The organism is Variovorax sp. KK3, from assembly GCF_001984055.1.
Lineage (GTDB): Bacteria > Pseudomonadota > Gammaproteobacteria > Burkholderiales > Burkholderiaceae_C > Variovorax.
The window spans coordinates 115,344-162,981 of sequence record NZ_LYVO01000005.1; the positions used below are offsets into that span (position 1 = coordinate 115,344).

Genomic DNA, 47,638 nt, shown 5'->3' on the forward strand with positions numbered 1-47,638 from the left:
TAAGAGCGCTTTCTATATTCGAGATGACCGAATGGGACCTAAGCCAAATCCCCGCCTAGTCCTTCGCGCGCTGCGGAAGCCATCACATGTCAATCTTGCTATTCAAACGACTCAGAATCTGCTCCGAGAGCGAGCAAGCGGCGATGGAACTCGAGTTCCATCGGCACAAGACCCTGCTGTGGGGACCGAACGGGGCGGGGAAGTCGGCGGTACTGAAGTCAGTCTTCCGCGCGTTCGACGCTGAACCCCACGGAGTCCTGCCCGGCTGGGACTATGCCGCCATCGTTGCCGTCGACTTTGAAGTCGATGGGGCCGCGTTCACTGCCGTGCGTCGGGAAGACCTGCGCGCGCTGTTTTCGCAAGACCGGCTCGTTGGCGCGGCCACTTCCAGCTTGGAATGGAACCGCCTGTTCGCTGAGGCGACCAACTACAAGCTCAACTTAGTGGACCGCGACGGCAGGTTCCGCCACGCGTCGCCGTCTACATACTTCCTCCCCTTCTTCATCAACCAAGACGGGTCATTTGATAAGGGGTGGGAGACCTTCGACAGGCTCACGCAGTTCATGTCGCCGGCGGCGCAGACGCTGGAGTACTTCGCCGAGGTGCGACCTCTACGGTACTTTGAGCTCAAGGCGAATGAGCAGGCCGTCAAGGGTAAAGAGTCGGACCTGAAGGTGGAGCTCGCCACCTTGCAGCGCACGAGGTCGAGGCTCAAGAAGAACCTGAAGACCATACCCGTCAAGATTTCTGAGCGAGAGTTCCAGGCTGAGGTCCGCGAGCTGACGACACAGTTGGGCGACCTCTCGAAGTCGCAGGACGACCTGCGCCGCGCAATCGTTGAAGACCAGGACGCCGAAACTGCGCTCGCACAACAGATTCGGCTGTCGGAAGCGGCGCTGAAGGAACATGCTGCCGATTTCAAGTTCGCCGCGGATGTCTCTGCTACCGAGCATCGTTTCGTCTGCCCGACGTGCCATGCCGAGCACGACGATTCTTTCCACACGTTCCTTGGCCTGGCCGAAGACGCCCGAGAGCTCAATGTCCTCAAAGGTCGCCTGGAGGGCATGCTCGAGTCGACGCGTCAGCGGCTTGAACGCAACCGCCGCAAGGCGGTGGGTTTGAAGGAGAACTACGCGCGGCTGCAAAGCCTGCTCGCAACAAGGCGCGGCCGCCATACCTTCGACGATTTTCTGAAGAGTCGGAGCGCTTTCGCTGCTGACGAGCAATTGGCGGCAGAGGAGAACACAGTTGCTAAAGAGCTGGACGTGCAGTTACAGCAGCTCCGCGAAATCAAGTCTGAGCTTAAGCTACTCGCAAAGTCTCATGACTCGGAGGCCCCGCTCAACTCGTTCCGGGACCACTTCCAAGCCGCCATCGTCGAGCTCGATGCGGATAGGCCAGACGACATTGAAAAGTGGCGCATCGACAAGCGACCCTACTCCTCTGGCAGCCGGCGGGCGCGGGCGACCATCGCCTACTACGCGGCCCTATGGCGCACTATCCAAAGAGACCAACTGCTTCCGTCGCCGGTGGTCGTTGATTCGCCCAACCAAGGCGCGCAGGACCGGAAACACCTGCAGGGGCTTCTTACCTCAATAGCTGCAACGGCGCCCAAGAACGCTCAGGTCATCCTTGCCCACGAAGAAGAGGCGACGGATTTCGGCGCGGACAAGGTGGTCGAGTTCCCAGACGGTGGGCGAATCCTGTCGCGCCAAAAGTTCGACGAGCTTGCTCCCGCGATGTTTCAGTACATAGAAACCGCCCGCGCGCGACTGGCGAACGTCGACGACACATTGGAGGACATCGACAACGCTTCCGGCTCGTGAGCGGTGCAGCGAGATCCCGCCGAATGAAGGCTGGAGAACACGACAGCGCCGCGTCTTGAAAGGGAGAAATAAATATGGCCAGTCAGGCTAAGCAATCTCAGAAGGACTTCATCGAACGCGTTCGACGCACATTCTTAGTCGGCGACGATGTGCCCGAGCACCTGCGCGAAGGCGCACTAAATCTTCAGACGCAGCTGAACAATGCCCTACGCCTCCTGTCCGAAGACCTCTATTCCAAGAAGTCACACTTCGTCCTCGAGCTCGTCCAGAACGCCGACGACAACGCCTATGCAAAAGGTGTGGTGCCGGAGCTGACGCTTGATGTCAGCACAAAACGGCTGGTGCTCACGAACAATGAGTTAGGGTTCACCAAGGAGAACATAGGCGCCATTTGCAAGGTCGGCGCGAGTTCCAAGGCCAAGGACAAACAGCATCACATCGGCGAGAAGGGTATTGGTTTCAAGTCGGTTTTCTCGGTGTCCGATGCGCCCGAGATTCATTCCAATGGCTACCACTTTTGCTTCGACCGCTCCGACCCGCAGAACCTACTTGGCTACGTCATCCCGACATGGTGCGACGTGCCGCTGGAAGCTCGCGCCGGCTCGACCACCATCATCCTGCCGGCCTCCCCTGACTACGAGTTCGACGCGTCCACACTTGCCGACTTGGACGCGCGAGTGTTGCTCTTCCTCAACAAGCTCAGGCAGCTGACCCTCACTCAGGACGGGAGCACCTGCTCATACAAGCGCTCAGACCACAAAGGTATTTCGCATCTGATGACAGCCGTCACAGGTACGGACGGAACCGTGAGCGAGGGACATCAGCGCTACGTGCGTGTGATGAAGACGTTCGACATGACCGGCGCCTTTGCTGACGAGAAGCGCCCAGATGTTGGGACCTCAAGCGTGGTCCTGGCCTTCCCTGTCGAGTCCTCCGGTGAGGCGCGCCTGGAGCCGGCCTCCTATGTGTTTGCCTACTTGCCCATCCACCAGATGGGCTTCAAGTTTCCTCTGCACGCCGACTTCATCTTGAACTCGGGACGTGAAGCTGTCTTGAACGACCGAGCCTGGAACAAAGGGCTGCGCAACTCCATCGCGACAACCTTTGTTGCCGCGGTCGAGCAGTTCAAGAAGAACGAGGCCCTAGGACTCAGCTACCTCAACTTCCTGCCAGACGCGGCGGAAGTTTCGGACGCTTTCTTTGGCACAGTGCGTCAGCAGATTGTTGAAGGTCTATCTGCCGTCGCCAGCCTGCCTTCCGCTTCTGGCGAATGGCGGCGGCCGTCCGAGTTGCGCATTGCCGGTGCCGGCTTCAGAGCCCTTTTCCCCTCGCCACTAGCCCTCGAGCTATTTGGTTTCGACTACGTCGACGATCGTGTACAGGGCGGCCCCAAGCTGCTCAAGGAGCTAGGCGTCACGGACGCCGAGTACGGGCTCGTTCTCGATGTTTTCAAGACTCATCAGGAATGGCTGGTCAAGCAGCCTCTCGAGTGGCGAGCAAACCTCTACGCCTACATCGCCGGCAACATTCCTAGCTTCCTGAAAGCCGGCCTTCTGGCAGCACCTTGCCTCCCAACTGCAGACGGTAAGTACGTTGCGCCGGACTCAGCCCGCGTGTTCTTCCCTCTTGGTGGCGGCAAGAAGTATGGGTTCGAGCATGAGCTTGTCATCGTCGACGGCGAGCTCTACTCGGCGGCGCTTGAGCAGTCTTCGGACGTAAAGGAGCTGTTTGAAGACCTTGAGGTCCGACCCGACGACCCATACGACATGGTCGTGTCTCACATCCTGCCCAGGCATGGGGACGACGCCTGGAAAGCGTCTTCGTTCAAGGCTTTGGTTGGCCATCTCGGCTATGTGAAGGACCACCTGGAGCCCTACCTTACAGTTTCCGAGGCCCGGGGACAGTCGCGCGCTCTTGCCCTGCAAAAGGTTCAGTTGGGACTATGGGTCTGGACAAAGGGCGTCAACGAGACCAGGAACTGGATGTTTCGACGAGCTGCAGCGCTGTATCTCGGCAAGGAGTACAAGCCTGACTTCTGTATTGAGACCCTGCTGTCAGGCGAGCCGGGCCCCATTGCCTACGTCTCGGCCGAGTACCTGGACAAGCAGCCGAAGGATGCCGAAGCCGACGTCACGGCTTGGCGGGAGTTTTTCGACAGGCTTGGCGTCCGCAAATCGCCAGCTGTTGAACTCAAAAACGTTGATTGGCACTGCAGCAAGGAACTGAGGCTACTGCTTGGCGCAGACAGCGCCGCGACCAGGCAGCAAACCCTCGAGCGCATGAGCAGGCACTGGCAAAACTACTCTTCCAAGCTGTCGTATCAGCTGGGAACCAAGCGACACGACACGACCTTCGCACAGGAGCTCCGAGCCACTGAAGCTCCATTGCTTGGGCGCAAAGGTACTGCGCCGTTGTCATCGACGTACTACCAAAACCAGGAGCTCAAAGCCATTCTTGGAGAGGCGCCGCCCTACGTCGATGCGTTTCTTGATGCCCCAATGCGGGATGCGTGTCGCATCACTGACCGGCTGAACGCCCCAGCGCTCATCAAGCGCCTGAAACAGCTCAAACAGGAAAACGGCGGCACGGTGCGCCAAGTGCAAATCATCTACCGCGAGCTCGAGAAGCTCTGGGACACCGACGAGGCGCTCATCAAAGATGCCTTCGAGGACCACGGCCTAGTGCAGATGAAAGGCGCCGTCAGAGGATGGTTCAGCCCTAGCCAGGTTTCTTGGCGCAGCAACGGCAAGTTCCTCGATGCGCTCTACCCGCCGATTCCGGGGCCGTTCAGAGACTTCCAGGGCTTCTTCATCGACAAGCTTGGTGTTCCCAGGGAGCTTCCGCTCGCGAAAAGGGTCCAGGCGCTGACGGAACTCACCCGCATTTCCGAGCAAGGGGAACGTGAGGACGAGGCGCTGGCCATCTACAAGCAGGCCGAGAAGGTTCTGCGACTGAACGCCGACAGGGACGACTATCGCCCTGTGTGGATGGACATCTTCGAAGAGAACGCGGTGTACGTCGACCACCACGGCGCCTTGGCAGAGGCGGGTGACAGCCTCTTCGCGAATGACGCGCCCGAGTACGCGAAGCTCTTCATGGAAGAGGAAGAGCTGTCCTTCCTCGCCGTGCCGACCATCGAAATTCCGCGGCTCAGCCACTTGCTCAGGGCCACCGACATTGCGCTTCTGTCAGAGTCGGTCGAGGTCGAAGTTGAAGGCAGCGTTGGAGGTTCAACCAATCGCGCGCTCACAGAGCGGATTCAGCAACTGGTGCCCTACATCGCACGAATCCTCTACTCGAAGCAGCAAGCCTACTTTGACGACGCACTCAAGGAGCACCGTTTTGCCTGGCTCTGGCGCATGGAAATCATTGAGGTGCCCGAGCTCAAGCTGCGCGTTTCCCTCAATGACTTCGAAGCGACCATGGATGCAGACTGCGCACTGCAAGGCGGTGACATCCGTTATCGCTCGAAGGCGACCTCCCTCAAGGACCGGGTCGCCGCTGAACTCAGCAAGTTCTTCATCGGCACAGCCGAGCTTCGCGACATTTTTGTGCGCCTGCTGATGGAGGACGAGGGGGACATCGAAGAGGTGCTCCGCCTTCGCAGCATCGGCCCGCTTCCGGCCGACGTCGCCGCTCAGGTTATGCAGCGCGAACTGCCTGAGGAGCAGGACCATGGCGAGCCCGTCGCCGAGTCCGAGCAGCCGGCCCTCACAACCGTCGAAGCGGACGCGCCTGACGAGGATGACATCGAAGAACCCGCGACCAGCGACGCGCACGGTCCTGTAGTGCCGCCGCCACCCGACGAGGCGCCCGCGCAATCAAGTGCGCCCCAGCCGTCCGCGCCGCCTGCGGCGCCGACTCCCGCAGCCGCAGCCGCTGCAGCGGCACCGACAACTCTGGCTATGCCGTCGACCCCACGTCCGCCCGCGCCTCCAAACGCCTCGGCAGGCGCCAGCAACGGCCCCGTACCGAGTCAAGGTCCTACAGACAAACCGGCGCCACCTGCCCCGGTCGGCCCTCCGGTATGGCGGACAAACCCTGGAGCAGCGCCCACGCTACATCCAGTCCCAACCTCTCCAGCGTGCACCACTCCCCCACCCTCCCCGGGCGCTTCCGCGCCTGAACTCAGGCCTTCAGGCGCTCCAGGTGGCTTCCGCCGACCATGGTCGTCAACGTCACCGAGAGCGCCTGGAGAGCAAGGAACGCCGCCCTCGCCTCACTTCCTCGGAGGCGTGCGTCGGCAGGGCAGCACTCGTTCCTTGCGAGGTCGCAAGGAACAACGCGGTCGAACAGGCAGGCTCCTCAGCTACGTTGAAGGCCCGTACGACCCGAGCCGCCCTCCAACCGAAGGAGCGCAGGACCAGGCCGGGGTCCGAGACGCCGTCGGGAAAGCGGCAGTCGTCTATGCTATGGCCACGCTGGCCAAGCGCTGGGCGTCACTTATCGAAATGCCTCACAACAATCCTGGCTACGACGTGCGCGCGCTCACGGCAGCCGGCGAGGAAGAGTTCATCGAGGTCAAAGGCCAAGGCGGCGCCTGGACCCAAGAGGGTGTCGCGCTCACGCCAACCGAGTTGCTAACGGCCCAGCGGATGGGTGACCGCTACTGGCTCTGCGTCGTCGAGTTCGCAGAGGACGAGAAGCGCCGCCAGCTCAGTTTGGTCAAGAACCCCTTCGGCCGGGCACAGCAGTTCCGCTACGACGTGGGCTGGAGGGCTGCGGCTGAGAAGATTTCAGGCGCGCCTTCGATTCCAGAAAAAGGGCTGTACGTCGATATCACCGGCGTCGGCCCTGGCCGCATCATCAGCGTCCGTGTCAAAGGCAAGTTCTCCAATATCCACGTCATCATGCAGGGTGGCAAGCAGACGAACTGCGTTTTCAATCCCGCCAAGATGACGCTTTCCGAGGAGCCGTTGTGGCCCGAATGATTCCGCTGCTCGACGGCGAGCGGCTAGAAGACCTGCAGTCGCGCGCCGAGGCGCGCTTCTATGAAATCTGCCGCGAACGGCTACCGGCCGACGTGCTGGTCATCTACAGCGCCTCGTGGCTGTATCGCAATGACCGCGGTCGCATCACCGAGGGGGAAGCCGACTTCACGCTCGTCTCCCCGACCTTCGGCGTTCTCGTCATAGAGGTAAAGGGGGGCGGTGTCACCTTCAACCCCGGCACTGGTCTCTGGCATTCCCGTGACCGCGACGGAACGCTGAATCTCCTCAAGAAGGACCCGTTCAAGCAAGCCCAATCCGAACGCCACTCAATCCGTGACCAAATCTGCGGGCACACCAACTGGCGGCAGTTCGGAGGGGGCGACTTTCCACTGGGCCACGCCGTGTTCTTCCCGGACGTCCGCGACGCTGCCCCGCTCGCTGGCCAAGACCGGCCCGTGGAAATAATTGGCGTCAATGCAGACCTCAATGACCTGGCCAGATGGGTTGGACGCGTCATGCACTTCTGGCACCGCGCGGAAGACACGCCGCTGAGCGCCGCTGCGGCACGCGTCATCGAGAACATCCTCTGCAGTCATATCGACGTGCAAGCAGTACTTCGTGCGGTCATTGACCAAGCGGAAGCCCAGCGCATCCGGCTGACGGAAAACCAAGCCAAGGTGCTGCGAACGATTGGCGGCCGCCGCCGCGCGGTGGTCTCAGGCGGTGCAGGTACAGGCAAGACCGTGCTCGCGGTCACGAAGGCGAAGCAGTTAGCAGAGGGCGGTCTGCATGTTTTGCTGCTTTGCTACAACCGACCGCTTGCGGACTCGCTCGCGTTCGTACAGCGGGACACACCGCGACTTTCGGTCCACAGCTTCCACCAGTTCTGTGACCAGCGGGTCCGCCAGGCCACCGCTGCTGGGCACGATGTTCTCAAGGACGCGAGAGAATCCCACCCGGGTGTTACCGACAGGGACTACTACGACTTTCAGCTTCCGTTCGCCCTCGCGCTTTCGTCAGAGGTTCTGGACGAGAAGTTCGATGCCATCGTCGTTGACGAGGCGCAGGACTTCAGCGACGAGTACTGGTTCGGCGTTGAGTCGCTGCTCCGCGACCCGGCCGATGGTCATCTCTTCGTGTTCGTCGACGAGAACCAGACCATCTACAAGCGCAGCGGAGAAATCCCCATCCAGGACGAGGCGTTCCACCTGACCACCAACTGCAGGAACACCGCACCAATCCACGAGGCTGGGTATCGGTTCTACAAGGGCGAGTTGGTCGACTCGTCGGAGATTCGGGGGCCCGACGTCACATGGGCGCCCTCGGACCAGCCTGAAGCTCAAGCAGATGCCATCAGCCGACGTGTGCGGCAATGGGTCGCGGTTGAAGGCCTCAACGCTCACGACGTCGCAGTTCTGGTGGCCAAGCGGCCCAAAGTTCACTGCTATGAGCTATTGGGCCCGCGACTGACCGCTGAGGGCATTCGCTGGGTCTCCGAAGCGCACAGCGTCAACGGAGCAGTCCTCCTCGAATCGTTCTCGCGGTTCAAAGGACTCGAAGCCCAAGCCGTTGTCCTTTGGGTTGGCGACGAGGTCGTCGACGAGGCCACCTGGGAGACGGTCTATGTCGGAACCACGCGCGCGAAGTCGCTGCTGGCCGTCGTTGGCAGCAACAGGGCCGTCCGCACGGTCCGAGAGTTCGTTCAGGCGGCAGGGTAGACACTGCCTGAATCGCCGCGGATTTCCTAGACACCCGCGGGCTGCTGAGAATGGCGCTGTTCGAACACTGAGGAGAGACGTGTGCAACTGCCGAGTGCCACCGCTTGAGTTGTAGAACATCTCGATGTAGTCGAAATACGTTGGCGATATGTATCGCGGCGGGTGTCCGCTTCCATTGGAACCAGTCATCGAGCCTCCCGCAGCGACGGACCGCTCGCAGTCTTGACCACGCGTTCGAGTTGGACCTCCCGCATGAGCCGTCGAACGGGAACGGACCTTGGGAAGACCGATCCCAGTCGCTGCGAACGCTGGGCACGCTCTCTCGTACCGGGTGCACGCAGTGCAATCCTCGGAATTCATCGTCCCATACCAGCGCCCGAGCGCGAAATCGATGGAGGCTGCAGTCGATGGAACGCCTCAGTTGGCCTTACACAGGCCAGACGCGATTTCCGTCATTGCGCGCAGATGTTCGCAGCGGAGCGGGAACTTCCCAGCTCCGTTCGACCAATGCAAAGTGCCAGCGTTTGAAGCCGCAAAGGCCTCAGCAAGGCGTCTGTCCGAAACAGCCACAAACGTCACCCAGGATGACTCCTTCAGTTCCGTTTCGATTGACGCCTCGGCGATGCCAGCTTCTCGACCGCTTGCAACGAGGAAGCCGACTATGGCCAGGGCCGCGGTGATCCCGATGTAGCCTTTGGCGAAGGTTCGGAGCGTCAGTTTTGGCATGGGGCCCTTTCTGCCGGCATTTGACTCTCGAGCTCCAAATCCACCAAGGGGAAGCACGCACGGACCGGGGCGCTGTGCGGGAGCGGGCGGCTGGGGATCTCTGGAAATGCCGTTCTTGGCCAGTGTTGAGCGCATCCCTACAGTACACCCATGGCAACGCCACTGCCGCCGCAGCGCTTATCCGACTACCTGGGACTTGCCGAAATTGGATGCGACCTTGGTGCGATGCAGCAAATAGGGCAGGCCAATAGCTACTTTGACCAAGCCAGGGCCAAAGGTTGCTGACCAGGCGAGAACTTGCTCAACCTCTCAACAATAGTCAAAAATATCAACATCCTCGTTTTCCGGAAAACGACGAGATTTCCCTAGGGAAAATCTCAACAACCTTAGCAAACCGAGGGCCGAAAACACGTATCGCGCGGCGCGGAACGTGGAGATATCGCTGTGGCTGATCAACTCCAAGACCGGGCCGGATGGGCAACCTCTGCTGCTGGCCACTGAGATCAGCGACCGGGGGCGGAACCTGCTGGTCGATAGAGAGCTATCGAAAGTGGTCGCGCGGCTCGACCTGATGGCGGCGCAGGCGGATGAGAAGTACCGGCGGGCGGCGCTCGACTTCAGCCAGAACTGGCTGCTCGGGAACTTCGGGCCGTTCTTTGCGATGGTGAACAGGTAGCTCGAGCTTCCGCTTCGGCCATTACTGCTTTTGTTTTCGAATCGATTCGCGGAATGTCGCGAACCTATGCAAGGCGACAGTTTTTTGCATTTAGCAATCCCTGCGTAAATCGTCGTTTTTCGAGAGTGCCGTCAACAACGTCGACAGCCGCGACGCCGGGCGAGATCGCAACGCTCGGAGATGGAACGTTTGTTTGCGTTCGGGTTACTTAACCGGCCAGCGACACGCCAACAATGTGTCCTAGTTGACTGGGAAGTCGCTATCTCTTTGCTGTCTTCAATTCGCAAACAGGTGACCCATGTCCTTTCACGCGGAACAATTTGCCGAACTTCTGGTTTCGCTTGGGGAACAGAACCCAAGCGTCGAAGCAATCTCGCAAGAAACGGATGCAGCCCGATGGATCATTGAATTCGAGCGCGATCTCGTACTTCTTCTCGAACTGGATGAAGACCATGGAACGCTGAATATCGAGGCTGATCTCGGTCGGCCACCGGAAGAGCGCAGGTTGGAAACTTGCGAGGCATTGATGATGTTCACGTCTCTCAAGCACGCTTCGGAGGGCATGGCGATGGCACTGAGCGAGCCAGCCGGTAATTATCTTCTTCTAGGCCAATCGCCCGCTCTTGATATGGAGGGATTCGATATTCCATCCGCAATTCTCAAATTTGCTGATCACGCATTGCAATGGAAAGACATTGTTGCGGACGGTGCTCAGCAAGGTTATGCGAAGGGCGAAATGAACACGCTTGCAATGTTGGCGTGATCTGCCTGCAGCCCATTTAGAACCTCTGTATAGCCCATTACCTTTTCTTTGGATAAAACGAATGCTCTCACCCACGTCCCGCCCAAGCCTTCGTGTCACAAATACCACCTCGCTCGAAGAACTTCACAAATTCGTAGCAACGCCGCAAAAGCGCAGCAAGGAAATCCACGGCAGAAAAAACGCAGACGGCACCATTACCCTGTACTTCAGCAACGGGCGCGGAACAGGTGTGTGCAAGCGGGTGTTTCCTCAGACGTTGAGGGCTCGGCGCGAAAATGCGTACAGCGCATTATTCAACATCGTCAGCCATCAGAAAAACATGTGCAAGAGCGCCGAAGGCCTGGGCTTGATCAAGTACCGCTTGGAATTTGCTTCCTATGTAGGTGAGCTCTGGCAAGAACCAGTGTTTGCCGATCAACTCGAATTCGGTCTTCAACTTGCGGCACCCCTGCAAGAAGCGCCAGAAGCGAAGACCGTAGGTTTTTCCTCACTCGCAAGCGTCTCACCTGGCAGGCCAAAGCCACCCTCCCCTAAACGCCTGCAATATCAAAATAGAAATGGGGCGCTGCAGAACCAGAAAGTTCCAGGCAAGCAGCAAACGACCGCTGAGACTTCAACCATTGCCGTCAACTTCGATGGTAAGGCGCCAGTCAAATCGGATGCCAATGTGGGCGCATCCGGTAAAGCAGGCGCGGATAGCGACCTGACGATTCTCCAAAACACTTTGGAAGAGCTTGGGCTTTTCCATTCCGACAAAGAAATAAAAGTCGAAAAAAATACGATTCCACTGCCTCCGGTTATCGCCCGCGCCCCGCGCCGAGGAGCGGTCAATCCTCTCTTCGATAGGCAGAACTTCAAAGCTGCGGAAAATGTTCGCTCTTATTTGCCAGCAGGCATTGCAATGGATCGAAAAGGGTATCTCTCCGGCACGCAACGGTTTGATAATTATCCGAACGCTGACGACGCTGCCGCTCCGGGAAAATCATATGCAGAGGAGTTGCGCTCCAAGCGGCAAGAAATGGTCGACTCGGGGACACGTATCAGCGCTCAAGAGGCCTGGGCGCAGCAGCCCGCAGGAACGAGCGAAAAGCCTCCCGCTCCCGATGCGTCGTTGCAAAACGTACAAGTAGTCCACCAGGCGCTCGCAGATTTCGAACGGCTGAATTACGAAATCGAGTCCTCTGATGGCTCGTTCGACGTGCATCACACTCAGCCGGGCAAGCCCAACAACGTGAGCAGCGTCATCGCGTCGCTGCACGCGCTGACAGGAAACGAAGCCGCGACGCTTGTTCTTTCGAGCGTTCTCACTCAGGCGACCCTCTCGTCAATGTCCAGGCTTCCTGCGGAACGAAATGGATCGCCCCTGTCCAAACTTGAAATGGTGAGCAGTGGAACTGCCCGGACGATGAAGCCGACGATCATCGGCGCAAATGGCGAAAAGCAGCCGGTCCAATGCAAAGCCATGGGAGGCGCAAAATGGAAGGTGTCTCGTGACGGCGACAATTTCAAGATCGCCATCGATTGGCAGAATTACTACCGCCCTAAATATGGTGAAAAACACGTCCCCATGCACACCGATGGCGTGATCGGCGTGCATTACCAAACCGAGATCTTCGTTAATGCAGCGGAAGCGTGTCAGGGCCGGGTGGAGCTGACCATGCCCGACGGCGTCAACGTCACGTTCTCGGGTCGATTCGATCTTGAGCAAGAGATCGCCGCCGGGCGCGCCTAACTTAATTGGGAGTCCGGCTCCTGAAGAGGGGGGTGCGGCGCCATGCGAGCGCCGCACCCTAGAATGCTTTCGCATTCCCTTCCACTTCCCCCAGGAACTTCATGAGCTCCCTCAACTTCATCGGCGGCGAAAAAGGCGGTGTCGGCAAATCGGTGACGGCCCGGGTCCTGGCGCAGTACTTCATCGATCACAGCAAGCCCTTCGTCGGCTTCGACACCGATCGGTCGCACAGTTCCTTCACCCGCTTCTACGAGGGCTTCGCCTCGCCGGTGGTGGTCGACAGCTACGAGGGGCTGGACACGGTGGTCAACGGCTTCGAAAACAACCCGCAGCAAAGTGTGATCGTCGACCTGGCGGCCCAGACGCTGGCGCCGCTGGCACGCTGGATCAAGGACTCGGATCTTTTCGACGTATTCGCCGGGCTCGGTGTGGCCGTGAACGTGTGGCACGTGCTGGACGACGGCAAGGACTCCAGCGACCTGCTCGGCACGCTGGTCGATACCTTCGGCAACCGGCCCAACTACATCGTGGTGCAGAACTATGGCCGCGGCAACGACTTCGGGTTGCTGCTGGGCTCGCAGTCGCTGAGCAAGGCCACGGCGCATGGCGCCAAGGTGATTGCCCTGCCCCGCCTGCACGACGCCACGATGCGCAAGATCGACGCACGCAACACCAGCTACTGGAAAGCCATCCACGATCGCGAAGGACCGCACGCGCTGGGGCTGCTGGAGCGCCAGCGCGTCAAGAGCTGGCTGCAGACGGCCTACGCGGCCTTCGACACCCTGCCGCTCTGAAGCGGCTCGCCACCGCGGCGGGAGAACAGCAGGCCCAGCAGCAGCACGCCGAACACCGTGAAGGCGATGAATGACCAGTTGGCGATCGACAGGCCCAGGAAGGTCCAGTCGATCTGCGTGCAGTCGCCGCCGCCGCGGAAGATCATCGGCAGCGCCCGCTTGAGCGGAAAGGTCTCGATCATTCCGTACAAGTCGCGTCCGCAGGACACGATTTCGGGCGGATACCACTGCAGCCAGCTCTGGCGTGCCGCCGTATAGGCTCCGCCTACCGCCATCACCAAAGCCAAAGTAGCGCCGGTGAGCTGCCACCCACGGCTGCGGCCCAGTGCAGCGAGGCCGGTGAAGACCGCCACCAGGACCAACGCATAGCGCTGGACGATGCACATCGGGCAGGGCTCGAGGCCGACCACGTGCTGCAGATAAAGCCCGAAGGCCAGCATTGCCACGCAGGCGGCGCAGATCAGCGCGAGCGCGCGTCGCGGCGCTCCGAAATACCAATGAAACAAGTCAATGTCCTTCTACGAAGACGCGGGCCCGGCGCGGGGTGGCGACCACCGTCTCGCCCTCGCGCAGGCCCAGGTCCCGGAACTGTTGCGCAGGGAGTTGCGCCTCGATGATGGCACCGGAACCAGGATTGTCTGGATTCGATTCCACCGGTTCGAGTTCCAGCCGCGCGATCGGGCCGACGACGATCGCCCGCGACAGCGTGGCGACGATGCCGCTGGCGCCCTGCTCATAACGGGCGACGTCCAGGTCGTGCGGGCGCACATAGGCCAGCGCCTTGCCATTGCGCAGGTCGCGGTGCTCGGGCGAATCGATGCGGATGCCTTCGACATGCACTTCGCCCTCGTGCGCCCGTCCATGGAACAGGTTCACGTCGCCGAGGAAGCCGTAGACGAAGGGGCTGGCAGGATGGTCCCACACGTCCTGCGGCGAGCCGACCTGTTCGATGCGGCCGCTGTTCATCAGCACGACGCGGTCGGCGACCTCGAGGGCCTCTTCCTGGTCATGGGTGACGAAGATGCTGGTGACGTGCAGTTCGTCGTGCAGGCGACGCAGCCACCGGCGCAGTTCCTTGCGCACCTTGGCATCGAGCGCACCGAAGGGCTCGTCGAGCAGCAGCACCTTGGGCTCCACCGCCAGCGCGCGGGCCAGGGCGATACGCTGGCGCTGGCCGCCGGACAGCTGCGACGGATAACGATCGGCCAGCCAGTCGAGCTGCACCAGCTTGAGCAGTTCGTGCACCTTCGACTTGATCTGCGTTTCGCTCGGCCGCAGCCCGCGCGGCTTGACGCGCAGGCCGAAGGCGACGTTCTCGAACACCGTCATGTGGCGGAACAGCGCGTAGTGCTGGAACACGAAGCCGACCTGGCGCTCGCGCACGTGGACGTCGGTGGTGTCTTCGCCGGAAAACAGAATGCTGCCCGCGCCGGCCGTTTCCAGGCCGGCGATGATGCGCAGCAGCGTGGTCTTGCCGCAGCCCGACGGGCCCAGCAGGGCGACCAGTTCGCCCGAATCGACGTGCAGGCTGACGTCGCGCAGCGCGTGGAAGTCGCCGAACTGCTTGCTGATGTTGCGGATCTCGATGCTCATGTGTTCTCTCCTCAGGCGACGTCGGCCGACGGCGGCCGCTCGGGCGGCAGGTCGGCCAGCGCCTTCATTTCTCGTTCGTGGCGCCATTCGATGAACGACTTGATCACCAGGGTGACCAGCGCCAGGATGGCCAGCAGCGAGGCCACGGCGAAGGCCGCGACCGACTGGTATTCGTTGTAGAGCACTTCGACGTGCAGCGGCATCGTGTTGGTCTGGCCGCGGATGTGGCCCGACACCACCGACACCGCGCCGAACTCGCCCATGGCGCGCGCGTTGCACAGGATCACGCCATACAGCAGACCCCACTTAATGTTGGGCAGCGTCACACGCCAGAAGGTCTGCCAGCCGGTGGCGCCCAGCACGATGGCGGCCTGCTCTTCTTCGGTGCCCTGGGCCTGCATCAGCGGAATGAGCTCGCGCGCGATGAAGGGAAAGGTCACGAACACGGTGGCCAGCACGATGCCCGGCACGGCGAAGATGATCTTGATGTCGTGCGCCGCGAGCCAGGGCCCGAACCAGCCTTGCGCGCCGAACACCAGCACGTAGATCAGGCCGGCCACGACGGGCGACACCGCGAACGGCAGGTCGACCAGCGTGGTCAGCAGCGCCTTGCCGCGAAACTCGAACTTGGCGATCGCCCAGGCGGCCGCGATGCCGAAGACGAGGTTCAGCGGCACCGTGATGGCGGCCACGATCAGCGTGAGGCGAATGGCGCTCCAGGCATCGGGCTCTTTCAGCGCCTCGACGTAGGCGCCGAAGCCCTTGCGCAATGCCTCGGTCGCAACCGCCGCGAGCGGCAGCACGAGAAAGAGGAACATGAAGGCCAGGGCCAGCCCGATCAGCGTGTAGCGAACCCAGGCCGATTCGGTGGTGCCGGCTTGCGCGCGGCGAATGGTGCGGGTGCTCATCAGGTGGCTCCCGAGCGGCGGCGCTGCCAGGCCTGCAGGCCGTTGATGACCAGCAGCAGCGCGAAGGAGATGACCAGCATCACCAGCGCGACCGCGGTGGCGCCCGCGTAGTCGTATTGCTCGAGCTTGCCGATGATGATGAGCGGCGTGATCTCCGAGATCATCGGCATGTTGCCGGCGATGAAGATCACCGAGCCGTATTCACCGATGGCCCGCGCGAAAGCCATGGCGAAGCCCGTCAGCAGGGCCGGCATGATCGACGGAAGGATGACCCGAGCGAAGGTCTGCAGGCGGGTCGCGCCCAGGCTGGTGGCGGCTTCTTCCAGCTCTTTCTCGGCGTCTTCCAGCACAGGCTGCACCGTGCGCACCACGAAGGGCAGCCCGATGAAGATCAGCGCGATCACCACGCCGGCCGGTGTGAAGGCCAGCTTGATGCCCATGGGCTCGAGGTACTGGCCGATCCAGCCGTTGCCCGCCAGCAGCGCGGTCAGCGAGATGCCGGCCACGGCGGTGGGCAGGGCGAACGGCAGGTCGACCAGGGCGTCGACGATGCGCTTGCCCGGGAACTTGTAGCGCACCAGCACCCAGGCCACGAGCAGGCCCGCGAACAGGTTGACGACCGCCGCGAGCAGCGAGGCGCCGAAGGTCAGGCGGTAGGAGGCCATCACGCGCGGCGCGGTGACGGCGTTCCAGAACTGGTCCCAGCTGAGCGCCCAGGTCTTGAAGACCAGCGCCGACAGTGGGATCAGCACGATCAGGCAGAGGTAGAACAGCGAAAAGCCGAGCGTCAGATGGAAGCCCGGCAGCACTCGGCGCGAGACGCCGGGGCGACCCGCATGCGAAGACGGCGCTGCCGCGGACGGCAGCGCCGAAGAAACGGCACCACTCATCTTTTACTTTGCGCCGGGCGTGTACAGCTTGTCGAACTGGCCGCCGTCGTTGAAATGCACTTTCTGCGCATCGCCGAGGCTGCCGAAGAGTTCTTGCACGGTGAAGAGCTGCAGGGGCTTGAAAGTGGCCGCGTTCTTCTTGAGCACCGCCTCGGAGCGAGGGCGTAGCGCATGCTTGGCGGCGATCTCTTGCGCTTCTTCGGAATAAAGGTAGTCCAGGTAGGCCTTGGCGAGTTCGCCGGTGCCCTTCTTGCCGACGGTGCGCTCGACCACGGCCACCGGGTTCTCGGCCAGGATGCTGATCGAGGGGTACACGGCGTCGACCTTGCCGGCGCCGAACTCGCGGTCGATGGAGACCACTTCCGATTCGAAGGTGATCAGCACGTCGCCGATGTTGCGCTGAAGGAAGGCAGTGGTCGCGTCGCGGCCGCCGCGCGCCAGCACCGGCACGTTCTTGAACAGCTTGCCGACGAACTCGGCGGCCTGCGCATCGGTGCCGCCCTTCTTCTTCACGTAGCCCCACGCGGCCAGGTAGGCGTAGCGGCCGTTGCCGCCGGTCTTGGGATTGACGATGACGACCTGCACGCCGGGTTTCACCAGGTCGTCCCAGTCCTTGATGCCCTTGGGGTTGCCGTTGCGCGTGAGGAACAGCATGGTCGACGTGGTGGGCGCCGCGTTCTGCGGGAATCGCTTGTTCCAGTCTTTCGCCACCACGCCGGCGTTGGCCAGGAAGTCGATGTCGGTGGAGGTGTTCATGGTCACCACGTCGGCATCCAGCCCGTCGGCCACGGCACGCGCCTGGGCGCTGGAGCCGGCATGCGACTGGTCGATCTTGACGTCCTTGCCCGTGGTCTTCTTGTAGTTGGCGACGAAGGCGGCGTTGTAGTCCTTGTAGAACTCGCGCGCCACGTCGTACGAAACGTTGAGCAGGGTCTGGGCGGATGCGACGCCGGCGGTGGCCAGGGCAAGAGCGCCGAGGATCGACTTGATTTTTCTGGAGGTCATGAAGTTGACAGTGGTTCGAATTGGGTGCGGTCGGCCAGCAGCGTCGCCGGCTCGTCCGTCAGCGATTGGAGCAGCGCCAGGCCCAAAGGCCAGTCGCCATGCCCCGACTCGACGTTGATATGGCCGGCATTCTGCATGCGAACGAACTCGCTGCCCCACGAACGGGCATAAGCGCCGGCCAGCCGCACGGGGCAATAGGGGTCGTTGCTGCTGGCGACGACGATGCTGCGGTATGGCAGCTTGGCGTAAGGAACAGGCGCGAAGTCCGCGAGCGCGGCGCGCCGCTCGGGGTCTGCCGGGGCCACGAACAGCGCGCCGCGGATGCGGCTCGCTGCTGCATCGGACAGATGCACGCTGGCGATGCAGCCCAGGCTGTGGGCGGCGATCACCACCGGCTCCGCGCTGTCGAGCACGAGCTTCTCGATCGCTTGCACCCAGGCGTCGCGCTTGGGCGTGACCCAGTCGTCCTGCACCACCCGAACGGCGCCCTGCATGCGTTCCGCCCACAGGCTCTGCCAGTGGCCCGGGCCGGAATCGCGCCAGCCGGGGACGATGATGATGTTCGATGAAGTCACGCGCGTGCTTCGTTCGGTTCAGCGGTTGGGTTGCGGCGTCAGGCGAAGGTAGGGCCGCACGGCCTCGAAGCCCTTGGGGAAGCGCTGGGCCAGTTCGGCCGGGTCCTGCAGGCTGGGGAGGATCACGACGTCGTCGCCGTCGCGCCAATTGGCGGGCGTCGCGACCTTGTGGCTGTCGGTGAGCTGCAGCGAGTCGATGACGCGCAGGATCTCGTCGAAGTTGCGGCCCGTGCTCGCCGGGTAGGTGATGGTGGTGCGGACGATCTTCTTCGGGTCGATGATGAACACGCTGCGCACGGTGGCGGTGGTCGACGCGTTCGGGTGGATCAGGTCGTAGAGGCCGGACACCTTGCGGTCGGCATCGGCCAGGATCGGGAAGTCGACGGTGGTGTTCTGCGTGTCGTTGATGTCGCCGATCCATTCCTTGTGCTTGTCCACGGGGTCGACGCTGATGGCGATCGGCTTGACGCCACGCTTCGCGAATTCACCCGACAGCGCCGCGGTCTTGCCCAGTTCGGTGGTACATACCGGGGTGAAGTCGGCTGGATGCGAGAACAGCACGACCCAGGCGTCGCCGGCCCACGTGTGGAAATCGATGGGACCTTCGCTGGAGTCTTGGGTGAAATCGGGAGCCGTGTCGCCGAGGCGCAAGGTTGCCATGGTCGTTCGCTTTCTCTGGGCGTATTAGGAGGATCGACGATTCTCCAAAGCTTCCCTTCAAAGCCAAACGAATATCTACTTGTTTGAATATGGCATATAGCGAATAAGGGTCGGCTTACCGAGGCTTCAAACCACGATCGAGTCACGATCACGTCACGAGCTTGAATCCGCCTTCGCGTAGGTGCTCGGCCAGGAAATCGATCAGGTGGCGAATGGCCGGAACGAGGGCACGGCGGGACGGAAACACGGCATGGAAGATGCCGGTCGGCGGCCCCCAGCCCGGCAGCACCTCGACCAACCGGCCCGCGTCCAGGTCGTCCCGGCACATGTAATCGGGAAGCACGCTGGCGCCGACACCCTCCACCACCGCCGTTTTCAGCGTCAGCAGGTCGTCCGCCAGATACCGCGGGTGGTGCTGCATCGTGAACGTGGCGCCGTTCGGCCCATGCAGGTGCCAGCTGACGCGGCCATCGGCGGCCGTCTGGGCGACGGTGTCCAGGCGAGCCAGGCCGTCCACGGCGACCACGGGGCCCTGTCGCTTCAGCAACGCCGGGCTGGCCACCAGGATGCCGCGGGCCTCGCAGAACTGTTTGGCCACGAGGGTGCTGCTGTCCTCGATCACGTGCCGAACGCGCAGCGCGAGGTCGATGCCCTCCTCGATCGGGTCGACGGCCCGGTTCAGGATGCGCATCTCGATCTGCACCTTCGGATAGCGCAGCATGAACTGCGACACCAGCACGCCGAAGCCGCTCTGCGCCAGCGTGATCGGGCAACTGATGCGCACCATGCCGCGCGGCTCGGTCTGCACCTGCGCGATGGCCTCGGCCGCGGCCTGCGCAGCGTCGCGCATGGCCTGGCTGTGCCGCAGATAGAGCTCGCCGGCTGGCGTCAGCGACAGCTGCCGGGTGCTGCGCTGGAGCAGTTGCACGCCCAGCCGCGATTCGAGGTCGGCCACCCGGCGCGACAGCCGCGACTTGGGAATGCCGAGCGCCCTGCCTGCTGCGGCAAAGCCGCCGTGCTCGGCCACTTCGGCGAAGAAAACCATGTCGTTGAGGTCTTGCATGGCGGTGATTGTTCCATCAACAGGACGATCTGTGTCGAATTCGCCTGCTTATCAATCACTCGTATCAAAAATAGACTATGCCCCATGCCGACCGATCCCCGTGCCGGCGCACTACACACCGAAAGAGAGCGATTGATCATGAAACTGCTTCACGTCGATTCCAGCGTCATGGGCACGAATTCCGTTTCCCGCCAGCTCACCGCCGAGGTGGTGGCCGAATGGCAGCGCAAGCAGCCGGCCACCCGCGTCGACTACCTCGACTTGGCGGTCGATGCGCCCAACCACTTCAGCGCCGATGCGCTCGGCATCAAGACCGGTGGACAGGCCAGCCCGACCGAAGCGCAGGTGCGCGAAAACGCGGTGTCGGAGCGGCTGGTGAGCCAGTTCCTCGAAGCCGATGTGATCGTCGTCGGCGCCCCGCTCTACAACTTCAGCGTGCCGACGCAGCTGAAGGCCTGGATCGATCGCCTCGCCCAGGCCGGCCGCACCTTCAAGTACACCGACAAGGGCCCGGTCGGCCTGGCCGGCGGCAAGACGGTGATCGTGGTGTCCACGCGCGGTGGCGTCTACTCGAACAGCGACGGCGGCCAGGCGATGGAGCACCAGGAAAGCTACCTGAAGGTGGTGTTCGGCTTCTTCGGCATCACCGACGTGCGCTTCGTCCGCGCCGAAGGCGTGGCGATGGGCGACGCGCCCAAGGCCGCTGCGTTGAGCGCCGCGCGCACCGACATCGTCGCCACGGCGGGCGAAGCCGCGAACCAGAGCCCGGCCAAGCTGGCTGCCTGAACGCCGCGACCTGCCGCGACCTTCAGCTCGTCGAACGAACTGCCCGGCGTTGCAGCGATTGCACCGCCGGGTGCGCTTCGAAGTGCGCAAGCAGGAATTCCTTTTGCCGGTGCGTGATGTCCGAGCTGTCGATCAAGGCCGGCCAATGCGCCACGGCCGCCTTCACGCAGGCGCGCAGTGCAGCCGAGGCTGGTTTTTCGGCGAGGCCCAGCCGCTCGCAGAACACGCGCAGCGTCGCGGGTGACAACGACGGCTTCGCGCCAGGCGCCCGCTTGTCGACGGGCGCGAGCCCCGGTGGAAGGATCGGCAGCGCGTGCCCCGTGTTCCGGGTGAAAGCCGCGTAGCCGACGATGTCGTAGGCCGGCGGCAGCTCGGGCGTGTGGCCGTCCGGATAGCGCAGGCCGATATTCTTCAGGTGCATGTCCGGGTTGCCGAGCAACTCGTTCACCATCAGGCGGCGCAGCAGTTCATGCACTGCCGGCTCGCCCAGGTTGGGCGTGCTCATCAACACCGCGCCGACGGCCAGGTAGCTCGCCCTTGCGCCGCGCGCGCCCGGGTTGCCGGCCTGCATCTCGCCGGTGTACTTGTCTTCCGGCATCACGCCCAGGATTTGGGCGAAGTCCTCGCAGTGGATGCGGCCGCCCGGGCTGCGGTCGTAGCGCAGCACGGCCAGGAAGCGGGTCTTGCCATCGGCTTCGCCCAAGTCGTAGCCGTGCTCGAACGCGAGCGTTTCCAACGGCTCCAGCCAGGCCTGGCACACGCTGACGCCGGCGGCCGCTGCGAGCCGAAGCGACAGGTCTTCCAGTTCAGGCAGGCGCGGTTGCCCCACCACCGGCAGCTTCGCGATGATGTGCGTGTCGTGCTCCTTCGTGCGGCCCACGTAGCGCGCGCCTTCCTTCATGACGGCCAGCTTCGGCTGTACGCCCGAGAGCGACACGCCCTCCTCCATCGGATCGGCCATGACGCTCATTTCGAGCGCGTCGTTGTTCTGCGTCACGTAGCGCGCCAGTTCGTCGCGCGTCAATTCCACCGGCCGGGCGTACACGTTGCCCGGCAGATCGAGCCCGCAGGCCGCCAGCATTTCCATGTGGTCGCGCGGATCGCAGCCCCGCATCTCGCCGATGCGGTCCCGGAACACGCCCTCGGGCAGCAGGTTCTGGAAGAAGGCCGGCAGCAGCCAGCTCGAGTCCCGCCGCGAGGCCCTGCCGTTGAAGGACACGGCGCGCACGTCCATCCAGAGGGCAGTCTGCTGCTCGGGCGTGTCGGCAAGGAAGGAGGTGGACAGCACCGGCGCGTCCGCACGCCGGGCGAAGTCTTCGTCGGCCACGAAACGATGGATGACCTCGGCGCCGGGCATCGCATATTCGAACAGCACACCCACGCGGATCGGGCCCAGGAAGATGGCGAGCGCCTTGACGTTCATGCCGCGTCCTTGCCTGCCGAAGGCTGGGTCGCATCGTCGAGCGCGGCCTGCACGCGACTCTTGACCGCCGGCGCCGAGGCAGTTGCACCCGGCTGCACGGCCTCGGCCGCGCCCTTGGGCACCAGCACCAGTTCAAAGCCGAGCTTGTCGGCCACGGCCAGCAACGTGGTGAGCCGGTAGTCCGTCCGGCCGCCGAGCACATGGGTCAGCGTCTGCTTGGAGATCCCTGCGGCTTCGCGCAGGCGCTCCTGCGTCATCGGAATGGCGCGCAGCCGCTGGCGCAGTACCTGGGCGATTCGATCGAGGCTCATAGTCAATCAAAGTAGGACATCGTACAGAAATCCTATATTAATTGACTTCCTTCCAAGCAGGACAACTACGAGTAATCCTACTTTTCCAGGATTACTCCGCCTCGGTTCGTTCTCAATCGTTGTGGCGCTTGACCCAGGCCACGTACTTGTCGACCCACCCCTGCAGAAACTGCTTGCCGCTTTCCGCGATGTGGCCCTTGTCGTCGAAAAGCCCTTCCTTGTTCTGGATGAAGGCTTCGGGCTGGCCCATGGTGGGCACGTCGAGGTAGGCCAGCACGTTGCGCAGATGCTGTTGCGCGAGTGCGGTGCCGATGGCGCCGACCGAAACGCCGATCACCCCTGCCGGCTTGCCGGCCCACGCGCTCTGACCGTAAGGCCGCGAGGCGTTGTCCAAGGCGTTCTTCAAAACGCCGGGGATCGACCGGTTGTATTCCGGCGTCACGAACAGCAGGCCCTGCGCCGCAGCGACTTCGCTTTTCAGGCGTTTGACCGCCGGCGCCTGGTTGCCGTCTTCGTCCTGGTTGTAGAGCGGCAGGTCGTCGATGCGCAGGTGCTCGAAGGTGAAGTCCGAGGGCGCGAGATGCGCGAGCGCGAGGGCGAGCTTGCGGTTGAACGAATCCTTGCGCAGGCTGCCGACGATGACGGCAATGCGGGTCTGGGCCATGAAACGACTCCTTGGTTGGGGGATGGGAAAAAGGCCCGGCCAATTATGCGAAGCGGCTTTGACCTTTTCCCGAAAAGCTCATCTTCGACCGCTCAATCGCAGCCGGCCTTCTGCAGCATGGCCTGCGTGATGTTCGCGCCGGCTGGTACGTCGTCGGTGATCCAGGTGTTACCCCCGATCACCGCGCCCTTGCCCAGCGTCACGCGGCCGAGGATGGTCGCGCCGGCGTAGACCACCACGTCGTCTTCGACGATCGGGTGCCGCGGCAGGCCCTTCTGGAGGTTGCCCTCGGCGTCGGTGGGAAAGCGCTTGGCGCCCAGCGTTACGGCCTGGTAGAGCCGCACACGCTTGCCGATGACGGTGGTCTCGCCGATCACGACACCCGTGCCGTGGTCGATGAAGAAGCCGGCATCGATGCGTGCGCCGGGATGGATGTCGATGCCGGTCTGTCCGTGCGCCAACTCGGCCACGATACGGGCCAGCAATGGCAGGCCCTGGCCATAGAGTTCGTGGGCCAGGCGGTGGTGGATCATCGCCAGGATGCCGGGGTAGCACAGCAGCACTTCGTCGACGCTGCGGGCCGCCGGGTCGCCCTGCCAGGCGGCGAGCACGTCGCCGTCGAGCAGGCGCCGAATGCCCGGCAGCGCGGCGGCGAAGTGGCGAATGGCCTGCGCTGCCTCGGCATCGATCTCGGCCGGGTCGCGCGGCTGGTGGCGCGCGTTGTAGCGCAGTTCGAGCCGGGCCTGCGTCAGCAGCGATTGCAGCGCCGAATCGAGCGTGTGGCCGACATAGAAATCTTCGCTTTCGTGCCGCAGGTCGGGCGGCCCCAGGCGCATCGGAAACAGCGCACCCTTCAACGACTCGACGATCGCGGCCAGTGCCTCGCGGGAAGGAAACTCGCGGCTGCCGGGCTCGCGCGATCGCTTCTGCGCATCGCGCCATTCCTCTCGCGCGCCGCGCAATGCCGAGACGATCTCGCCGACTTCGAATCCAGCCATGCTTCACTCCTTGTGGGGCGCCCATTGTCACGTCAACGGAATCGCCCGGCATGGCCGGCGGGGACAAGCCCTGCCCACGCATGATCTTCAGAGCTTGGCGATCGACACCTCGGTGGACTTGACGAGCGCGACCACGTCGGAGCCGATCTTCAGTTGCAGTTCGTCGACCGAGCGCGTGGTGATGACGGAGGTCACGATGCCCCAGGAGGTCTCGACGTCGACTTCGGAGACGACGTCGCCGCGGATGATCTCGCGGATCTTGCCCTTGAACTGGTTGCGCACGTTGATTGCCTGGATTTCGGCCATGAAGGTTTCCTTCGGGTTGAGATGGGTCAGACGGCCCAGCGCAGTTCATGCGCGGGCCTGGCCAGCCAGGACGGATCGCTGGCGGGCTTGTTGTTGCCGGCGTCGTCCGGCTTCTGCAGAACACGGTCGAGGATCCGCTTCTCGATCGCCGCGAAGGCTGGGTCGCCCTGCGACCGAGGCCGCTGCAAATCGATGCGCTCATCGAGCGCGATGCGCCCGTCCTCGATCAGGATCACGCGGTCGGCCAGTGCCACCGCTTCCTGCACGTCGTGCGTGACCAGCAAAGCGGTAAAGCGGTGGCGCTGCCACAGGTTCTCGATCAGGCGGTGCATCTCGATGCGCGTGAGCGCATCGAGCGCGCCCAGCGGCTCGTCGAGCAGCAGCAACCGCGGGTGATGCACCAGCGCACGCGCCAGCGAAACGCGCTGCCGCTGTCCGCCGGAGAGGCGCGCCGGCCATTCGTTCCTGCGATCGGCCAGTCCGACGTGTGCCAGCACCTCCTCGCCATGCGAACGCGACGACGGCGGCAGGCCCAGCGTGACGTTGTCGAGCACGCGGCGCCAGGGCAGCAGGCGCGCCTCCTGGAACATGATCCGCGTGTCGTCGTGCAGGCCCGACACCGGCTTGCCGTCGGCGTAGAGACCGCCGTCCGACGCTTCTTCGAGCCCGGCGATCAGCCGCAGCAGCGTGCTCTTGCCGCAGCCGCTGCGCCCCACGATCGCGACGAACTGGCCGGGCTCGATCGTGAGCTGCGTATTGCGCAGCACCTCGCGGCTGCCGTAGCGCTTGTGGAGGCCGCGGGCTTCGAGCTTCACGCCCTGGGGAATGTGCGTCGAGGCCACGGGCCGCGATTCGAGAATGGCGCTCATGGCTTATTCAGCGTCCGGGTTCGACAAGGCCACGCGGCGCGGCGATTGGCAGGTGGTGCGCGTTCATGCGTACAGCCCTTCGCTCAGCGGACCGACTGGTAGCCGGGGTGCCAGCGCAGCCACCAGTGCTCCAGGCCGCGCGCGAACACGTCGGCCAGTTTGCCCAGCAGCGCGTAGAGCAGGATGCCCACCAGCACGATGTCGGTCTGCAGGAATTCGCGGGCGTTCATCGTGAGGTAGCCGATGCCGGCCTGTGCCGAAATGGTCTCGGCCACGATCAGGATCACCCACATCAGGCCCAGCGAGAAGCGCAGGCCCACCAGGATGGACGACAGCGCGCCGGGCAGGATCACGTCCTTGTAGAGCTGCCAGCGCGACAGCCCGTAGGTGCGGCCCATCTCGATCAACTGCGGATCGACGTTGCGGATGCCGTGGAAGGTGTTGAGGTAGATCGGAAAGAACACCGACACCGAGATCAAGAAGAGCTTCGCCGATTCGTCGATGCCGAACCAGAGGATCACGAGCGGGATCAGCGCGAGTGCCGGGATGTTGCGCACCATCTGGATGGTGGAGTCGAGCAGCGTCTCGAAGAAGCGCACCGATCCTGTCAGCAGGCCCAGCGCCAGGCCCAGCCCGCCGCCGATGGCCAGCCCCAGCAGTGCGCGGCCGGCGCTCACCTTCAGGTGGGTCCACAGTTCGCCCGAGGCGCTGAGCGTCCACGCGGCCTTCACCACGTCGATGGGTGCCGGCAGCACGCGGGTCGACAGCCAGCCCAGCGACGAGGCGATCTGCCAGAGGACGATCAGGCCCACAGGCACCAGCCATGGGACCAGGCGCCGGCCGACGTTCGAAGCGAAGACGCGAACGGGCCCGAGCGAAGGCGCGGTGGCCGGAAGAGGTTGAACTTGTTCGGTCATCGAAAGCTTCTTTGCGCAGCCGCGGTCATCAGCTCTGCGACACCAGCCGCGACGGCGCATCGAGATTGGCGACGACCTCGCCGAAAGGCCCGGTCAGCGAGCCGCCCGGCAACACCGTGCGCTGCTTGCGCGGCAGCAGCGGGAACACGAGTTCGGCGAAACGATAAGCCTCTTCGAGATGCGGGTAGCCCGAGAGAATGAAGTTGTCGATGCCCAGCGCCGCGTACTCCTGGATGCGCGACGCGACCGTCTTCGCATCGCCCACCAGCGCGGTGCCGGCACCGCCGCGCACCAGGCCGACGCCGGCCCAGAGGTTGGGCGAGATCTCCAGGTCGGCGCGCGTGCGCTTGGCGCCGCGGCTGTGCAGCGCGGCCATGCGGCGCTGGCCTTCCGAATCCATGCGCGCGAACGCGGCCTGGGCACGCTGCACGGTGTCGTCGTCGAGCTTGCTGATCAGCTCTTCCGCCGATTTCCATGCGGCGTCTTCGGTCTCACGCACGATGACGTGCAGGCGGATGCCGAACCTGACGGTGCGGCCGTGGCGTTCAGCGCGCACGCGCACGTCGGCGATCTTTTTCGCAACCTCGGCAGGCGGCTCGCCCCAGGTGAGATATGCATCGACCTGCTCGGCGGCGAGCTCGTGCGCAGCGGCCGACGAGCCACCGAACCACACGGGCGGATGCGGCTTCTGCGTCGGCGGATAGAGCAGCTTGGCACCCGTCACGCTCAGGTGCTTGCCCTCGAAGTCGAAGGCCTCGCCGTCGTGGCTGCGCGCGATGATCTCGCGCCAGATGCGGATGAACTCGGCCGATTGTTCGTAGCGGGCCGCGTGGTCGAGGTACACGCCGTCGCCCTCCAGCTCGCCCTGGTCGCCGCCCGTCACCAGGTTGACCAGCAGGCGCCCGCCCGAGAGCCGGTCGAAGGTCGCGGCCATGCGCGCAGCCAGGCTGGGCTGGTGCAGGCCCGGCCGCACGGCGACCAGGAAGCGCAGGCGGCGCGTCGCGCCGATCAGGCTCGACGCGACCACCCACGGGTCTTCGCACGAGCGGCCCGTTGGAATGAGCACGCCTTCATAGCCCAGCTGATCGGCCGCGCCCGCGACCTGCTGCAGGTAAGGCAGGTCGACGGGCCGCGCGCCTTCGCCGCTGCCGAGGTAGCGGCTGTCGCCATGGGTGGGGAGAAACCAGAAAACTTGCATATCGCGGGTAAGTGGTCAGGCGATGCCGGGCGCAGTGGCCGCCGGCACCTTGATCTGTTCGGATCGGTGAGCGGGCTGCTCAGGGCTGCCCGAGCACGACCGCTTCCTGGACCTTGATGGCCTTCGGAATGAGCTTGAGCTGGAAGAAGGTGTCGGCGATCTTCTGCTGGTCGGCCGCGACCTCCGGGGTGATCGGCTTCACGTTGAACTCGTAGCGCCGCAGGCTCAGCTCCACCACGTCGACCGGCAGGCCCTGCAGCGGCGCGATGACTTCGGCCGCCTCGCGCAGGTTCTTCTTGAGCCAGATGCCGCGCTCGACGGAATCATCGAACAGCGCCTGGATCACCTTCGGGTTCTTCGCGACGAAGGCGCGTTCGCCCAGGTAGTACTGGTAGTTGTTGACCGCCGTGCCGCGGCCGTCGGCGAGCACGCGTGCGCCGGTCGCCTTTTCGGCCGCGGCCTGGAACGGATCCCAGATCACCCAGGCATCGACGTTGCCGCTCTCGAAGGCGGCGCGGCCATCGGCCGGCGCCAGGTAGACGGGCTGCACGTCGGTGAACTGCAGGCCGTTCTTTTCGAGCTGCTTGACCAGCAGGTAGTGGACGTTGCTGCCCTTGTTGAGCGCGACCTTCTTGCCCTTGAGCTCGGCCACCGATCGGATCGGCGAATCCTTGCGGACGAGGATGGCTTCGGCCGAAGGCGCAGCCGGGTCGTAGCCGAAGTAGACGAACCTGGCGCCCGCCGCCTGCGCGAAGATGGGCGGCGCCTCGCCCACGTAGCCCACGTCGACGGCGCCGACGTTGAGGCCTTCGAGCAGCTGCGGACCGGCCGGAAACTCGACCCACTTCACACCGAAGCCCAGCGGCGCGAGCCGCTTTTCAAGCGTTCCCTGCGCCTTCTGCAGCACGAACAGGCTGGCGGATTTCTGGTAGCCGATGCGCAGCTCGCTGCGCTTCTGCGCATGTGCCGAAGTGGCACCGAGGAAGCCGACGATCAGCGCGATGGCGCCGACCACGGCGATGCTGGCCAGCAGGTCGCGCAGGGCCCGCGACCAGTGGCGCGGCGATGCCGATGAGGTTTCCAGCGGAACATCTTCGGTGTGAACGGGATGCATGGAAGACTTTCAGGCGTGAGCCGTCCCTCGCCGTACACAGCGGCGAACGACGTGGGAAGAAATTAGGGAGGAAGAAGGCGGCCCGCCTGACGGGGCCGCCCTTCAGATCACTTGGGCGAGTAGATCTGGTCGAAGGAGCCGCCGTCCGCGAAGTGCGCCTTGTCCGCCTTGGCCCAGCCGCCGAAGGCCTGGTCGATGGTGAACAGCGTGAGCTTCGGGAACTGCTTCTCGTACTTGGCCTTGGCCTTGTCGGACGTCGGGCGGTAGTAGTTGCGGCCCGCGATGTCCTGGCCCTCGTCGGAGTACAGGTACTTCAGGTATTCCTCGGCCACGGCGCGCGTGTTCCGCTTGTCGACCACCTTGTCGACCACTGTCACGGTGGGCTCGGCCAGGATGCTGATGGAGGGCACCACGATCTCGAACTTCTCGGGGCCGAATTCCTTCAGTGCGAGAAAGGCCTCGTTCTCCCAGGCCAGCAGCACGTCACCCACGCCGCGCTGGACGAAAGTGATGGTCGAGCCACGGGCGCCGGTGTCGAGCACCGGCACGTTCTTGTAGACCTTGGAAACGAAGTCCTTGGCCTGGGCGTCGCCGCCGTACTTGCGCTTGGCGAATTCCCATGCGGCCAGATAGTTCCAGCGCGCGCCGCCCGAGGTCTTCGGGTTCGGGGTGATGACCTGCACGCCGGTCTTGGCCAGGTCGTCCCAGTCCTTGAGCTGCTTCGGATTGCCCTTCTTCACCAGGAACACGATGGTCGAGGTGTAGGGCGCCGAGTTGTGCGGCAGCCGCTTCTGCCAGTCGGCCTTGATGAGGCCGCCATGCGAAACCAGTGCATCGGTGTCGCCGGCCAGGGCCAGCGTGGCCACGTCGGCCTCGATGCCGTCGATGATCGAGCGGGCCTGCTTGCCGGAGCCGCCATGCGACTGCTTGATGGTCACGTCCTGGCCGGTCTTGCCCTTCCAGTAGGCGGTGAAGGCCTTGTTGTAGTCGACGTAAAGCTCGCGGGTCGGGTCGTAGGACACGTTGAGCAGGGTCACCGATTGAGCGAAGGACGGCAGCGCCGTCAGGGCGATGCTGGCCGCAGCGGCGGTGGCTAGAGAAAGCTTGATAAAGTCGCGGCGATCGCTCATGGTCTTGTGCTCGAGTAAGGCATAACAGTGAGGATCCGAATTCTGAATAGCGCATAAAGAAACTGGAACGACCGAGTTATCAGTTCTAAATAGCTAAATCAACTAAGCAACCCCCACCCAGAGAGGCAGGCACCCAATGGCACGCATGGTCCAGTGCATCAAGCTCGGCAAGGAAGCCGAAGGACTCGACTTCCCGCCCTACCCCGGCGAACTCGGCAAGCGCATCTGGGAAAACGTCAGCAAGGAGGCCTGGGCCGCCTGGCTCAAGCAACAGACGATGCTGGTCAACGAGAACCGGCTCAACCTGGCCGATGCGCGGGCCCGCCAGTACCTGGCGCGCCAGATGGAAAAGCACTTCTTCGGCGAAGGCGCCGACGTCGCACAGGGCTACGTTCCGCCCGCGAACTGAGGGCCGAGCGCCAGTTCCCGGCATGGCCGAGCCGGTCGAATGGCATGCCGACGGCGTGCCGTACAGCGCGCAATTCGGCGACATCTATTACTCGGAAAGCGGCGCCGTGGCGCAGGCCCGGCATGTGTTCCTGGCGGGCTGCGGCCTGCCGGATGCGTGGGCCGGCCACCCGCAATGGCGCATTCTCGAAACCGGCTTCGGCCTGGGCCTTTCGTTCCTGACAACGTGGCAGGCCTGGCGGGCTGATCCACAGCGCCCGCGCCTGCTGCATTTCGTCTCGGTCGAGGCCTATCCGGTCGCCCGCGACGATCTGTTGCGCGCAGCGTCCGCGCATCCAGACCTTGCACCGCAAGCGGAGGAACTGGCCGCGCAATGGCGTGGGCTGCTGCCGGGCGTCCATCGGCTGGTGTTCGAAGGCGGCCGGGTGCTGTTGAGCCTGTGCATCGGCGACGTGCAGCCCATGCTGCGCGGCCTGCAGCGCTTCGACGCCGACAGCCTGTTCCTCGATGGATTCAGCCCCGAGCGCAACCCGCAGATGTGGTCGCACGACACGCTCAAGTCGGTCGCACGCTTCGCGCGGCGCGGCACGCGGCTGGCGACCTGGACGGTGTCGCGGCCGGTACGCGACTCGCTGGGCAGCTGCGGCTTCCAGGTGCGCAAGGCGACCGGACTGCCGCCCAAGCGCGATTGCCTGCAGGGCGTTTTCGACGCCACTTGGACGCTTCGGCGTGCGCAGACAGCGCCCGGTTCGGTCACTGTGCCGGGGCGCTGCGCCGTGGTCGGGGCCGGGCTGGCCGGCGCGGCCGCGGCGGACAGCCTGGCCCGGCGGGGCTGGGAGGTCGTGGTGCTGGAGGCTGGGTCACATGCGGCCGCCGGCGCTTCCAGCTTGCCCGTCGGCGTGCTTGCACCGCATGCGTCGCCCGACGACGCGCTCCTTTCCCGGCTGACCCGAGCCGGCGTCCGAGCCACCTGGGAGCAGACGCGCGCCTTGCTCGTCGAGGGCCGCGACTGGTACGGCGGCGGGGTTCTCGAGAGCCGCAGCACGGGTCCGATCAAGTTGCCTGCGATTTGGAGCGAAGACGGACCGAACGAGTCCTGGCACGCGTCGCGTGCGCAACTGCGCGAGGCCGGGCTCACGCACGAAGCCAATGCGATCTGGCACGCTCATGCAGGCTGGGTGCGACCTGCCCCGCTGATCGATGCCTGGCTGGCGCATCCCGGCATCGAGGTGCGGACCCAAGCGCCCGTCGCCCACATCGAGCCCTCGTCACAATCCGGCCTGCATGGCACGTCGTGGGTACTGCGCGATGCCACCGGCGGTGTACTGGCACAAGCAGACCGTATCGTGATCGCGGCCGGTCATCAGAGCCGGCTGCTGGCCCCGTCGGCGCCGTTGCAGGCTGTGCGCGGCCAGGTCGCGTGGGGCCGGATGCCGGAAGACGCCACAATGCCTCGCGTGCCCATCAACGGCGACGGCCACCTGATCGCCCATGTGCCCGACGCGGCGGGGCCGATCTGGCTCAGTGGCGCCACCTTCGATCGCGATCGCGACGAGGCCGCGTTCATCGCAGAGGACGTGCAAGCCAATTGCGAACGACTCGCTCGCCTGCATCCCGCGGCGGCCCAGGCAGTCGCCGAGCAATTCGAGCGGGGCGCAGTGGAGGCATGGATGGGCGTGCGCTGCGCCTCCGGCGATCGCCGTCCCCTTGTCGGGCCCTTGAACCCGGAAGCGCCACAGGGCCCCTGGCTGTGCACCGCGATGGGCTCGCGCGGTCTCAGCTTCGCCGCCCTGTGCGCCGAACTGCTGGCCGCCCGCTGGCACAGCGAGCCGCTGCCACTGTCGGCCTCGCTGGCGAAGGCGCTGGACACGTCACGCCTGCGCTTGCCAGGTCCGACTTGATCGCGCACCGCGGACACCGCGCAGGCGGTTCGCGCAAGCACAATGAGCGGCACCACTCGCCATTCGCCATGCCCACCCGCTACGACATCACCCACACCACGGTCTACCGCTACAACTCGCCGGTGCGCTTCGGCCTGCACCGCGTGATGTTCAGGCCGCGCGACAGCCATGACCTGCGCGTGCTCGCGACCGACCTGCAGGTCAGCCCCGAGGCGCACGTTCGCATGATCCAGGACCCCAATTCCAATTCGCTCGCGCTGGTGCAACCGATGGGCGAGGCGACCGAACTGCGCATCGTCTGCTCGTTCACCATCGAACACGTGGCCGCGCCCGCCGATCTGCTCACGCTCGAACCCGCGGCCGAGTTCCTGCCTTTCGCGTATTCGGTGCAAGACCGCCTGGACCTCGAGCACTACCTGCGGCCGCACCACGACGACCCCCAAGGCACGCTGATCCGTTGGGCTCACCAGTTCCTTTACACCGACCAGCCGAACGGCACGCTGGACGTGCTCACGCGCATGAATGCGCACATTGGCCAAAGCCTGAAATACGCCGCGCGCGACGAGGAAGGCACGCAGACCCCGCTCGAAACATTGGAGCTCGGCAGCGGCAGCTGCCGCGACTACGCACTGCTGATGATGGAAGCCGCGCGCCGGCTCGGCGTGGCGACGCGCTTCGTGTCCGGCTATCTCTACGACGACGCGCTGGACGACGGCGAAGCCACGCCGGACAGCGCCGTGATCGGCGCCGGCAGCACCCACGCCTGGCTGCACGCGTATCTGCCGGGCGCGGGCTGGGTGGCCTTCGATCCGACCAACAACCTCGCCATCGGCAGCGGGCGCCTGATCCGCGTGGGCGTGGCGCGCGACCCGGCGTTGGCTGCGCCCATCAGCGGCAGCTGGTTTGGCGATGCAGAGGCCTACGAAGGGCTCGAGGCCACCGTGCAGGTGAAGCGCAGGCCCGACTGAGGCACTGAGGCCCGGTCGGCAGGGCAGGTTCAGCGGCATCACCACGATGTCGCCGCGAGGAGCGCCATGGCAGGAGATTGTCATGACACTGTATTTTCATACAGCTATCATGCACTGCCTTCCCAAGAAGAATTCAAAGGCGCAACGGCATGCACATCCCCCATCCACCCGCCCTCGCTCCCGCGCGGGGCCGACATCTATTCCTCATTCCTGCGGCCTCGGCGCGGCGCGCGCCCATCGCGGTACCTGTGGCCCCGGCGGACCTGCGCTGGCAGGCGGCCCGCGTCATCGGCGTGACGCGCAAAGCCTGGTGGCCCTGACGGGCTCATCGCTTCATGGCTCCAGCCCTTCTTGCGCGGCCGCGACGACCGCCTGCGTCAGCCGCTCGAGCATCGGGATCTTCAAGCGCACGTGCTGCCAGAAAAGCGGCACCTCCAGATCAACGCCCGGCACCAGTTCGACCAGGCTGCCATTGCGCAAGTATTCCGCCACCATGATCGACGGGTTCATTCCCCATCCCATGCCGGCCACGCTGGCCGACACGAAGGCTTCGGTGGATGGCAGCCAATGCCTTGGCAGCTCGACCGGCTGGCCGAAAGCGGCTTGCAGCCAGCGGGCCTGCAGCTTGTCTTTGCGGCTGAACGCCAGGCTCGGCGCGTCGGCCAGCGCCTGCAGCGTGACGCCGCGCGGAAAGTGCCTGTCGATGAAGGCCGGACTGGCCGTCGCGCGGTAACGCATGCGGCCCAGTGCCACATTGCGACAGCCCTGCGCAGGTCGTGCGTTGGCAGTGACGGCGGCCAGCACGGTGCCCGCCCGCAGCCATTCGGCCGTGTGCGTTTCGTCGTCGACGCTCAGGTCCAGCAGCGCAGGCTCGACATCGGTGAAGGCAGCAATGGCCGGCATGAACCAGGTGGCCAGGCTGTCGGCGTTGACGGCCACGCGCAGCGTCACCCGCTGCCCTTCCCCGTCCAGGGCGCCCAGCGCCGGCATCGCACGGTGCAGTTCCCGCTCGAGCATGCCGACCTGCTCGACGTGCCGGCACAGCCAGGCACCTGCTTCCGTCGCGGTGCAAGGTGAACCGCGCACCACCAGCGCCAAGCCCAGCCGATCTTCCAGTTGCTTCACGCGTTGCGACACGGCCGACGGCGTGACGTGCAACGCGCGCGCCGCGCGATCGAAGCTGCCTTCGCGCACTACCTGCGCAACGGCCGAGAGGGAAAGGTAGTCGAGCAATGAAGTATTCCTAAGGCAGATGCAGGAAAGTTAACTGGACTGATTCTGCCGCAGCGCCGACGATCCCCGGCCATGAACGGCAGCCCCCTCTTCTCCCTTTTCCCCTCCTTCGCCACCGGCTTCGGCCTGAGCCTCGGCCTCATCGTCGCCATCGGCGCGCAGAACGCCTTCGTGCTGCGCCAGGGCCTGCGTGGCGAGCACGTGCTGCCCGTCGTGCTGTTCTGCGCATTGGCCGATGCGATGCTGGTGGCACTGGGCGTCGTCGGCATGGGCGGGGTGCTCGACCGCATGCCGGGCCTGGCGCCGGCCTTGACGCTCGGCGGTGCCGCATTCCTGCTCGCCTATGCAGCCATGGCCTGGCGCCGGGCCTTGCGGCCGGGCAAGCTGCAGGCCGCGGCTACCAGCGGCGTCCGCAGCCCGCTGCCGCGCGTGATGGCGCAGACGGCCGCGTTCACGCTGCTCAACCCGCACGTCTATCTCGACACGGTCCTGCTGGTCGGCGCCGTCGGCGCACAGCAGGCCGGGATGGGTCGGGCCGTGTTCGTCGCGGGCAGTGCGCTGGCCAGTGCCGGTTGGTTCGCGGCACTGGGCAGCGGCGCACGCCTGCTGGCGCCGCTCTTCGCCCGGCCCCAGGCCTGGCGCTGGCTCGACGCGCTGGTGGGCACGGTGATGCTGCTGCTCGGCACCGTACTGGCAGCGCAGGCACTGTCCGCCATCACCCACTGAGGTGCTTCGGCCGTCGAGACGGCCATCCCCTCTTTACGGTACGCCGTTCGCCCAAGCCCGATGGGAGATGCGCGGCAGCTACGTTTGGTTTCTGATGTCACGACGGCGCAGCAATGCCGGAGCCCACTCGGACCATCCATCTGCACGGTGACCACCATGTACCAAGGCGAACGATTCAACGGCTACACGCACCTTCTGGGGCTGATGCTGGCCACGGCCGGCTCCGCCCTGCTGCTGACGAAGACGGTGCCGGGCGACGATCCGGCGAAGACGGCCAGCGCGCTGGTATTCGGCCTGTCGATGGTGACGCTGTACGGCGCCTCGACGCTGTTCCACAGCACGCGCGGCCGCGCGAAGCTGTTCTGGCAACGGATGGACCATTGCGCCATCTACCTGCTGATCGCCGGCAGCTACACACCCTTCGCGCTGGTCACGCTCGAAGGCGCCTGGGGCTGGGCCCTGCTGGCGCTTGCCTGGAGCGCAGCCCTGCTCGGCATCGTGCGCGAACTTCGGCCCGGGCCCGCCCCAGCGCCGTCGCTGCTGCTGTATCTGGGGATGGGCTGGCTGGGGGTGCTGGCGGCCGTGCCGCTGATCGAGCGCCTCGACGGCGCAGGGCTGGCGTGGCTGCTCGCCGGCGCGGTGTGGTATTCCGCCGGCACGGTCTTCTATCGCAATCCGCTCGGCTGGCGGCACGCGCATGGCACATGGCACCTGTTCGTGCTCGCGGGCACGGTGAGCCACTACGTGACGGTGGCCCACTTCGTTCTTTGACGCCGCTGGCACCTAGACTGGGGCCGCGTGCCCCCTCCGTCGTCCCCTTCTCGAATTCGCCGAATCGTCACCCTGCTGGCATGGGCCGCCTTCCTTGCGGCGCCGCTCGCGTTGGCCTGGGCCCTGCACGCCGGCGCGATCACCATTCCCGAGCGCTACAACCCCTGGACGCCGCTCGACGTGGCGGCAGAGCCCGGTCCGTTGACTTCATTCAAGCTCGGCCGCGCCCGCGCCGAGCCCGCACTCTGCATGGCGGCGCTGGCGGCCTCCGGCCTGCAGTACGACCCCGTCGCCGACCGTGAAACCGGCACCGGCTGCGGATTCAAGGACGCCGTGCGGCTGCAGGGCGGCCGCAGCCTGGCGCTGTCGTCCCCCACGGTGCTGAGTTGCCGCGCGGCCCTGTCCTTCGCGATGTGGGAGCGCCATGCGCTGCAGCCCGCAGCGACGCAACGGCTGGGCGTGCCGGTCGCCCGGCTCGAGCACCTGGGGAGTTATGCATGCCGCGACGTCAACACGGGCGAACGGGCCGCCCAGGGAAGCGGCCGCCGCAGCCGCCACGCGACCGCCGACGCCCTGGACATCGCCGCCTTCGTGCGCGAGGACCGGCGCCGCATCGTCGTGCGGCGCGACTGGACCGGCGATGGGGCCGAGGCCCTGTTCCTGCGCGACGCGCATGCCGGTGCCTGTCGCTTCTTCGACGGCGTACTCGGCCCCGACTACAACGCGGTGCACGCCGACCACTTCCATCTGGAGGCCGGCGGCTGGCGCATGTGCCGATGAGGCCTGCCGGACGCCCTTTCCGCGCTGACTGCTTTATCCGGGATAAGCATTCCACCGCCCCGCAACCCGCATGAACACTGGCGAATATGCTTATCCGCATAAAGCGCGAACCAAAAAATAGTTTGGTTCCATAAGCACCCCTCTTAAAGTCACGCCCTCGCGTTGACGGGGCCGTGGACGCACGCCTTCCAGCAGCAAAGAAAGCACGATGTACCAATACACAGAATTCGACCGCCAGTTCGTGCACCAGCGCGCGGCGCAATTTAGGGACCAGCTCGAACGCTGGCAGGCCGGCACGCTGGCCGAAGACGAGTTCCGGCCGCTGCGCCTGCAGAACGGCTGGTACGTCCAGCGCTACGCGCCGATGCTGCGCGTCGCCGTGCCCTACGGTGAACTTTCCAGTGCGCAGCTGCGCGTGCTGGCGCGCATCGCCCGCGAATACGACGAGCCAGAGGCCGAGGTCTACAAGACCGCGCTGAAGACGCAGGGCAAGCTGGGCACGCACAAGCTGCCCACGCACTACGGCCACTTCACGACGCGCCAGAACGTGCAATACAACTGGATTCCGCTGGCCAAGTCGGCCGACGTGATGGACCTGCTGGCCTCGGTCGACATGCACGGCATCCAGACCAGCGGCAATTGCATCCGCAACATCACCAGCGACGAACGCGCCGGCGTCGCCATCGACGAGGTGGCAGACCCCCGCCCCTTCGCCGAAATCATGCGGCAGTGGAGCACGCTGCACCCCGAGTTCGCCTTCCTGCCGCGCAAGTTCAAGATCGCGATCACCGGCGCCGACGAAGACCGCGCGGCCACCGGCTGGCATGACGTAGGCCTCAAGCTGCGGAAGAACGATGCCGGCGAGCTGGGCTTCCGCGTGCAGGTCGGCGGCGGCATGGGCCGCACGCCCATCGTCGGCACCGTGCTGCGCGAGTTCCTGCCGTGGAACCAGATCATGAATTACCTCGAGGCCGTGGTGCGGGTGTACAACCGCTACGGCCGTCGCGACAACATGTACAAGGCGCGCATCAAGATCCTGGTGAAGGCCGAGGGCCAGCGCTACATCGACGACGTCGAGGCCGAGTACAAGCAGATCCTCAAGCACGACGGCGCCCCGCACACGATCTCGCAGGCCGAGTACGACCGCGTCGCCGCCTCCTTCGTGCCGCCCACGCTGGCCACCCGCGTGTTCCAAAGCGCCGAGCAGACCGATGCCGAGCTGCGTGCGCAGGCCGCGGACGACGTGATGTTCGCGCGCTGGCTGCAGCGCAACGTCGCGCCGCACAAGAACCCGTCGCTGCGCGCGGTCACGCTCTCCTTCAAGCGCATCGGGCAGGCGCCCGGCGACGCCTCGGCCGACCAGCTTGACACGGCGGCCCGCCTGGCCGACCGCTTCTCTGCCGGCGAAGCGCGCGTCACGCACGACCAGAACCTGCTCCTGCCCTGGGTGCACGCCGAAGACCTGCATGCGCTGTGGCTCGCGGCGCGCCAGGCCGGCTTCGCCAGCGCCAACGTACACCTGTTGACGGACATGATCGCCTGCCCCGGCGGCGACTTCTGCGCGCTGGCCAATGCGCGCTCGATCCCGATCGCCGAGGCCATCACCGAGCGCTACCAGGATCTCGACGAGCTCGACGACCTGGGCGAGATCGACCTGCACATCAGCGGCTGCATCAACTCCTGCGGCCACCACCACAGCGGCCATATCGGCATCCTCGGCGTCGACAAGGACGGCAAGGAGTGGTACCAGATCACGCTGGGCGGCTCTGACGGCTCGGCGCTGTCGGGCGCGGCGCAGGCCGGCAAGGTGGTCGGCCCCTCGTTCTCGGCCGCAGAAGTGCCGGACGTGATCGAGGCCGTGCTCAACACCTACCGCGACACCCGCGAGGCGGGCGAAAGCTTCATCGACGCGCTGCGGCGCGTCGGCCACGACCCCTTCAAGGCCGCTGCCAACGGTGCGCGCTTCAAGGTGGAGGAGGCAGCATGAGCGCAGCGCAGAACCGCTTCAAGCAAGCTCGCACCCCCTTGGGGGGCAGCGAGGACACGTCAGTGCCGAGCGTGGGGGCCCTATGAACAAGACTCTGCGCATCCTCTCGTCCGAAGAGCATGTCGACGACGGCAGCCCGAACGTGCTGCAGATCGCCAACGACGCAGATCCGCTTGCCATCGAGGTCTGCTTCAACGACATCGAGCGCATCGACCTGCACTTTCCGAAGTTCACCGACGGCCGGGCGTACAGCCAGGCCTTCCTGCTGCGCCGCCGCCTGGGCTTCAAGGGCGACATCCGCGCCACCGGCGACGTACTGATCGACCAGCTGGTGCAGATGCAGCGCACCGGCTTTTCGAGCGCGGTGCTCAAGGAAGGCGTCGACGCCTCGGCGGCACAGCGGCAGTTCGACCGCTTCGCCACCTACTACCAGGGCGACGCGGTGCAGACCGCGCCGCACTTCGCCGCGGCGACGTCCGAGTCCGCTTGAGAGCTTCCGGCATGAGCATCGATCTCGCACGCATCAACTCCGAACTCGGCCGCAGCGCCGAGGGCCTGGTGGACTGGGCGATCGGCCTGGGCCAGCCCGCGATCGTCACCACCAACTTCCGCCCGTTCGAGGCCGTGATCCTGCACATGGTGACGCGTGCCAAGCCCGATGTTCCCGTGGTCTGGATGGACAACGGATACAACACCGAGGCCACCTACCAGTTCGCCGACGCGGTGACGAAGCAGCTGGGCCTGAACCTCCGCATCTACCTGCCGCGCCGCTCGCGTGCACACCGCGAAGCGATGGAAGGCGCGACGCCGGGGCTGGACGATCCGCGCCACGCCGCTTTCACCGAAGAAGTGAAGCTGGAGCCCTTCGCCCGTGCGCTGCGCGAGACGGCACCGAAGGTCTGGTTCACTGCGCTGCGCGCCACCGACACGGCCGTGCGCGCACAGATGGACCCGGTCAGCGTCAACCCCGATGGGTTGATCAAGGTCGCCCCGCTGCTTCACTGGTCGTCCAAGGAGCTGTACGCGTACTGCGAAGCCCATGGCCTGCCGAACAACTTCGACTACGTGGACCCGACCAAGGGCGAAGAGAACCGCGAATGCGGGTTGCATCTCGCGCATTGAGCGCCACCGAATGTCCGATTCCTGCACCGAGCACCGCAACCGATGAACGCCAGAACCGAACCCGCCCTGCTGCAGCAAGCCGTGCACCAACCAGCCCGCCTGTCCAACGCCCAGCTCGATGCGCTGGAGGAAGAGACCATCTTCATCCTGCGCGAAGTCGCCGCCTCGTTCGAGCGGCCGACCTTGCTGTTCTCGGGCGGCAAGGACTCGCTCGTGCTGCTGAAGTGCGCCGAGAAGGCTTTCGGCGCTGGCCGACTGCCCTACCCGCTGCTGATGATCGACACCGGCCACAACTTCCCCGAAGTCACGGCCTTCCGCGACCACCGCGCGCAGGAGCTGGGCGCCGAGCTGATCGTGCGCAGCGTCGAGGACTCGATGGCCCGCGGCACGGTGCGGCTGTCGCACCCGGGTGAATCGCGCAACGTGCACCAGTCGGTGACGCTGCTCGAAGCCATCGAGGAATTCCGCTTCGACGCGCTGATCGGCGGCGCGCGCCGCGACGAGGAAAAGGCGCGCGCCAAGGAGCGCATCTTTTCGCACCGCGATGCCTTCGGCCAATGGCAGCCCAAGGACCAGCGCCCCGAACTGTGGACGCTGTTCAACACGCGCCTGGCGCCGGGTGAGCATTTCCGCGTGTTCCCGATCTCGAACTGGACCGAACTGGACGTCTGGCAATACATCGAGCGCGAGCACATCGCCCTGCCGTCGATCTACTACACCCACAAGCGCGAAGTGGTGGAGCGCCGCGGCCTGCTGGTGCCGGTGACCGAACTCACGCCACCGCGCGACGGCGAACAGGTCGAGGTGCGCGATGTGCGCTTCCGCACGGTGGGCGACATCACCTGCACATGCCCCGTCGAGAGCCTGGCTGCCGACGCGGCCGACGTGGTGGTGGAAACGCTCGCGGCCGAGGTCAGCGAGCGCGGCGCCACGCGCATGGACGACAAGACCTCCGAAGCCTCGATGGAAAAGCGCAAGAAAGACGGATATTTTTAGCTCGCCCCCCAGGCTCCGCGCACTTCGTGTCGCTTCGCCAACCCCCGACCGGGGGCGACACCGGCGGCCCGGCAAAGCCGGTTCCGCAGTGTCCCTGGAACTAGCGCCCTACGGGGCTGTCGAGAATCAGATGAATGTGACCCCTTCATACGCCGCCCCATCTTCCTTTCAAGCCGCCGACACCGGCACGGCTTTGCGTTTCATCACCTGCGGCAGCGTCGACGACGGCAAGAGCACCTTGATCGGCCGTTTGCTGGTCGACAGCAAGACCGTGCTGCAGGATCAGCTGGCCGGCGTCCAGCGCGGCGGCGAAACCGACCTGGCGCTGCTGACCGACGGCCTCTCGGCCGAGCGCGAACAGGGCATCACCATCGACGTGGCGTACCGCTACTTCTCCACGGCGCGGCGCAAGTTCATCATCGGCGACGCGCCAGGGCATGAGCAGTACACGCGCAACATGGTGACGGCCGCCTCCAGTGCCGACGCCGCCGTGGTGCTGGTCGACGCGACCAAGCTGGCCTGGGCCGCTGAAGTCGGCGACGGCGAAGTGGTGCGGCGCGAGCTGCTGCCGCAGACGCGCCGCCACACGCTGCTGTGCCATCTGCTGCGCGTGCAGTCGATCGTGTTCGCGATCAACAAGCTCGACGCCATCGACGATGCGGAACTGGCCTTCGAACGCATCTCGGCCGCGCTGACCAGCTTCGCGGAAGCGGCCGGTGTGCAGGTCGCGGCCACGGTGCCGATCTCGGCGCTCAAGGGCTGGAACGTGGCATCGCGCCATGGCGACTGGTGCGGCTACCAAGGCCCGAGCCTGATCGAGCTGCTCGAGGAGTTGCCGGTCACCCAGCAGGACGAAGACGTCCCCTTCGCCTTCCCGGTGCAGTGGGTCGAAAAGTTCTCGGGCTCGGCCGATACATCGAAGGGCCGCCGCGTGTTCTGGGGCCGCGTGGCCAGCGGGCACGTGGAACCGGGTCAGCGCGTGGCCGTGCTGCCGGGCAACCAAGTCGCCACGGTGGCGCAGGTGCTGAGCCACACGCGCCAGGCCAAGACCGTGCATGCAGGCCACAGTGCCGGCATCGTGCTCGACCGCGAACTCGACGTGTCGCGCGGCGACTGGCTGCTGGCGCCCGAGGCCTTCGAGCCGGTGCGCGAGATCACCGCCACCATCGCTTGGCTCGACGACGAGCCGCTGGTCGCCGGCCGCGTCTACTGGGCGCTGCAGGGCCACCGTTGGGTCAAGGCCAAGGTGGCGCGCATCGTCGACCGGGTCAACATCACGACGCTGGAATCGGAGCCCACCGAGCGGCTCGAACCCAATTCGATCGGCGACGTGGTGCTGTCGCTGCAGCAGCCGCTCGCGGTGCTGCCCTTCGCGCAATCGCGGGCTTTGGGCTCGCTGGTGCTGGTCGATACCGCCTCCCATCGCACTTCCGCGGCCGTGCTCGTGCAGCCGGCTGCGTCAAAGAACTAAAATTCGGGGTTTTCCCCCGATCGACCCAGAATCCCCAGTCATGACCCACGTCGTCTCCGAAGCCTGTATCCGCTGCAAGTACACCGATTGCGTCGATGTCTGTCCCGTGGACTGCTTCCGCGAAGGCCCCAACATGCTGGTGATCGACCCCGACGAGTGCATCGATTGCGCGGTCTGCATCCCCGAGTGCCCGGTCAATGCCATCTACGCCGAGGAAGATCTCCCGGCCAACCAGATGGCCTTCATCAAGCTCAACGCCGAACTCGCGTTGGCCGACGGCTGGAAGAGCATCACCAAGCGCAAGCCGGCGCTGCCGGATGCCGACGAGTGGAAAGACAAGACCGATAAGGTCGGGGAGCTGGTGCGCTGAACGCGCTCACGGCACCTTCGTCGCCCATCGAGACCGACGCGCTCGTCATCGGCGCGGGCCCCGTCGGGCTGTTCCAGGCCTTCCAGCTCGGCCTGCTCGAAATCGCCAGCCACATCGTCGACGCACTGCCCGCCGCGGGCGGCCAGTGCGTGCAGCTCTACGGCGACAAACCCATCTACGACGTCCCGGGCATTCCCGCTACCAGCGGCCGAGGGTTGGCCGAATCGCTGCTGAGGCAGCTCGAGCCGCTGAAGCCCGGCTTTCATTTCGGCCAGCAAGTCGAGACGCTCGAACGGCAGGCCGACCAGCGGCTTTTGATGCGCACCACGGGCGGCAAGTCCTTTCTGGCGAAGACCGTGTTCATCGCTGCAGGCGTGGGCGCCTTCGTGCCCAAGCGCATCGCGCTCGACGGCATCGGGCGCTACGAAGGCAGCGCGCTCTTCTATCACCCTGATGCGCTGGAGCGATTCGACGGACAGACAGTGGTGGTCAATGGCGGCGACGATGCGGCCCTGGCGACGGCGTTGGCGCTGGTCGGGCGGGCGAGCAAGGTCACGCTGCTGCATCGGCGCGATGCATTCCAGGCCGAGGAAGGCCTGATCACACAGGTGCGGTCGCAGATCGCGACGGGCGCCCTGAATCTGGCGGTCGGCCAGCCCATGGCCTTCGACGGCCAGGTGCTGAAAATCGCGACGCCCGATGCACATACACTGGCCCTGCCCCTCGATGCCTTGATCGCCTGCCTCGGCATTTCCCCGCGCCTCGGGCCGATTGCCGACTGGGGGCTGGACCTGGTACGCAAGCAGGTGCCGGTCGACACCGAGCGCTTCCAGACGTGCGAGCCGGGCGTGTTCGCGGTCGGTGACGTCAACACCTATCCGGGCAAGAAGAAGCTGATCGTCTGCGGCTTCCACGAAGCCACGCTGGCCGCCTGGGCCGCGACGGAGATCGTTTTTCCCGGCAAGGCGGTGCCGCTGCAGTACACCACCACCAGCACGCGGCTGCATCAGTTGCTCGGCGTCGCCTGAGCCACGCGCATGCCCAGGCGGGGCACGACCGACGGCTGGCGAACTTTCACATTTGGAGATGGGTGCGCTTCAGCTCCCGTTCATGAAAACGCCATGCGGCGAACCTATGATTGCCCGCCATGCAGGCGTTGAACATTGCTCTCTTCCAGGCCATCGCCGCTGGCCCCACACCCGACTCGCAAGCGCTGCTCTGGTTCGCCGCCAGCGTGGCGGAAGGCACGACCTGGGTGTGCCTGGCCTTGATGGGCTGGGTGGCCTGGCGGCAGCCCGCGCAGCGCAGCTATGCCATGGCGGCACTCGTCGCCGCAGCTGCGGCTTCGTTCATTGCGCAGGAGCTGGCGGAGGTCATCGGCATGCCACGCCCCTTCGTCGTGGGCCTGAGCCCTGCGCACATCGAGCACGGCATTCGTGGCGCCCTGCCCAGCGCGCACGCCACGGTCATGTTCACCGTCGGATTGGTGTATTGCCTTCGGGCAGCGACCAGGAAGCTCGGACTCGCGATTCTGGCAATCGCCGTGCTGACAGGCTGGGCACGCATCTACGTCGGCGTGCATTTCCCGTTCGACATCCTCGCCGGGCTGGGTCTGGCCATCGCGATGACCGGGTTGTTCTGGCTGCTGAAGCAACTGGGCCAGCGCCTCGTCGCGCCGCTGATCGCACGCGACGACCTGCGCGCCCACTAGTCGCGGGGCATCCGGGCGTCGAAACGAGCCGGGATCAACGCCCGCGGCGGCGGCGGTTCGAACGGCTGGTCAGCATGCCGAGCTGGCTGCGCTGCCGGTCGATGCGGTCTTGACGGCGTTCGTTCTCGCGCTCGACGACCTTGCGCTTGGTGTAGCCGGACGAATCGGCCCAGGCCCACCACGCCATGGCCAGGGCGAAGGGGATGAGCACCACCCACCAGCTCCACTGGCCGACGAAGCCGACCTCGAAATACTTGAGGGCCACGGCAAGCAGGCCCAGGAGCAGAAACCACATGAAGAACCCCTCCGATCGTGCGGCCCGCATCGCAGGGGCCGTGCACCGCGCTACCTACAATCGCGTTGGACCCACTTTAACGCACCCACGTCATCGGAACCCATGAAAAGAGCGCTCCTCGTCGCCGCCCTGAGCCTGGCCGCCTCGGCCCCCGCCCTCGCCGACCTGGCGCTGGCCACGTCCAAGAACTGCATGAGCTGCCACGCGGTCGAGCGCAAGATTCTCGGTCCGTCGTTCAAGGACATCGCCGCGAAGTACAAGGACAACAAGGCCGCGCCCGACATGCTGGCCAGCAAGATCATCAAGGGTGGCTCGGGCGTATGGGGTGCAGTGCCGATGCCCGCCAACAACCAGGTCAGCGAGGCGGATGCCAAGAAGCTGTCGACCTGGATCCTTTCGACGAAGTAGCGCCGACGAAGCAGCTGTCTTCAGACTGCCGGTGGCATGCCCACCGGCTCGCGCCCCTCGCGAGCCTCGCGCACTTCACGCAACTCGCGTATCTCGTTGGCCGCGCGAAGATCCCGCGCCGCCTGCGACTCCTGGAGCTCTTGTGCGTCACGACGCCGGTCGAATCGGTCTTCGAGCTGCCCGATATGAGCCGCCAGGCTGTTGTCGGTCTGCTCCGAGCGTACCTTGAACGCGGTTTCGAGCTGTTCCACTCGCGCCAGCATCGCCGCATGCCGCTCGGCATTGCGTGCCATGTGCGCATTCTCCTGAGCCTCCAGGAAGTTGCGCAGCTCCGTGAAGCGCGAGGCCTCGGCCCGGTCGGCCAGGTCGCGCTGGGCCTGCATTTCCTTGGTGTGGCGGCGGCTCTCGAGCAGCACCGTGCTCTGCAGATAGACCACGTAGGCCACGAAGAAGATGCCCAGCAGTGCGGTCAGGCCCAGCATGATCAGACCCAGCGGCGCCGTGACCTGCATGAAGCCGACGGACATGACGGTGGGCGTGGCCAGCACGCCCCAGTTCAGGGCCGCGAGCGCCGCGATCAGCAGCACGACCACGAGGAGTACACCTGTTCTGATTCCCATGGAGTCTCTCCTTCAGATTCGATGGGACGGTTGTAACGCATCCAGCGCCCCGGCCCTGTCGGACGGAGGCGCGGAAGGTCGGCCCGGCCTGGCCGGCCGAGGCGGCGGCGGGCTCAGTGCGCCTGGCCCAATTGCTCCAGGATGGCCGGATTCTCGAGCGTCGAGGTGTCCTGCGTGATCGCCTCCCCCTTGGCGATGCTGCGCAGCAGGCGCCGCATGATCTTGCCGCTGCGGGTCTTGGGCAGGTTCTCGCCGAAGCGAATGTCCTTGGGCTTGGCGATCGGGCCGATCTCCTTGGCCACCCAGTTGCGAAGCTCGGTGGCGATCTGCTTGGCCTCGTCGCCGCTCGGGCGTCCGCGCTTGAGCACGACGAAGGCGCACACAGCCTCGCCCGTCAGGTCGTCGGGCCGGCCGACCACCGCGGCCTCGGCCACCAGGTCGGTCTTCGAGACCAGCGCGGATTCGATTTCCATGGTGCCGAGGCGGTGGCCCGAGACGTTGAGCACGTCGTCGATGCGACCGGTGATGCGGAAGTAGCCGCGGTCGGCGCTGCGCACCGCGCCATCGCCGGCCAGGTAGATGGTGCCGCCCATCTCTTCGGGGAAGTAGCTCTTCTTGAAGCGCTCGGGGTCGTTCCAAATCGTGCGGATCATCGAGGGCCAGGGCCGCTTGATGACCAGCATGCCCCCGGCCCCGTTGGGAAGGTCCTTGCCGGTTTCGTCGACGATCGCCGCCATGATGCCGGGCAGCGGCAGCGTGCAGGACCCGGGCACCAGCGGCGTCGCACCGGGCAGCGGCGTGATCACGTGGCCGCCGGTTTCGGTCTGCCAGAAGGTGTCGACGATCGGGCACTTCTCGCGGCCCACGTTCCGGTGGTACCACATCCAGGCCTCGGGATTGATCGGCTCGCCCACGGTGCCCAGGATGCGCAACGACGACAGGTCCCAGTTCTTCGGGTGCACTTTCTCGTCGCTGTCGGCCGCCTTGATCAGCGAGCGGATCGCGGTCGGCGCCGTATAGAAGATGCTGACCTTGTGCTTCTCGATCATCTGCCAGAAGCGCCCCGCATGCGGGAAGGTCGGAATGCCCTCGAAGATGATCTGCGTCGCGCCCGCGGCCAGCGGCCCGTAGGCGACGTAGGTATGGCCCGTGATCCAGCCGATGTCGGCGGTACACCAGAAGCGATCTTCGGCGCGGATGTCGAAGGTCCAGTCCATCGTGAGCTTGGCCCACAGCAGGTAGCCGCCGGTGGCGTGCTGCACGCCCTTGGGCTTGCCGGTGGAGCCCGAGGTGTAGAGGATGAAGAGCGGATGTTCCGCGCCCACGGGCACCGGCGCGCATTCGCTGCTCTGCCCCTTCAGCGCCTCGTCGAAGGTCTTGTCGCGGCCCTCGACCATGTTGCATGCGGTGGCGGTGCGCTGGAACACCAGCACCGTCTTGAGCGTGTCGCAGCCGCCTAGCGCGATTCCGTCGTCGACGATGGCCTTGAGCGGCAGCTCCTTGCCGCCGCGCAGCTGGAAGTTGGCGGTGATCACGGCCACCGCGCCGGCATCGATGATGCGCTCCTGCAGCGCCTTGGCCGAGAAGCCTCCGAAGACCACGCTGTGCGTGGCGCCGATGCGGGCGCAGGCCTGCATGGCGACCACGCCCTCGATGGTCATGGGCATGTAGATGATGACGCGGTCGCCCTTGGCGATGCCCTGCGCCTTCAGCGCATTCGCAAATTGCGACACGCGTGCGAGCAGTTCCTTGTACGTGATCTGCGTGACCGCGCCGTCATCGGCCTCGAAGATGATCGCTGTCTTGTTCTCGACCGGCGTGCCGACGTGCCTGTCGAGGCAGTTGGCGGAGGCGTTGAGCTCGCCGTCCTCGAACCACTTGTAGAACGGCGCATTCGATTCGTCGAGCGTGCGGGTGAACGGCTTGGTCCAATTGACGTTGCTCTTCGCCTGGCGGGCCCAGAAGCCTTCGAAGTCGTCGGCGGCCTCCTTGCACAGAGCGTCGTAGGCCGCCATGCCGGAAATGCGTGCACCCTCGGTGGCGCGGGCGTCGGGAGGGAAGACACGGTTCTCGACCAGGACGGACTCGATCGTCGATGCGCTGCTGCTCATTCTTTGTCTCCAGTGGGCAGGGATGTGACGGCGCTACTGTCGGCGCACGCACTTACGGGTGTCTGACGCCTCATGTTAGCGACCGTATCGTCATACGGCGGCCGTCGCGGGCACTCTAGAATCGCGCCTTTCCCGTCTCCCACTCTCCCCCCTGCCCCCATCCAGTCACCGGCCAGCCCCGATG

Annotated in this window: 46 protein-coding genes and 1 pseudogene (1 of these 47 running past the window's edge); 24 read left to right on the forward strand and 23 right to left on the reverse strand. The window is 65.1% G+C overall.

Going from position 1 to position 47,638, the window contains the following annotated elements:
• From B0W80_RS04180 to B0W80_RS04195, 4 genes are all read left to right on the forward strand, one after another.
• Positions 1–59 carry the 3' portion of a dsDNA nuclease domain-containing protein gene (locus tag B0W80_RS04180; RefSeq protein WP_076997846.1) on the forward strand. The gene continues 1,069 nt to the left of window position 1, outside the view, so 59 of the gene's 1,128 nt are visible here — the last part of the coding sequence; its start codon lies beyond the left edge, outside the window; the stop codon is at positions 57–59.
• Between the two features lie 27 nt (positions 60–86).
• Positions 87–1,826, forward strand: coding sequence for a hypothetical protein (locus tag B0W80_RS04185; protein ID WP_076997847.1), 1,740 nt, complete (start codon positions 87–89; stop codon positions 1,824–1,826).
• Positions 1,827–1,900: 74 nt separating this feature from the next.
• Complete coding sequence (locus B0W80_RS04190) at positions 1,901–6,757, forward strand: DUF3883 domain-containing protein (RefSeq protein WP_076997848.1); 4,857 nt, start codon at positions 1,901–1,903, stop codon at positions 6,755–6,757.
• Positions 6,754–8,475 carry a nuclease-related domain-containing DEAD/DEAH box helicase gene (locus B0W80_RS04195; RefSeq protein WP_076997849.1) on the forward strand — a complete coding sequence of 574 codons (1,722 nt, stop codon included), beginning with the start codon at positions 6,754–6,756 and terminating at the stop codon, positions 8,473–8,475. The genes B0W80_RS04190 and B0W80_RS04195 overlap by 4 nt, the downstream gene beginning before the upstream one ends.
• Positions 8,476–8,892: 417 nt before the next feature.
• Here B0W80_RS04195 and B0W80_RS04200 read toward each other — a convergent pair whose 3' ends face one another.
• A complete protein-coding gene (locus tag B0W80_RS04200) occupies positions 8,893–9,201 on the reverse strand; it encodes a hypothetical protein (RefSeq protein ID WP_076997850.1) in 309 nt (102 codons plus the stop codon).
• A gap of 430 nt (positions 9,202–9,631) precedes the next feature.
• Here B0W80_RS04200 and B0W80_RS04205 point away from each other — a divergent pair, with 430 nt between their 5' ends.
• The 4 genes from B0W80_RS04205 to B0W80_RS04220 all read left to right on the forward strand — a co-directional run bounded on the left by B0W80_RS04205 (position 9,632) and on the right by B0W80_RS04220 (position 13,166).
• Positions 9,632–9,877 carry a hypothetical protein gene (locus tag B0W80_RS04205; RefSeq protein ID WP_256856480.1) on the forward strand — a complete coding sequence of 82 codons (246 nt, stop codon included), beginning with the start codon at positions 9,632–9,634 and terminating at the stop codon, positions 9,875–9,877.
• Positions 9,878–10,175: 298 nt separating this feature from the next.
• Positions 10,176–10,640, forward strand: a complete 465-nt coding sequence (locus B0W80_RS04210) for a type III secretion system chaperone (protein ID WP_076997851.1) — start codon at positions 10,176–10,178, stop codon at positions 10,638–10,640.
• Positions 10,641–10,701: 61 nt separating this feature from the next.
• Positions 10,702–12,372, forward strand: coding sequence for a hypothetical protein (locus B0W80_RS34705; RefSeq protein ID WP_143684478.1), 1,671 nt, complete (start codon positions 10,702–10,704; stop codon positions 12,370–12,372).
• Between the two features lie 101 nt (positions 12,373–12,473).
• Complete coding sequence (locus B0W80_RS04220; RefSeq protein ID WP_076997853.1) at positions 12,474–13,166, forward strand: mobilization protein; 693 nt, start codon at positions 12,474–12,476, stop codon at positions 13,164–13,166.
• Here the strand turns inward: B0W80_RS04220 and B0W80_RS04225 are convergent.
• The 8 genes from B0W80_RS04225 to B0W80_RS04260 all read right to left on the reverse strand — a co-directional run bounded on the left by B0W80_RS04225 (position 13,136) and on the right by B0W80_RS04260 (position 19,860).
• Entirely contained in the window at positions 13,136–13,672 is a 537-nt protein-coding gene (locus tag B0W80_RS04225; protein WP_076997854.1) for a disulfide bond formation protein B, read from the reverse strand. The genes B0W80_RS04220 and B0W80_RS04225 overlap by 31 nt on opposite strands.
• 1 nt (position 13,673) lies before the next feature.
• Positions 13,674–14,759, reverse strand: coding sequence for a sulfate/molybdate ABC transporter ATP-binding protein (locus B0W80_RS04230; RefSeq protein WP_076997855.1), 1,086 nt, complete (start codon positions 14,757–14,759; stop codon positions 13,674–13,676).
• A gap of 11 nt (positions 14,760–14,770) precedes the next feature.
• A complete protein-coding gene (gene cysW / locus B0W80_RS04235; protein WP_076997856.1) occupies positions 14,771–15,667 on the reverse strand; it encodes a sulfate ABC transporter permease subunit CysW in 897 nt (298 codons plus the stop codon).
• The gene (cysT, locus tag B0W80_RS04240) at positions 15,667–16,557 is read right to left on the reverse strand and encodes a sulfate ABC transporter permease subunit CysT (protein ID WP_076997857.1); all 891 of its coding nucleotides are present in this window, start codon (positions 16,555–16,557) and stop codon (positions 15,667–15,669) included. The genes cysW and cysT overlap by 1 nt, the downstream gene beginning before the upstream one ends.
• A 3-nt stretch (positions 16,558–16,560) precedes the next feature.
• Positions 16,561–17,562 carry a sulfate ABC transporter substrate-binding protein gene (locus tag B0W80_RS04245; protein ID WP_076997858.1) on the reverse strand — a complete coding sequence of 334 codons (1,002 nt, stop codon included), beginning with the start codon at positions 17,560–17,562 and terminating at the stop codon, positions 16,561–16,563.
• Positions 17,559–18,137: an alpha/beta hydrolase gene (locus tag B0W80_RS04250; protein WP_076997859.1), complete on the reverse strand. Its 579-nt coding sequence runs from the start codon at positions 18,135–18,137 to the stop codon at positions 17,559–17,561. The genes B0W80_RS04245 and B0W80_RS04250 overlap by 4 nt, the downstream gene beginning before the upstream one ends.
• 18 nt (positions 18,138–18,155) lie before the next feature.
• Positions 18,156–18,797: a peroxiredoxin gene (locus B0W80_RS04255; protein ID WP_076997860.1), complete on the reverse strand. Its 642-nt coding sequence runs from the start codon at positions 18,795–18,797 to the stop codon at positions 18,156–18,158.
• 148 nt (positions 18,798–18,945) lie between these two features.
• Positions 18,946–19,860 carry a LysR family transcriptional regulator gene (locus B0W80_RS04260; RefSeq protein WP_076997861.1) on the reverse strand — a complete coding sequence of 305 codons (915 nt, stop codon included), beginning with the start codon at positions 19,858–19,860 and terminating at the stop codon, positions 18,946–18,948.
• A gap of 138 nt (positions 19,861–19,998) precedes the next feature.
• Between B0W80_RS04260 and B0W80_RS04265 the strand changes: the two genes are divergently transcribed.
• Complete coding sequence (locus tag B0W80_RS04265; RefSeq protein ID WP_076997897.1) at positions 19,999–20,646, forward strand: FMN-dependent NADH-azoreductase; 648 nt, start codon at positions 19,999–20,001, stop codon at positions 20,644–20,646.
• A gap of 22 nt (positions 20,647–20,668) precedes the next feature.
• Here the strand turns inward: B0W80_RS04265 and B0W80_RS04270 are convergent, their stop codons facing one another.
• From B0W80_RS04270 to B0W80_RS04315, 10 genes are all read right to left on the reverse strand, one after another.
• The gene (locus tag B0W80_RS04270) at positions 20,669–22,069 is read right to left on the reverse strand and encodes a type II toxin-antitoxin system HipA family toxin (protein ID WP_076997862.1); all 1,401 of its coding nucleotides are present in this window, start codon (positions 22,067–22,069) and stop codon (positions 20,669–20,671) included.
• Positions 22,066–22,380, reverse strand: coding sequence for a helix-turn-helix domain-containing protein (locus B0W80_RS04275; RefSeq protein WP_076997863.1), 315 nt, complete (start codon positions 22,378–22,380; stop codon positions 22,066–22,068). Before B0W80_RS04275 ends, B0W80_RS04270 begins: the two co-directional genes overlap by 4 nt.
• A gap of 112 nt (positions 22,381–22,492) precedes the next feature.
• Complete coding sequence (locus B0W80_RS04280) at positions 22,493–23,044, reverse strand: NADPH-dependent FMN reductase (protein WP_076997864.1); 552 nt, start codon at positions 23,042–23,044, stop codon at positions 22,493–22,495.
• A gap of 92 nt (positions 23,045–23,136) precedes the next feature.
• Positions 23,137–24,042, reverse strand: a complete 906-nt coding sequence (gene epsC / locus B0W80_RS04285) for a serine O-acetyltransferase EpsC (protein WP_076997865.1) — start codon at positions 24,040–24,042, stop codon at positions 23,137–23,139.
• 87 nt (positions 24,043–24,129) lie between these two features.
• Complete coding sequence (locus B0W80_RS04290) at positions 24,130–24,348, reverse strand: molybdopterin-binding protein (RefSeq protein WP_076997866.1); 219 nt, start codon at positions 24,346–24,348, stop codon at positions 24,130–24,132.
• A gap of 26 nt (positions 24,349–24,374) precedes the next feature.
• The gene (locus B0W80_RS04295) at positions 24,375–25,217 is read right to left on the reverse strand and encodes an ATP-binding cassette domain-containing protein (RefSeq protein ID WP_076997867.1); all 843 of its coding nucleotides are present in this window, start codon (positions 25,215–25,217) and stop codon (positions 24,375–24,377) included.
• Between the two features lie 83 nt (positions 25,218–25,300).
• Positions 25,301–26,134 carry an aliphatic sulfonate ABC transporter permease SsuC gene (gene ssuC, locus B0W80_RS04300; RefSeq protein ID WP_076997868.1) on the reverse strand — a complete coding sequence of 278 codons (834 nt, stop codon included), beginning with the start codon at positions 26,132–26,134 and terminating at the stop codon, positions 25,301–25,303.
• Positions 26,135–26,162: 28 nt separating this feature from the next.
• Positions 26,163–27,332, reverse strand: a complete 1,170-nt coding sequence (ssuD, locus tag B0W80_RS04305) for an FMNH2-dependent alkanesulfonate monooxygenase (protein WP_076997869.1) — start codon at positions 27,330–27,332, stop codon at positions 26,163–26,165.
• A gap of 79 nt (positions 27,333–27,411) precedes the next feature.
• A complete protein-coding gene (locus tag B0W80_RS04310) occupies positions 27,412–28,446 on the reverse strand; it encodes a sulfonate ABC transporter substrate-binding protein (RefSeq protein ID WP_083745170.1) in 1,035 nt (344 codons plus the stop codon).
• A 107-nt stretch (positions 28,447–28,553) separates the two neighbouring features.
• Complete coding sequence (locus tag B0W80_RS04315) at positions 28,554–29,576, reverse strand: sulfate ABC transporter substrate-binding protein (RefSeq protein WP_076997870.1); 1,023 nt, start codon at positions 29,574–29,576, stop codon at positions 28,554–28,556.
• Positions 29,577–29,712: 136 nt separating this feature from the next.
• Between B0W80_RS04315 and B0W80_RS04320 the strand changes: the two genes are divergently transcribed.
• The 3 genes from B0W80_RS04320 (at position 29,713) to B0W80_RS04330 (ending at position 32,853) form a co-directional block, all read left to right on the forward strand.
• The gene (locus B0W80_RS04320) at positions 29,713–29,985 is read left to right on the forward strand and encodes an oxidative damage protection protein (protein WP_076997871.1); all 273 of its coding nucleotides are present in this window, start codon (positions 29,713–29,715) and stop codon (positions 29,983–29,985) included.
• 22 nt (positions 29,986–30,007) lie between these two features.
• Positions 30,008–31,885: an FAD-dependent 5-carboxymethylaminomethyl-2-thiouridine(34) oxidoreductase MnmC gene (gene mnmC, locus B0W80_RS04325; protein WP_076997872.1), complete on the forward strand. Its 1,878-nt coding sequence runs from the start codon at positions 30,008–30,010 to the stop codon at positions 31,883–31,885.
• A gap of 68 nt (positions 31,886–31,953) precedes the next feature.
• Positions 31,954–32,853: a transglutaminase family protein gene (locus B0W80_RS04330; RefSeq protein WP_076997899.1), complete on the forward strand. Its 900-nt coding sequence runs from the start codon at positions 31,954–31,956 to the stop codon at positions 32,851–32,853.
• Between the two features lie 333 nt (positions 32,854–33,186).
• Here the strand turns inward: B0W80_RS04330 and B0W80_RS04335 are convergent, their stop codons facing one another.
• On the reverse strand, positions 33,187–34,086 hold the full coding sequence (locus B0W80_RS04335; protein WP_076997873.1) for a LysR family transcriptional regulator ArgP: 900 nt from the start codon (positions 34,084–34,086) through the stop codon (positions 33,187–33,189).
• Positions 34,087–34,158: 72 nt separating this feature from the next.
• On the opposite strand from B0W80_RS04335, the gene B0W80_RS04340 reads away from it, so the two are divergent.
• The 11 genes from B0W80_RS04340 to B0W80_RS04390 all read left to right on the forward strand — a co-directional run bounded on the left by B0W80_RS04340 (position 34,159) and on the right by B0W80_RS04390 (position 44,020).
• A complete protein-coding gene (locus B0W80_RS04340) occupies positions 34,159–34,812 on the forward strand; it encodes a LysE/ArgO family amino acid transporter (RefSeq protein WP_076997874.1) in 654 nt (217 codons plus the stop codon).
• 156 nt (positions 34,813–34,968) lie between these two features.
• Entirely contained in the window at positions 34,969–35,583 is a 615-nt protein-coding gene (locus tag B0W80_RS04345) for a hemolysin III family protein (protein WP_076997875.1), read from the forward strand.
• A 27-nt stretch (positions 35,584–35,610) separates the two neighbouring features.
• Positions 35,611–36,363: an extensin family protein gene (locus tag B0W80_RS04350; RefSeq protein ID WP_218668869.1), complete on the forward strand. Its 753-nt coding sequence runs from the start codon at positions 35,611–35,613 to the stop codon at positions 36,361–36,363.
• A gap of 208 nt (positions 36,364–36,571) precedes the next feature.
• A complete protein-coding gene (locus tag B0W80_RS04355) occupies positions 36,572–38,350 on the forward strand; it encodes a nitrite/sulfite reductase (protein ID WP_076997876.1) in 1,779 nt (592 codons plus the stop codon).
• Between the two features lie 82 nt (positions 38,351–38,432).
• Complete coding sequence (locus tag B0W80_RS04360) at positions 38,433–38,840, forward strand: DUF934 domain-containing protein (protein WP_076997877.1); 408 nt, start codon at positions 38,433–38,435, stop codon at positions 38,838–38,840.
• Between the two features lie 11 nt (positions 38,841–38,851).
• Positions 38,852–39,472 carry a phosphoadenosine phosphosulfate reductase family protein gene (locus B0W80_RS04365; RefSeq protein WP_076997878.1) on the forward strand — a complete coding sequence of 207 codons (621 nt, stop codon included), beginning with the start codon at positions 38,852–38,854 and terminating at the stop codon, positions 39,470–39,472.
• 42 nt (positions 39,473–39,514) lie between these two features.
• Positions 39,515–40,468 carry a sulfate adenylyltransferase subunit CysD gene (gene cysD, locus B0W80_RS04370; protein ID WP_076997879.1) on the forward strand — a complete coding sequence of 318 codons (954 nt, stop codon included), beginning with the start codon at positions 39,515–39,517 and terminating at the stop codon, positions 40,466–40,468.
• 130 nt (positions 40,469–40,598) lie between these two features.
• Complete coding sequence (locus B0W80_RS04375; protein WP_076997880.1) at positions 40,599–41,939, forward strand: GTP-binding protein; 1,341 nt, start codon at positions 40,599–40,601, stop codon at positions 41,937–41,939.
• A gap of 40 nt (positions 41,940–41,979) precedes the next feature.
• Positions 41,980–42,309, forward strand: a complete 330-nt coding sequence (fdxA, locus tag B0W80_RS04380; protein WP_076997881.1) for a ferredoxin FdxA — start codon at positions 41,980–41,982, stop codon at positions 42,307–42,309.
• Positions 42,306–43,337: an NAD(P)/FAD-dependent oxidoreductase gene (locus B0W80_RS04385; RefSeq protein ID WP_076997882.1), complete on the forward strand. Its 1,032-nt coding sequence runs from the start codon at positions 42,306–42,308 to the stop codon at positions 43,335–43,337. The genes fdxA and B0W80_RS04385 overlap by 4 nt, the downstream gene beginning before the upstream one ends.
• A gap of 119 nt (positions 43,338–43,456) precedes the next feature.
• Complete coding sequence (locus B0W80_RS04390; RefSeq protein ID WP_076997883.1) at positions 43,457–44,020, forward strand: phosphatase PAP2 family protein; 564 nt, start codon at positions 43,457–43,459, stop codon at positions 44,018–44,020.
• A 34-nt stretch (positions 44,021–44,054) separates the two neighbouring features.
• On the opposite strand, the gene B0W80_RS04395 is transcribed toward B0W80_RS04390, so the two are convergent.
• A complete protein-coding gene (locus tag B0W80_RS04395) occupies positions 44,055–44,315 on the reverse strand; it encodes a TIGR04438 family Trp-rich protein (RefSeq protein WP_076997884.1) in 261 nt (86 codons plus the stop codon).
• Between the two features lie 102 nt (positions 44,316–44,417).
• Between B0W80_RS04395 and B0W80_RS04400 the strand changes: the two genes are divergently transcribed.
• A complete protein-coding gene (locus B0W80_RS04400) occupies positions 44,418–44,723 on the forward strand; it encodes a c-type cytochrome (protein WP_076997885.1) in 306 nt (101 codons plus the stop codon).
• A gap of 152 nt (positions 44,724–44,875) precedes the next feature.
• On the opposite strand, the pseudogene B0W80_RS04405 reads toward B0W80_RS04400, so the two are convergent.
• Both B0W80_RS04405 and acs read right to left on the reverse strand, forming a co-directional pair.
• A pseudogene (locus tag B0W80_RS04405) lies at positions 44,876–45,343 on the reverse strand (LapA family protein); the annotation flags it as partial.
• A 113-nt stretch (positions 45,344–45,456) separates the two neighbouring features.
• Positions 45,457–47,454, reverse strand: a complete 1,998-nt coding sequence (gene acs, locus B0W80_RS04410) for an acetate--CoA ligase (RefSeq protein WP_076997886.1) — start codon at positions 47,452–47,454, stop codon at positions 45,457–45,459.
• Between the last annotated feature and the right edge of the window lie 184 nt (positions 47,455–47,638).

Bases quoted from the DNA above. Each gene is read 5' to 3' on its own strand.
- B0W80_RS04315 (WP_076997870.1), bottom strand. From the start codon at position 29,576: ATGAGCGATCGCCGCGACTTTATCAAGCTTTCTCTAGCCACCGCCGCT.
- B0W80_RS04220 (WP_076997853.1), top strand. From the start codon at position 12,474: ATGAGCTCCCTCAACTTCATCGGCGGCGAAAAAGGCGGTGTCGGCAAA.
- B0W80_RS04280 (WP_076997864.1), bottom strand. From the start codon at position 23,044: ATGGCCCAGACCCGCATTGCCGTCATCGTCGGCAGCCTGCGCAAGGAT.
- B0W80_RS04345 (WP_076997875.1), top strand. From the start codon at position 34,969: ATGTACCAAGGCGAACGATTCAACGGCTACACGCACCTTCTGGGGCTG.
- B0W80_RS04195 (WP_076997849.1), top strand. From the start codon at position 6,754: ATGATTCCGCTGCTCGACGGCGAGCGGCTAGAAGACCTGCAGTCGCGC.
- epsC (WP_076997865.1), bottom strand. From the start codon at position 24,042: ATGGCTGGATTCGAAGTCGGCGAGATCGTCTCGGCATTGCGCGGCGCG.
- B0W80_RS04200 (WP_076997850.1), bottom strand. From the start codon at position 9,201: ATGCCAAAACTGACGCTCCGAACCTTCGCCAAAGGCTACATCGGGATC.
- B0W80_RS04270 (WP_076997862.1), bottom strand. From the start codon at position 22,069: ATGAACGTCAAGGCGCTCGCCATCTTCCTGGGCCCGATCCGCGTGGGT.
- cysD (WP_076997879.1), top strand. From the start codon at position 39,515: ATGAACGCCAGAACCGAACCCGCCCTGCTGCAGCAAGCCGTGCACCAA.
- B0W80_RS04260 (WP_076997861.1), bottom strand. From the start codon at position 19,860: ATGCAAGACCTCAACGACATGGTTTTCTTCGCCGAAGTGGCCGAGCAC.
- B0W80_RS04355 (WP_076997876.1), top strand. From the start codon at position 36,572: ATGTACCAATACACAGAATTCGACCGCCAGTTCGTGCACCAGCGCGCG.
- B0W80_RS04395 (WP_076997884.1), bottom strand. From the start codon at position 44,315: ATGTGGTTTCTGCTCCTGGGCCTGCTTGCCGTGGCCCTCAAGTATTTC.
- B0W80_RS04245 (WP_076997858.1), bottom strand. From the start codon at position 17,562: ATGACCTCCAGAAAAATCAAGTCGATCCTCGGCGCTCTTGCCCTGGCC.
- cysT (WP_076997857.1), bottom strand. From the start codon at position 16,557: ATGAGTGGTGCCGTTTCTTCGGCGCTGCCGTCCGCGGCAGCGCCGTCT.
- B0W80_RS04290 (WP_076997866.1), bottom strand. From the start codon at position 24,348: ATGGCCGAAATCCAGGCAATCAACGTGCGCAACCAGTTCAAGGGCAAG.
- B0W80_RS04230 (WP_076997855.1), bottom strand. From the start codon at position 14,759: ATGAGCATCGAGATCCGCAACATCAGCAAGCAGTTCGGCGACTTCCAC.
- B0W80_RS04320 (WP_076997871.1), top strand. From the start codon at position 29,713: ATGGCACGCATGGTCCAGTGCATCAAGCTCGGCAAGGAAGCCGAAGGA.
- B0W80_RS04310 (WP_083745170.1), bottom strand. From the start codon at position 28,446: ATGCATCCCGTTCACACCGAAGATGTTCCGCTGGAAACCTCATCGGCA.
- B0W80_RS04390 (WP_076997883.1), top strand. From the start codon at position 43,457: ATGCAGGCGTTGAACATTGCTCTCTTCCAGGCCATCGCCGCTGGCCCC.
- acs (WP_076997886.1), bottom strand. From the start codon at position 47,454: ATGAGCAGCAGCGCATCGACGATCGAGTCCGTCCTGGTCGAGAACCGT.
- B0W80_RS04190 (WP_076997848.1), top strand. From the start codon at position 1,901: ATGGCCAGTCAGGCTAAGCAATCTCAGAAGGACTTCATCGAACGCGTT.
- B0W80_RS04365 (WP_076997878.1), top strand. From the start codon at position 38,852: ATGAGCATCGATCTCGCACGCATCAACTCCGAACTCGGCCGCAGCGCC.
- B0W80_RS34705 (WP_143684478.1), top strand. From the start codon at position 10,702: ATGCTCTCACCCACGTCCCGCCCAAGCCTTCGTGTCACAAATACCACC.
- ssuD (WP_076997869.1), bottom strand. From the start codon at position 27,332: ATGCAAGTTTTCTGGTTTCTCCCCACCCATGGCGACAGCCGCTACCTC.
- B0W80_RS04400 (WP_076997885.1), top strand. From the start codon at position 44,418: ATGAAAAGAGCGCTCCTCGTCGCCGCCCTGAGCCTGGCCGCCTCGGCC.
- B0W80_RS04375 (WP_076997880.1), top strand. From the start codon at position 40,599: ATGAATGTGACCCCTTCATACGCCGCCCCATCTTCCTTTCAAGCCGCC.
- B0W80_RS04185 (WP_076997847.1), top strand. From the start codon at position 87: ATGTCAATCTTGCTATTCAAACGACTCAGAATCTGCTCCGAGAGCGAG.
- B0W80_RS04330 (WP_076997899.1), top strand. From the start codon at position 31,954: ATGCCCACCCGCTACGACATCACCCACACCACGGTCTACCGCTACAAC.
- ssuC (WP_076997868.1), bottom strand. From the start codon at position 26,134: ATGACCGAACAAGTTCAACCTCTTCCGGCCACCGCGCCTTCGCTCGGG.
- B0W80_RS04275 (WP_076997863.1), bottom strand. From the start codon at position 22,380: ATGAGCCTCGATCGAATCGCCCAGGTACTGCGCCAGCGGCTGCGCGCC.
- mnmC (WP_076997872.1), top strand. From the start codon at position 30,008: ATGGCCGAGCCGGTCGAATGGCATGCCGACGGCGTGCCGTACAGCGCG.
- B0W80_RS04210 (WP_076997851.1), top strand. From the start codon at position 10,176: ATGTCCTTTCACGCGGAACAATTTGCCGAACTTCTGGTTTCGCTTGGG.
- B0W80_RS04360 (WP_076997877.1), top strand. From the start codon at position 38,433: ATGAACAAGACTCTGCGCATCCTCTCGTCCGAAGAGCATGTCGACGAC.
- B0W80_RS04340 (WP_076997874.1), top strand. From the start codon at position 34,159: ATGAACGGCAGCCCCCTCTTCTCCCTTTTCCCCTCCTTCGCCACCGGC.
- B0W80_RS04265 (WP_076997897.1), top strand. From the start codon at position 19,999: ATGAAACTGCTTCACGTCGATTCCAGCGTCATGGGCACGAATTCCGTT.
- cysW (WP_076997856.1), bottom strand. From the start codon at position 15,667: ATGAGCACCCGCACCATTCGCCGCGCGCAAGCCGGCACCACCGAATCG.
- B0W80_RS04295 (WP_076997867.1), bottom strand. From the start codon at position 25,217: ATGAGCGCCATTCTCGAATCGCGGCCCGTGGCCTCGACGCACATTCCC.
- B0W80_RS04255 (WP_076997860.1), bottom strand. From the start codon at position 18,797: ATGGCAACCTTGCGCCTCGGCGACACGGCTCCCGATTTCACCCAAGAC.
- fdxA (WP_076997881.1), top strand. From the start codon at position 41,980: ATGACCCACGTCGTCTCCGAAGCCTGTATCCGCTGCAAGTACACCGAT.